Genomic DNA, 57,251 nt, shown 5'->3' on the forward strand with positions numbered 1-57,251 from the left:
GGCGGCCCGGAGCGGTGGCACGGTGGCCGACCTGGCGGCGGCGCTGCACCTGTCCGAGGGGACGGTCCGCAACCACCTGTCGGCGGCGATCGGCAAGACCGGCGCCCGCAACCGGGCCACCGCGGTCCGGCTCGCCGAACAGAATGGCTGGCTGCTCGGCGAGTGAACCGGGCTCAGGACGTGGTCAGGGCGTCGACGACGACGAGTTCGGTGCCGGGGCGTACCTCGTCGAGGAGGGTCCGCTGGGCGCTGCGGGTCAGCCGGATGCAGCCGTTGGTGACGTCCTCGCCGAGGGTGTCGTCGTCCTGCCAGGTGTGCAGGCCGATGTGTGCGCCCCGCAGCCCGGTGGGCATCGCCTCCGGGTCGTCGGGGACGGCGCCGAGGGCGAAGACGTCCACCCCGCCGTAGACCGGTTCGGGGGGCGGTGTGGTGCCGAGGATGAAGGTGCGGCCGAGGGGGGTCTCCTGGCCGGGCTGACCGAGGCTGACCGGCCAGGTGTGCACCGGTCGGCCGTGCCGGTACCAGGTGAGCTGGTGGGTGCGGCGCTGCACCACGATCTGGTCGCGCAGGACGACCGGACTCCAGCCTCCGTCGGGCAGCCAGGCCAGTCGACGGCTCGCCGATGGCAGCAGGACCGCCGTCCAGCCGGTACGCCGCTGCACCACCGGCATGGTCAGCTCCACCCCGCTGATGGTGGGGGCGAGCAGGGCGCGGGGGCGTCCGCCAGGTGCGTCGTACGCGGCGATGTTCCGGGTCGGGGTGACGCCCTCGGTCAACGGGGTGACGTCGAGCGGGTGCGGGTCGGCCGGGAAACCGGCGGGGGCCGGGTCGTAGTCGATCACGGGTAGGCCGGGCGGGGCCGGCGCGGCGGGCGGCACGGTCTCGTCCTCGTGCGGGACGGCCACGGTCGGTGGCGGGGCCGCCGCCCGCCGGGTCGGGGCGGGTGCGTCCGCGCGCAGCGCCACGCCGACGAGCAGGGCCAGCACCAGCAGGGCCGGTACGCCGACGACGGCGACGAGCGGCCCCCGGCCCCACCGTTCGATCATCCGGTCAAAAGCCACGAAACCACTCTAAGGGGCAGGTAGCTCCACCCGGCGCGAATCGTCCCGACGGGCCCCCGATCCCCGGCCGTCCACGCGACGGGACGCCGTACGCCGGGCCTTACACGCGTCCCGGACCGGGGTGGTTCGACGATCCGCCGAGAATTTTCGGCGGCGGCGGTGATCCGTACGCGCCGGAGGTCCGTACTGGAGGTGGGAGCAGGGTCGGCCGGTGGTGGCGCCGCCGTTAGACGATCGAGGAGCAGATGGCCCGGGCACAGCAGAACGAGAAGGCGGCGACCGTCCGGACCTCCACCAGCAGCCGTGGTGTCCGGACAGTGTCGAAGGGCACGATGGCGCTGATGGTGGCGTCGGCGCTGGGGTTGCTGTGGGCCGGGGTCGAGATGACCGGCAACGGCGCGGCGATGTACGCGTACGGCTTCTTCTTCACCGAGTTCTTCGCCGGGGTGGTCGCCCTGGTGTCGCTCAGCCTCACCGTGATGATGGGCCTGCTCGCCACCGACCGGCTGGTCCTCATGATCCGGCACCGGGTGCTGCTGCAGTCCGCGCACCGGGCCACCGGCATCCTCGGCGTCGTCGGCCTGGTCTTCCACGTCATCACCAAGATCGCTATCGGGCGGGCCGGACCCACCGACGCCGTGGTGCCGTTCATCGGCGGCAGCGGGCTCTACGTCGGGCTCGGCACCGTGGCCGCCTTCCTCATGGTGAGCGTCCTGTGGACCGGCATCGTCCGGGTCCGCTTCGCCGGGGTCGGACCCAAGTGGTTCTGGCGCAGCCTGCACTCCCTGGCGTACCTGTCCTGGCCGTTCGCCCTGTTCCACGGCCTCAACGCCGGCCGCGCCGCCAAGTCCTGGGTGGTGCTGAGCTACCTGGCCTGCGTCCTGCTGGTGGTGGTGGCGCTGATGGTGCGGCTGTCGGTCTACCTCGGCAAGCGCAGCCGCGAACAGCAGCAGGCCGCCGCGCTGAACAAGGCCATGACGGGCAAGGGCGTCGACGAGGGCAAGGGCCGGACGCTGCTCACCGGGCTCGGCCGCAAGAAGGAGGAGGAGAAGGAGACCCGGAGCAGTTGGGCCGAGGCCGCCCTCGCCCCGTCCTGGAACGCGCCGACCGGCAGCGCCCGGCGTCGGGACCCCGAGCGGTTCACCGTCCCGGTCGTTCCCGAACCGGGCACCCTGCGTGAGCCCGTCCGGGGTGGCCGGGGTCGTACCAGCCAGGAGACCGCACCGGCCCCCCGCCGCGAGCGCGACCTGGAACCGGCCGCGCGCCGCCGGACCGCCGAACGGGACGACCGCGACGAGCGGCCCCGCCGCCGCGACGAGGACGTCGCCCCGGTGTCCGGCGGTCGCCGTTCCCGTTACGAGGAGGACGTGGCGCCGGTGTCGGGTGGTCGGCGTGCGCGCTACGAGGAGGACGTGGCCCCCGTCTCCGGTGGTCGCCGTTCCCGCTACGACGAGGACGTCGCGCCGGTCTCCGGCAGTCGCCGCCGCGACCGCGACGAGGACGTGGCCCCCGTCTCCGGTGGTCGCCGTTCCCGTTACGAGGAGGACGTGGCGCCGGTGTCGGGTGGTCGGCGTGCGCGCTACGAGGAGGACGTGGCCCCCGTCTCCGGTGGTCGCCGTTCCCGCTACGAGGAGGACAACGCCCCCGTCTCCACCGGTCGCCGGGCCCGGCGCGACGACGACGTGGCCGCCCGCTACTCGGCCCCGCCCCGGCGGCGCACCGAGGAGCCGGAGGAGCCGTGGGACAGCCCGCGCCGCTGGGAGGAGGCCAGCCGGCCCGTCTCGGCCGAGCCGATCTCCGCCGCCCCGCGCAGCGGTTCCGGGCGGCACAGCGTCGAGGCCGACGTCCCGGAGGAGCCGGACTACTGGCGTCCGCCGGCCCGCTACGTCGCCGACGACATCCCCGTCGACGACACCCCGACCCTGGTCGACCTGGCCTCCCGGCGGGCCCGCAAGGCCACCGGCGACAGCCGCAGCCGGCGCAAGGGCAAGGCCAACGCGGACGCCGTCGACGGGGCGTACTGGGCCGGGCTGCGCGGTGAGGCCAAGTGATGCGCACGAAGGTCCCACCGGTCGCCTGCATCGGCGAGCCCCGGCTCACCGCCGGCTTCGCCGAGTTCGGCCGGCTCGACCTGATGGCCCACGAGATGGAGCACGGGCCGATCGGCCCGATGGAACCGGCCAACCTGCTCCGGCTGGCCGAGGCCATCCAGCTCAAGGGCAAGGGCGGGGCGGGTTTCCCGTTCTACCGCAAGTTCAAGGCGGTGCTGGAGTCCTGCGAACGGCAGGACCTGCCCGCCGTGGTGGTGGTCAACGCCACCGAGGGGGAACCGGCGAGCTGGAAGGACAAGGTGCTGCTCACCCGGGCCCCGCACCTCATCCTCGACGGCGCCGCCCTGGCCGCGTACGCGCTGGACGCCGAGGAGATCGTGCTCTGCGTCGCCGACGACCTGATCGGCCGGGACTCGCTCACCGACGCCCTCGCCGAACGCCGGATGCCGGTGCCCACCAGCATCGTCACCGTGCCGCACCGGTTCATCTCCGGTGAGGGCGGTGCACTGGTCAACGGGATCAACGGACTGCCGCACATCCCGCCGGGCACCAAGAAGCGGTCCAGCGACTCGGGCGTACGCAACCTGCCCACCCTGCTGTCCAACGCCGAGACGTACGCCCAGGTGGCGATCGCCGCCCGGCTCGGCCCGTACGAGTACGCCGCGCTCGGCACCGACGACGAGCCCGGCACCGTGCTGCTCACCGTCACCGGCCAGGCCAAGCGCGCCGCCGTGGTGGAGTGCGCCGCCGGCACCCCGCTGCGGGACATCCTCGACCTGTGCGAGGTGCCGGAGGGGCCGGGCATCCTCATGGGCGGCTACCACGGCCGCTGGATCACCTGGGAGGCGGCGCAGCGGGCCGAGATCACCCGCAAGAGCCTCACCAGCGTCGGCGGCACCCTCGGCGCCGGCATCATCATCCCGCTCGGCCGGGACACCTGCCCGCTGGGCGAGGCCGCCCAGGTGGTCCGCTACCTGGCCGGGGAGTCCGCCGGCCAGTGCGGGCCGTGCAAGCGCGGCCTGCCCGACCTGGCCCGCGCCGTCGACCTGGCGGTGTCCGGCAGTGCGCCGGTGGAGGTGGTCCGGGCCGCCGCCGGTGACGTGAAGGGCCGGGGCGCGTGCAGCCACCCCGACGGCACCTCCCGCTTCGCCCTCTCCGCGATGGAGGTGTTCGCCGACGACCTGCGGCAGCACACCACCGGTGAGGGGTGCGGCAAGCGGGTCAAGGGCGTGATGGGGCTGCCCGGCGCGCCCGACGCCAACCCCCGCAAGCTCACCCTGGACTGGTCCCGCTGTGACGGGCACGGGCTGTGCGCCCACGTCGTACCGGACTTCATCCGGCTCGACGGCAACGGTTACCCCGCCTTCCCGTCCACCCCTGTGCCGACCTGGCTGAAGGAAGGTGCGATGAAGGCGGTCAAGGTCTGTCCCGAACTCGCGCTGCGGCTGGTCGAGGCCGAGTAGCACCACCGAGAGGAGCACCGGATGCGGTCGTCGTCGTCACCCAGCAACGGGCCGGAGGGTCGACCGGCCGCCCGGCTCGCCCTCGCCGCCACCCTCGCCGGCACCCTGCTGGCCGCCTCGGCCTGCGCCGTCGGGCCGACGTCGGCGCAGCCGGCCGCCGAGGTCGCCGTCCCGGTCGCCGCGCCGTCGTCCGCAGCGCCGTCGTCCGCCGCACCCACCCCGACCGGCGCACCCGCCGTGGTGCCCGACGCGCTGCGCTTCACCGCCAGGACCCTCGACGGTACGGCGTTCTCCGCCGCCGCGCTGGCCGGCCGCCCGGTGGTGCTGTGGTTCTGGGCACCGTGGTGCGCCACCTGCGCCAGCCAGGCGTGGACGGTCGCCGAGATCGCCCCGAAGTACCGGGACACCGTGCCGATCGTCGGGGTCGCCGGCCTCGGCGAGCAGAAGGCGATGCGCAGCTTCGTCACCGAGTTCGAACTCGGCGGCACCACCCAGATCGACGACCGGGCCGGCGCGCTGTGGCGGCGCTTCGAGATCGTCGAACAGAGCACCTTCCTGATCATCGACCGGCAGGGGAAGGTCGTCCACCAGGGCTTCCTCGACGGCGAGGACCTCACCCGCCGGGTCGCCGCCCTGGCCGGCTGATGACCGGCCCGCTGCTGCTCGCACTGACCGCCGGGATGCTCGGCGCGGTCAACCCGTGCGGCTTCGCGATGCTGCCGGCGTACCTGTCGCTGCTGGTCGCCGGTCCGGCGGACGGTCGGGGCGCGGTCGGCCGGGCACTCACCGCTGCGGCCGGACTGACCTGCGGGTACGTCGTGGTGTTCGGGGCCTTCGGGCTGGCCGTCGCACCGCTTGCCGACTGGCTGCGCCCCCGGCTGCCCTGGCTGACCGTGACCCTGGGGCTGGGCCTGCTGGCGCTCGGGTTGTGGCTGCTCGCCGGTCGCCGGCTGCCCACCCCGCGTCCGTCGGCCCGCGCCCCCCGGCTGACCCGTTCGCTGCCGTCCATGGCGCTGTTCGGCATGGCGTACGCGCTGGCGTCGCTGAGCTGCTCCATCGCCCCTTTCCTGGCGATCGTGGTGACCAGCCTCCAGGCCGGCTCGACCCTGCGCGGGCTGGCACTGTTCGTCGCGTACGCGATCGGGATGGGCCTGGTGGTGGCGGTGGCGGCGCTCGGCGTGGCGCTGCTGCGCGGCCGGGTGGTGCGTGGGCTGCGTGGCGTCGGCGCGTGGATGCTCCGGCTCAGCGGCCTGGTGCTGCTCGTCGCCGGCGGCTACGTCGCCTGGTACGGCTGGTACGAGGTCCGCCTCGCCCAGGGCCGGCACGACGCCTTCGGTGACCCGGTGGTGGTCGGCGCGGCCCGGATCCAACGGGTGCTGGTGACGGCGCTGGACACGGCCGGGCCGGCGGTGCTCGCCGGGCTGCTGGTCGTGCTGCTCGCGGTGGCGGCGCTGCTGCACCGCAGCCGCATCCGGACCGGTGACACCGAACGGGCGTGAACGCGGCGGGCCGGTCGTCGCCGGGTGGTGGGTGCGGTGAGGGGCGGGAGCCCGCAGGCCCCGCCCCTCACCGGACGCCTCAGCGCAGCGGGGTGAGCCGGTCGGTGCCGAGCCGGTCGCGGAGCACCTCGGGCACCAGCACCGAGCCGTCGGGCTGCTGGAACTGCTCCAGGATGGCCGGGAAGAGCCGGCTGGTGGCCAGCGCCGAACCGTTGAGCGTGTGCACGAAGCGGGTCTGCTTGCCGCCCGGCTCGCGGTACCGGATGGCGGCCCGGCGGGCCTGGTAGTCACCGGCCCAGGAGACCGACGACACCTCCTTGTACTTGCCGGTGCTCGGCATCCACACCTCGATGTCGAGGGTCTTCTTCATCGAGGCGCTGGCGTCACCGGCGGACAGCAGGCTGCGCTGGTAGTGCAGGCCCAGCTTCTCGACCAGGCTCTCCGCGTGGGCGAGCATCTCCTCCAGCGCCGCGTCGGCCTGCTCGGGCAGGGTGAACTGGAAGATCTCCACCTTGTTGAACTGGTGCCCGCGTACGGTGCCGCGCTCGTCGGAGTGCGAACCGGCCGCCTCCCGCCGGTAGCAGGGGGTGTACGCGAACGCCTTCAGCGGCAGCTTCGACGTCTCCAGGATCTCGTCCTGGTAGGCGCCGAGGATCGCCGTCTCCGAGGTGGGCAACAGGAACTGCCCGCGCGGGGCGGACTCCCGGTCCAGGTGGTAGACGTCGTCGTAGAACTTGGGGAACTGGCCGGCGGCGAAACCGGCGGTGTCGAGCAGCAGGTGCGGCGGGAGCAGGAACTCGTAGCCGGCCCGCACGTGCTCGTCGATGAACCAGTTGATCAGGGCCCACTCCAGCCGGGCGCCCAGGCCGGTGTACATCCAGAAGCCCGAACCGCCGAGCTTGACGCCCCGCTCGTGGTCGACCAGGCCGAGTGCCCGGCTCAGCTCCACGTGGTCGCGGATCTTCTCGATGACCGGTGGCTCACCGAAGGTCTTCACCACCCGGTTGGCCTCCTTGCCGCCGGGCACCACGTCGTCGGCGGGCAGGTTGGGCAGCTCGCTCATCGTGCCGCGCAGCCGGGACTGCACCTCGTCGAGCTGGGACTCCAGCTCGGCGAGCTGCTTACGCTCGACCTCCGGCGCGACGGACTCCGGCGTGGTGCCGGCCCGCTTCGCCTGCGCGTACGCCCGGGCCTCGGCCTTGCGGCGCTGCCGCTCGGCGTCGATCTCCGTGATCAGGGCGCGGCGTTCCTGGTCGAGTCGCTGGATGTCGTCCAGGACCCGGTTGACCTCGGCGGGATCCAGTCGCTTCGCGAGCGCGGTCGCCACCGCCTCGCGATCCTTCCGGATCAACTCCATGTCGAGCATGCTGCTCCGTAGCTCCGTCCAGGCGGTCAGGGTGGGACCCTCCGATGCTACCGTCGCGCCCGCTGGCCCCCGGGCCCCGGTCTGAGCCTGCGACGCGCCGCCGCACCCCGGGCCCGGCCCGGCCGAGTGCTGCCACCCCCGCCGTTACCCAAGGTGATGGGGCTGGTTCAACTCCTGTTCTCACTCTCGGTGACCGGTATCGGGGCCGTTTTTCCTGCCCTGAGTGGGGTCGCCCTCGTGCTGGCGCTTGTGAGCAGGGAAAACTCCTCAGGGGGCGGTGACCCCTGGATAACCTCCTTCGCACGCTTTGCTCTGCTGCTCTCGACGCGACGGTCACCTGCCGTGGTTGTCGCGGTCATGGCAGCAGAGCAAAGCGTGCGAAACACTAATGGCGGGGAGCAGGAATAGTCACCATGTGTGACCGCACGGCGGGCAGCATTGCCCGGCGTGTCCGCACGGGAGGCAGCGCACCGGAGCGCTCAGAACAGGCGGCCACCGTCCCCAAAGACCGGAGGTCAGAGCCGGATCGGCATCAGGATCGAGAAGGTGTCCTCGTCGTCGGGACGACGCACGGCCAGCGGGGCGATCGGGCCGTCGAGTTCCAGCACCAGTTGCGGGCCACCGGCGGCGTCCAGCGCGTCGAGCAGGAAGTCCCCGTTCACCCCGACCAGCAGGTCGGCCGGGTTCGGCCCGGCCAGTTCGGCGGCGTCGACCAGGCGCAGCCCGTCGCGGTCGTCCACCCCCAGCACCGTCACCGGCAGCGCCACCCCCTCGTGCTCCCGGGTCACCGTGGGGGTGGCCGACCGCAGTGCGCTGCGCAGGGTCGCCACGTCGACCGGAACCCGCCGGGCCGTGGCGTCCGCCGGGCGGTGCAGCAGCCGCCGGTAGTCGGTGAACTCGTACGGCAGCACCGCCGAGCGGGCCTCGACCCCGGCGACGGCGACCGTGACCTCCCCGTCGGCGACGGTCAGCCGCACCTGTCCGGTGGTGTCCAGCAGTGCCCGGAACTCGTCGACGGCCGCCGCCGGCAGCAGCGCCCGCACCGGCGGGCCGTCCACCCGGCCGTCGGCCCGGGCCAGCGCCATCCGGTACCGGTCGGTCGCCACCAGCCGTACGCCGTCGGACTCCACGTCCAGCAGCACCCCACCGAGCACCGGCAGGTCGGGGTCGGTGCCGACGGCGAACCGGACGGCGTCGACGGCGGCGGCCAGGGCGGCGGGGGACAGGGTGATTCGGGTGGTCATCCAAGACTCCTCGGGATCGATCAGGGCACGGACCCGGGAGAGTTCGCGGCGGGCGTCGGCGAGACCGTCCTCCAACCGGCGCAGGTGCGCGTCGAGCAGCCGCCCGACCCGCGCCGGATCGTCGCGCAGCCGCAGTGCGGCGGTGATCCCGGCCAGCGGCATGCCGACCCGGCGCAGGCCGGCCACCAGCCGGGCCGGCGTCACCTGCGCGGCGGTGTACCAGCGGTACCCGTTCACCGGGTCGACGAGCGTCGGGGGCAGCACCCCGCACCGGTCGTAGAACCGCAGCGCGCTGACCGTCAGGCCACTGGCCCGGGCCAGCTCGCCGATGCTCAGCAGCTCGCTCTCCACGCCCATGATGCTGTCGCCTCAACCAGGTCGAGGGTCAAGCCCGCACCGGCCACCGCCGGCTACGGGAGCACCCGGAACGTGATCCCCGCCCGGACCAACCGGTCCAGCAGCGCGTCCCCCATCGCCGCCACCGGGGTGAGCTGCCCGGACGTGGCGGGCAGCTCGTCGTACGCCAGACAGAGGGCCGACTCGGCGAGCATCTTGGCGGTCTCGTCGTAGCCGGGATCGCCGCCGGCCACCTCGGTGCGGACGGTCCGGCCGCCGCCCTCGCCGACGAACCGCACCCGGAACCACGACCGGGCCCGCTGCTGCGCGCTCGGCCCCTGCCCGGAGGCGACCCGCCCGAGCAGCCAACGCCGGGTCGGCGGCAGCTTCACCAGCCCGACCAGTCCGGCCATCCCCACCCCGGCCAGCAGCACCGTCGGCAGCCGCTTGACGGCGGCGAAGTGCCGGTAACGGAAGTCCGGGCCGTACTCCGGGCGGGCGGCGGCGGACCGGCGCACCACCTGCGGGTCGATGGTGGGCAGCGGCACCGCCCACATGCCGACCGCCGCCGACCGGCCCAGCTTCCCGGCCACCGCCCGGACCCGGCGTCCGTCCGGCCGGGGCTCGACCGCCCGCCGGGCCCGCGCCGCCCGCTGCGTCTGTGCGGTACGGGAGAACGCGGTGAGCGCCGAATGGTACGTCCCGGCGGAGAACCTCCCCCCGGCCCGGACGAACCCGTCGACGGTGACCGGCCCGTCCGCCGCCAACTGCCGGACCGTGTACCAGACGCCCAGGTCGTGCGGGACCGAGTCGAAACCGCAGGCGTGCACCAGCCGGGCCCCGGTGCGCACCGCCTCGGCGTGGTGCCGCACGTACATCAGGTCCACGAACTCCGGCTCGCCGGTGATGTCGAGATAGTCGGTGCCGGCGGCGGCACACGCGGCGACCAGCGGTTCCCCGTGGTGCACGTACGGCCCGACGGTGGTGGCGAGCACCCGGGTGCCCGCCACCACCGGACGCAGCGACCCGGCATCGGTGACGTCGGCGGTCAACAGCGGCAGGGTGGCCAGGGCCGGGTCGATGGCGGCGAGCCGGTCCCGTACGGCCGACAGCTTCGCCGGGTTGCGGCCGGCCAGCGCCCAGCGCAGCCCCGCCGGGGCGTGCCGGGCCAGGTACTCGGCGGTCAGCCCGCCGGTGAAGCCGGTCGCGCCGAACAGGACGAGGTCGTACGGGCGGTCGGGGCGCATCCGCCGAGTGTGCCACCCGGGCCCGACCCGCACCGGCTGGGCGGGCCACCCGGCGGCTCAGCCGTGCGGGGTGAACACCGCCCGGACGCAGCCGTCGGCGCGGTCCCGGAACAGCGCGTACCCGGTCGGACCCTCCTCCAGGTCGAACCGGTGCGTCGCCAGGTGCTCGGTACGCAGCTCGTCGCGGGCCATCCGGTCCAGCAGCATCGGAATCCACCGTTGACCGTGCTGCCGGGCACTGCGCAGGGTGAGCCCCTTGTGCATCACCGCGCCCAGCGGGAAGGCGTCCACGAAGCCGCCGAAGGTGCCCGAGACGAAGACGGTGCCGCCCTTACGGCAGGCGTGCACCGCCTCCCGCACCGCCAACGGGTCCTCGACCGGGCCGCCCCGGCCGGTGAACCGGTCGGCCAGCGACGGTGGACGGCCACCGCCGTCGGCCGCCCCGACCGCCTCCACGCACACGTCGGGGCCCCGGCCCCCGCTGCGTTCCCGCAGCTCGGCAGGGACGTCGGTGTGCTCGTAGTGCAGCGTCTCGGCACCGGTGTGCCGTTCGGCCATCCGCAGCCGCTCCGGATACCTGTCGATCACGATCACCCGGTCCGCGCCGAGCGCCGTCGCCGCCTGCGCGGTGAGCTGACCCACCGCACCCGCCCCCCACACCGCCACCACGTCACCGGGGCGGACCGCACCCAGTTCGGCACCCATCCACCCGGCGGGAGCGGCGTCCGAGGCGAAGACCGCCCGGTCGTCGCTGACCGGGTCGGGCACGGTGAACGCCCCCACGTCGGCGTACGGCACCCGGACGTACTCGGCGTGGCTGCCGGCGAACCCGCCCGCTGTACGGGGATGGCCGTAGCAGCCGCCGGTGGGCTGCCCCCAGGTCGCCTCGGTGACCGCCGCGCCGGTCGCGCCGTTGTCGCAGCAGGAGTACAACCCCTGCCGGCAGTACCAGCACCTCCCGCAGGCCACGGCGGCGCAGACCACCACCCGGTCGCCGACGCGGTGCCGGCGCACCGCCGGGCCGACCTCGGCCACCTCGCCCAGGAACTCGTGTCCGAGCACGTCACCGGCGGCCAGGCCCGGCACCCGACCGGCGAGCAACGGCAGGTCGGTCCCGCAGGTGGCACTGCGCCGTACCCGCACGATCATGTCGTGGGCGTTGCGCAACTCCGGGTCGGGCACCTGGCGTACCGCGAGCCGGTCGACGCCCTCCCAGCACAGCGCCCTCATCCGGGCACCACCGGCAGGTCGGGGGCGGACCGCTCGACGGCCGGCCGGTCGGCACGCAGCACCTCACCGGTCTCGACGAGCTGCCGCACCGCGCGCAACACCTGCCGCAGGTATCCGTCGGGGTCGTCGCCGACCAGGTGGGCGGCCATCCCGGGCAGGGCGGCGAGCCCACCGAGCGGCCGGACGGCCAACTCGGTGCCGCGCCCGCCGGGGGCCGGCCGCAGCTCCAGCTCCACGGCACCGGCCAGCGGTCGCAGCGGCTCCGGCCACCGCCCGTCGGGCAGCAGCTCCGCCGCCGTGACGCCGACCGTCACCACCTGCCAACGCCCCGACCCGGCCGCCGTGGCGGCGAGGATGACCGCGCCCCGGGTCAGCCGTCCCATCCGTACCACCCGCCTCTCCTGCCGGGGATCTGCCCGGTGGCCCTCCGGTTCGCCCATCGTCGGCGCGTCCCGGGTGAACCGGGCTCGTCCCGAAGGGGTGAACCGGGCCGCGCCGGGTAACCGCCGCCGACCGGGGGAGGAACGCGCCGAGTGGGGGTGGGGTGCAATGCCGCAGCAGCCCGTACGGGCGGTCGACCCGACACCCCACCCCGGCGACGCCGCGACCACCCCGGCGTCCGTCGAGCCGCCGCTGCTGGCCTCCCGGCTCGCCCCGCCCGCCCCGCCCGAGCCGATGCTGCTGCGGCCCCGGCTGCTGGCCCGCCTCGACGACGGGGCCGCCGGCATCCTCACCGTGGTCCGCGCGCCCGCCGGCTGGGGCAAGACGACACTGCTCACCGCCGGGGCGCAGGCCGCGGCGTCGACCGGGCACCCGGTGGCCTGGGTGCAGGTCGAGGCCGGCGACAGCGGACAGCGACTGTGGGCGTACCTCACCCGGGCCCTGTGCGGTGCGCTCCGGGCCGAACCGGACGAGCCCCCGCCCGCCCCGGCCGGTCCGTGGCGGCCCGACGGCCTGGAGGCGCTGGCCGCCGCACTGGCCGCCCGGGAACGCCCCACCCGGCTGATCCTCGACGACCTGCACCGGGTGACCGATCCGGACGTCCTCACCGGGCTGGAGTTCCTGCTCCGGCACGCCGACGGGCGGCTGCGTCTCCTCGCCGCCGGCCGGACGGGCCTGCCGCCGGCCCTGCACCGGCTGCGGTTGGCCGGGGAGCCGACCGAGATCGGCCCCGACGACCTGGCCTTTACCACCGACGAGGTGGCCGACCTGCTGGTGGCGCACGGGGTGCCGTTGCCGGCGGTGGCGGTCGCCCGGCTCCGGGAACGCACCGGCGGCTGGCCGGCGGGCCTGCGCTTCGCCGCGCTGGCCGCCCGGGGCCAGACCGAGCCGCAACGCTGGGTACGACGGTTCGGCGGCGACCACCCGGACGTCGCCGCCTACCTGCGCGCCGAGGTGCTCACCCCGTTGCCGGTGCCGGCCCGGGAGACGCTGCTCCGTTGCGCCGTCGGCGGGGCGGTCCGCGCCGACCTGGCCGACGCGTTGACCGGACGCCCCGACGCCGGTCAGCTCCTGGCCGGACTGGCCCGCGACGGTGGTTTCCTGCACCGCGACGACAGCGACCCACCCTGGTACCGGCCACACCCCATGCTGGCCGACCTGCTGCGTGAGGAACTCGCCGGCCTCGACGGGCGGGAACGCGACGAGCTGCACCGGCGGGCCGCCGACTGGCACGCCGACCACGACCGGCCGGCCGACGCGCTGCACCACGCCCTGACCGCCGGGCAGTGGGACCGCGCCACCGAACTTCTGCTGGCCCACTGGCCGGAGCTGGTCCCGTACGAGCGGGAGCCACCGGGACTGCCGCCGCCCCCGCCGCCGCCCGCCGGGGCGGTGCGCCGCGACCCGGAGCTGGCGCTGGCCGCCGGCACCGAGCGGGCGTACGCCGGGGACGTGGCGGCGGCCACCGCCCGGCTGCGGGACGCGGTGCAGGCCGCCCACACGCTGCCGGTGCCGCGCCGGGACCGGTTCCGGCGGCTCGCCGTGGCGCTGGAACTCACCCTGGCCCGGCTGTCCGGCGACCCTGCGTCGGTACGCGCTGCCGCCGCCCGCCTGCTCGCCACCGTTTCGGCGCTACCTGCCGGTTCGGGGGTGTCTGCCGGACCGGCTTCCGTCACCCACGTTTCTGCTGGCCCGCCGGCCGGCGCCGCTACGTGCGACCCGCCGGCCGGTGCCGACCTCTCGGTCGGCGATGGTGCGGTGACCGGTGATGCCCCCGCCACCGGCGGTGATCCCCGGACCGGAAGGGACGACGCCGATGTCCGGGCGGTGGCCGGCACCGCGCTCGGCCTGACCGACCTGGCCGAGGGGGAACTGGGACGGGCCGGAGCGTGGTTCCGGGCTGCGCTGGCGGCGGCCCGGCGGGCCGGCCGCCCCCGGACCGAGCTGGTCGGCGCGAGCCGGGCAGCACTGCTGCTCGCCCTCGCCGGTGAGCTGACGCCGGCCGAGGAGACCGCGCGGGCGGCCCTGGCCATGCCCTGCTGCCAGGGCTGGTCGGGTCGGGTCGACTGCGGTCACGCACACCTGGCGCTGGCGCTGGTGGCGGTGTACCGGGACGAGCCCGCCGAGGCGACCGCCGAGCTGGCGGCGGCCGGCGCGGTCACCGGGACGGCCCCGGCCGGGGCGGTGGCGGCGCTGTGCCGGGCCGCCCTGCTCCGCGACGCGGGCGAGCCGGCGGCGGCGACGACGGCTGTGCTGAGCGCCCGCGACGAGCTGACCGCCGGCAGATCGACGTCCCCCGGCGACCCGGCACTGCCCGGTGGTGCGGATGCGGCCGGAGCCTCTGGAGTCTTCGGCGATGCGGTGGTGGCCGGCAGTGCTGCGGGGTTCGGCGGTGCGGTGGGGTTCGGCGGTGCGGGGGAGTTGGCCGACCGGTTGCTGGCGCTGGAGGCGGACCTGCGCGGCGAACAGGGCGACGTGGACACGGCCCGGCGGTTGCTCGGTGAGCGGGCCCTCGGGCCGGACCCGGTGCCGGTGTTGGCGCTGGCGCTGGCCCGGGTCGAGTTGCGGGCCGGTGACCTACGGGCCGCCCGGCACGCCCTGCCCGACTGGGACGCCCCGGGCGCTGCCGACTGGCCGTTGCCGGTACGGCTCGCCGCCGGGGTCCTGGACGCGTTGCTGACCCGACGGGCCGGTGACGAACGCCGGGCCGGGCGGCTGCTGGAGCGGGTGCTGGACCTGGCCGGGCGGCACGGCCACCGACGGGTCTTCACCCGGGCCGAGCCGGAGGTCCGGGAACTGCTCGCGGCCCACCTGGATTCCGGTACGGCGTACTGGCCGCAGGTCAGCGACCTGGTGCGGGACGCCACGCCGCCGCCCGGCCAGGGGGCGTACGGCACCCGGGGCGGACCGGCCGACTCCCGGCAGGGCGACCCGGAGCGCCCCCTGGACGAGCCGCTCACCGAGCGGGAGCTGACCATCCTGCGGTACCTGCAGAGCATCCTGTCCAACGTGGAGATCGCCAGCGAACTGTCCCTGTCGGTCAACACCGTCAAGACCCACGTCCGCAACATCTACCGCAAGCTCGACGCCACCCGCCGCCGCGAAGCCGTCCGCCGAGCCCGCGACCTCCACCTCCTCTAACCCCACCCACCCCCGCGTGCCCGGCCCGTCTGCCCCGCCCCGCCCCGGTGATCAAGAAGTTTGCGTCAAAGTTGATCTTCAAGCTGACTCAACTCTCTTGATCAACTGACGCAAACTTCTTGATCACCGGAGCAGTGCAGGGCGGAGCAGCGCGGGGCAGGGCAGGGCGGGGTGGCTCGCCGGGGCGCGGCCGTGCGGCCGCGCGGGCGGGGGCCGGCTGTCAGGCGGTGGCGGCGTCCACGGTGGCGAGGAGGGTGGGGAGGTCGAGTGGGCCGTCGTGCCGGTCGTCGCCGACGAAGAGCGTGGGTGTGCCGTTGACGCCGCTGCGGATGCCGCCGGTGAAGTCGTGTCGTACCCGGTCGGCGTGCACGTGCCGGTCGACCTCGGCGTCGACCTCGTCCGGCGGGAGCCCCACCTGTGCCATGCCGAGCGACAGGTGCACCGGGTCCAGTTGGTCCTGGTGTTCGTAGAGCCAGTCGTGCATCTCCCAGAACCGGTCCCGGTGGGCGGCCGCCTCGGCCACCTCGGCGGCCCGCTCGGCGTACGGGTGCAGGTTGGTGATCGGGAAGTGCCGGTAGACCAGCCGGACGGTGTCCCGCCGCTGCCGCAGCACCTCGGCCAGGTTCGGGTACGCCGCCCCGCAGTACGGGCACTGGAAGTCGCCGTACTGCACGAGGGTGACCGGGGCGTCGAGTGGCCCACGGACATGGTCGGTATCGGTCACCGGCACCCGGAGTCGGGCGGTGACCTGCAACGGGGTGCTCATCGGGTCACCACCTGCCGTCCGGTGCCGAGGTGCTCCAACGCGTCGAGGACGCCGTCGGCGCCCGGATTGACCTCGGCGGGGGACAGGTAGCTCCAGGCCACCGTCCCGGCCGGGTCGAGCACCACCAGGGCCCGGCCGGCCTGCCCCTGCGGCGTGTACGCCCCGTAGCCCCGGGCCACCTCGCCCTTGGGTTCGAAGTCGGACAGCAGCGGGAACCGGACGCCCCTCGCCTCGGTGAACGCCCGGTGCGACCAGAGGCTGTCCACCGAGATGCCCAGCACCACCGCGTCGTACCGCTCGAACTCCGGCATCGCGGCCTGGTAGAGCGCCATCTGGTCACCGCAGACCGGGGACCAGTCGGCGGGGTAGAAGGCGAGCACCACCGGCCGCCCCCGGAACTGCGCGGGTCCGGTCCGTCGCCCGTCCGGGGTGGCCGGCAGGGTGAATTCGGGGGCCGGTGTCCCGGGTCGGATCAGCCCGTCGGATCCAGTCATGTCGCCCACCGTCCCCCCGGGTCGGGTGAGGGCGGCTCACCCGACCCGGGTGGTCCTTGCCCCACCGCGTCCCGCCCCGCCACCACGTCCCGTCCCACCGCGTCGTCAGATCGGATTCGGACCGTCGGAGGGGCGCCGGTGGCGAAATTCGGGCGTTCGCGGTGTCGACAACCGGATCGGACTCGGGCAGTCTGACGGACGGCGAAGGACGGGGTGGAGAGATGGACGTCGATCAGATGCGGGTCTTCGGTCGCCGGCTGGCGGGCCTGTCGTGGCGGGTGGCCCGGCACGAGTGGACCCTGGCGGCGCTCGGCGCGCTGCTGCTGGCCGTGGTGCTGACCTGGCCGACCCTGCGTGATCCGGCGAGCACCATCCCGCAGGACACCGGCGACCCGACGTTGCAGGCGTGGCAGGTGGCCTGGGGTGGGCACGCCCTGCTCACCAACCCGTTGCAGGTCTGGCACTCCAACACGTTCTATCCCGAGCCGTACACCTACGCCTACTCCGACACCCTGCTCGGGTACGCCCCGTTCGGCATGATCGGGGACGGTCCGGTGGCCGCCGTGATCCGCTACAACCTGCTCTACATGCTGACCCACGCCCTCGCCCTGTTCGGGGCGTACGCGCTGGCCCGGCAGGTGGGGGCCGGCCGGGCCGGTGCGGCGGTGGCCGGGGTGGCCTTCGCGTACGCCCCGTGGAAGCTCGCCCAGGCCGGGCACCTGCACGTGATCAGCATCGGCGGGATCGCCCTCGCGCTGGCCATGCTGGCCCGGGGGCACGGCTGGTCGCTGCGGCACGGCCACCGCCCCGACCGGGTCCGTCCCGGCTGGGTGGTCGCCGGGTGGGCGGTCGCCGCCTGGCAGGTCACCCTCGGCTTCGGCATCGGCCTGCCCTTCGCGTACGTGCTGGGTCTGCTCTGCCTCGGCGCGGTGGTCACGTACGGCGTGGTGTGGCTGCGGCGGCGGACCCGGCCGGTGGTGCCTCGCCGCCTGCTCCTGGCCGACCTGGCCGGCGGGATCGGGTTCGCCGGGGTGACCCTGGCGATGGCGGCGCCGTACTTCGAGGTGGTGGCCCGCAACCCGTCCGGCCGGCGGACGGTGGCCCAGATCGAGATGTTCTCCCCGCCGTGGCGGGGGTTCGTCACCGCGCCCCCGGAGTCCTGGCTGTGGGGGGAGCGGCACGAGGCCGCCCGCGCCACGCTCGGTTTCCCGGGCGAGATGACCCTGCTGCCCGGGGTGGTGCTGCTGTCGTTGGCGGTGGCGGGGCTGTTCTTCTCCGCGTGGCGGCTGCGGCACCGGCTGATGCTGGCCGGCGCGGCGCTGGTCAGCGTGGCGCTGGCGGCGGGCACCACGTTCGGTGGCGACGGCAACCCCGGGTACGTGACGCTCGTCGAGCACGCGCCGGGCTGGGACGGGGTGCGCACCCCGGGCCGGCTGGTGCTGTGGACGACCCTGCTGCTCGGCCTGCTCGCCGCCGGGGCGCTGACGGTCCGCGAACCGGCGCGGGAGACCGGCCCCGGCGCGGAGCCGGCTCCGGGGTCGGAGCCGGCCGGGGAGCAGCCGCCGGGACCGGACGCGGAGCACAAGGCAGGGCCGGCCGGGGAGCAGCCGCCGGGGTCGGACGCGGAACCCGGGTCGGAGCCGCCCGTGCCGGCGCTGCGGCCGGCGGGGGTGCCCGTGCTGGTGGAGGCGTCCGCACCGGCGCAGGCGGGAGCGGGACCACGGCCGGCGCTGCGGTCGGCGGCGTGGTCCGGGTCGGCGGCCGAACAGGCGGCCCCCCGGCAACCCGCCCCGAAGCGCGGTGGCGGGCAGTGGCGGCTGGCCCGCCTGGCGCTGCTGGTGCCGCTACTGCTGGTGCTGGTGGAGGGGGTCAACCGCACCCCGCACGTGCCCGCGCCGGAGCAGCCGGCCGTGCTGCGCGGGCTGACCGGCCCGGCGCTGGTGCTGCCCAGCGACGGCATCCGGGAACTGCACGTGATGCTCTGGTCCACCGACGGGTTCCCCAAGGTGGTCAACGGGCTCGCCTCGTTCACCCCGCAGTCCCAGGAGCGGATCAGGGCGGCGAGCATGACCTTCCCGGACGCCACCTCGGTGGCGTACCTGCGGCAGGTCGGGGTGCGCACGGTGGTGCTGCTGCCCGGCTGGGCGGCCGGCACGCCGTGGGCGGACGTGGCCGCCCGACCGGTGGACGGGTTGGGCATCAGTCGCGAAATGGTCGGCGAGGACGTCATCTACCGGCTCTGATGGCCGAGTTAGTTGGGAGCGCTTCCTAATTCGGCGGCGTACCGGTTACTGTTGGGTTCTTCTTCGGCAGCGGGAGCCAAGCGTGCCGGCGGGGAGCCAGGGCAGCTCTTCGCACCCGTCGACGTCCCCACGGGGCGTCGCACCCTGACCCTGGCATCCCGAGAGGAACCGCAGATGCGGAGAAGTCTCGTCGGCGCGGTCACCACCGTGCTGGCCGCCGCGACGGCCGTCGTGGCCGTACAGTTCACCGTCGCACCGTCCACACCGGCCGCCGCGGCGGCGGCCGAGCCGTACAGCTGGAAGAACGTCCGGATCGACGGTGGCGGCTTCGTCCCCGGCATCGTCTTCAACCAGACCGAGAAGAACCTGATCTACGCGCGTACCGACATCGGCGGCGCGTACCGCTGGGAGCAGGCCAGCCAGTCCTGGACGCCGCTGCTCGACTGGGTCGGCGCGGACAAGTGGGGCTACAACGGCGTGGTCAGCCTGGCCACCGACCCGGTGCAGACCAACCGGGTGTACGCGGCCGTCGGCATGTACACCAACGACTGGGACCCGAACAACGGCGCGATCCTGCGCTCGTCGGACAAGGGCGCCACCTGGCAGGCCACCGCGCTGCCGTTCAAGAACGGCGGCAACATGCCCGGCCGGGGCATGGGCGAGCGGCTCGCCGTCGACCCCAACAAGAACAGCATCCTCTACTACGGTGCCGAGGGCGGCAACGGCCTGTGGCGCAGCACCGACTTCGGGGTCACCTGGGCCAAGGTGGCGAACTTCCCCAACGTCGGCAACTACCGGGCCGACCCCAACGACACCACCGGCTACCAGAGCCAGAACCAGGGTCTGACCTGGGTCACCTTCGACAAGAGCACCGGTACGGCCGGCAATGCCACGCAGACCATCTACGTCGGCGTGGCGGACAAGGCGAACCCGGTGTACCGCTCGACGAACGGCGGCACGAGCTGGGAGCGGATCGCCGGGCAGCCCACCGGCTACCTGGCCCACAAGGGGGTGGTCGACCCGGTCGGCGGCTTCCTCTACATCGCCACCAGCGACACCGGCGGCCCGTACGACGGGGGCAAAGGTGACGTGTGGAAGTTCAACCGGGCCACCGGCGCGTGGACGCAGATCAGCCCGATCCCGTCGTCCAGCAGCGACGCCTACTTCGGCTACTCGGGGCTGACCATCGACCGGCAGAAGCCGAACACCCTGATGGTCGCCACCCAGATCTCCTGGTGGCCGGACGCGATCTTCTGGCGCAGCACCGACGGCGGCGCGACCTGGAGCCGGATCTGGGAGTTCGGCAGCTACCCGGAGCGCACCAAGAAGTTCAAGATGGACATCAGCTCGGTGCCGTGGCTGACCTTCGGGGCCAACCCGGCCCCGCCGGAGGAGTCCCCGAAGCTGGGCTGGATGAACGAGTCGGTGGAGATCGACCCGTTCGACTCCAACCGCTTCATGTACGGCACCGGCGCGACCATCTACGGCAGCACCGACCTCACCAAGTGGGACACCGGCGGCCAGCTCACCATCAAGCCGATGGTCAAGGGCCTGGAGGAGACCGCCGTGCAGGACCTGATCAGCCCGCCCACCGGGGCACCGCTGATCAGCGGGCTCGGTGACATCGGCGGGTTCCGGCACACCGACCTGGACGCGGTGCCGCCGATGCTGTTCACCCAGCCGGTCTTCACCACCACCACGAGCCTCGACTACGCCGAGGCGAACCCGGCGACGATGGTCCGGGCCGGTAACTTCACCGACGCCGACCGCCCCAACGACAGCCACGTCGCGTTCTCCACCGACGGCGGGGCAAACTGGTTCCAGGGCAGCGAGCCGGGCGGGATCAACAACGGCGGCACGGTCGCCGCCGCCGCCGACGGCAGCCAGTTCGTCTGGGCCCCCGGCGACGCCGGGCAGCAGGTGATCCGTTCCGTCGGGTTCGGCAACTCGTGGACCGCCGCCACCGGCATCCCGGCCAATGCCGTGGTCGAGTCCGACCGCGTCAACAAGAACAAGTTCTACGGCTTCAGCGCCGGCAAGTTCTACGTCAGCACCAACGGTGGGGCCAGCTTCACCGCGTCCGCCGCCACCGGCCTGCCGGCCACCGGGAACGTCAAGTTCAAGGCGGTGCCCGGCAAGGAGGGCGACATCTGGCTGGCCGGTGAGGGCGGGCTGTGGCGCTCCACCGACTCCGGGGCCAGCTTCACCAAGCTGGCCGGTGTGTCGGCGGCGGTGAACGTCGGCTTCGGCAAGGCCGCCCCCGGGCAGACGTATCCGGCGGTGTTCACCTTCGGCACCGTCGACGGCAAGGCCGGCGTCTACCGCTCCGACAACACCGGCGCGGCCTGGGTGCGGATCAACGACGACCAGCACCAGTACGGCAACGCGGGCGAGGCGCTGACCGGTGACCCCCGGGTCTACGGCCGGGTCTACCTGGGCACCAACGGCCGGGGCATCCTGGTCGCCGACCGGCTCGGTGGCACTCCCACCCCGACGCCGACCACCCCCGGCCCGACCACGCCGCCGCCGACGACCCCGCCTCCCACCACGCCGCCGCCGACCACCCCGCCCCCCACGACGCCTCCGCCCACCACGCCGCCGCCGACGACTCCGCCGCCCACCGGTGGGTGCGCGGCGACGTACAAGGTGACCGGGTCGTGGCCGGGTGGCTTCCAGGGTGAGGTGACCGTGCGTAACACCGGCACCAGCGCGATCGCCGGCTGGACGGTGAACTGGACGTTCGCCAACGGTCAGACGGTCAACTCGCTCTGGGGCGGCACCTTCACCCAGACCGGGGCGAACGTCTCGGTGCGCGACGCCGGGTGGAACGGTGCGCTCGGGGGTGGCGCGAGCACCAGCATCGGCTTCACCGCCAACGTGACAGGCGCCAATGCGGTTCCGGCGGTGACCTGCACCAGCCGCTGACAACTATCAACTATCCGACACCTGCCGGCTCCGCTCCCCGACCGGGAAGCGGAGCCGGCGGCATGTCCGGGCTGAGAGTGGTCGACTCAGTGGTGGCGAAGTCGCGGCATCCACCCCGGGTCTTTACCGCAACATCGCCCCAGCGGGGGCGGATCGAAGACGGCGCAGGCCCCGGTCGACGCCGAGAAGCGTGACCGGGGCCTGTGCGTGCCGTGGAGCGGTCAGTCGTCCAGCCCGACGGGGGAGTTCGGCCGGTCCACGTCGACGAACTCGATGTCGTCGACGGCCCGGTCACCCCGGCTGCCGGCGGCCCGCGCGGCGGTGCCGGCGGCCCAGCCGATCGCCGCGCCGACCAGCGCCGCGCCGATCAGCAGGGTCCAGGGCAGGGCCGGCCGCCGGCCGGCGAGCGCGTCGAAGGCGAGCGTCGCCCGACGGCGGGCCTCGTCGGCGGTCGAGCCGACCAGGTCACCGGCGTCGGCCAGCCCCGAGTCCCGGACCGACCGGGCGGCGTCCCGGACGCTGTCACCGGCGGAGTCCACCGCCGAGAGCAGGTGGTGCCAGGCCTGGTCGGCGATCCGCTCGGGCTTGCTGCGGCGCTCCAGAAGGTTGCTGCCGATCATCGTGTTACCTCCTCGAATGCCGAAGTCTGCGGCCACTTCGGAGGTCGTCTCCGCGCCGCAGCGGTCCTCGCACCGACCGGTCACCCGGCCGGTGTCCGAGCAGTGCCCCGCCCGGCCGGGTCGCAAACCCGTGCGTACGGGTGACCGTCACCGCTCAGCGCACCGAGACCACGGTGGTGGCGCGGGCGAAATCGTCCCCGTCGTCGTCATCGTCGTCGTCCCCGCCGCCGAAGCCGCAGGCCAGGACGAGAGCGAGTAGTGCGCCGACCCCGGCCAGCCCGAGCAGTCTCCTGAGCATCGATCCGTCTCCTCGATCGTGGTGACCCATCTCTCGCCCACGGTAGGCACCCCGCACAACCTGCACCGGGGGAGTCGGCGGGCCGCGTCGGGGAGCCGGCGGGGCTCGCCCGGCGCACCGCGTCCGGGTGTCGGTGGACCGGGGCCGCTACTCTGGGACGGTTGGAACGGCCGAGCTGGGCCGTTCGTCTGAGGAGAACAGGACCAGCAACGGTGCGGAGAGGGACGGTCCGGTCCGTCCGGATCCGCGAATTGCTCATCCCGAGGGGTGGCGACCGAGGCCATCGGAGGAATACTCTCGGTCGCGGCCCGCGTACTGATGAGGCGCCCGGGGACGGGCGAGTGGAGGTGCTCGCGTGAGCCTGTCGATCGTGAAGTCGGTCCTGCCGGCCGGTGTCATCGAGATCGCCCCCCGTGGTGAGATCGACGTCGACACCGCCTACGAGGTACGTGAGGCGATCGCCGAGGTGCTGGCCAAGGGTCGGCCCGCGCGGATCGAGCTGAACATGCGACTCGTCACCTTCATCGACTCCGTCGGGATCAGCGCCATGGTCGCCGGCTTCCAGACCGCCGAGGTCAGCGGCGTCAAACTGATCGTCACCGAGCCGAGCCGGTTCGTGCACCGACAGCTCTGGGTCACCGGCCTGCTCGGGCTCTTCGGTGCCCCGGAGCCGTACTTCGCCGGTGCCGCCACCCCGGAGGTCCTGCCCGGCGCCTGACCGGGCCACCGGTCGGCGTCGACGCCACTGACCAGGGACGTTGCCAGTCCGTCTCCGGTACGGCACGATCGTGCGACCGACGACGGTCAGGAGGCCCGGTGGTCCGGCGGGAGAGCTTCAGCTACACGGTGCAGGCGCGCTGCTCACCGGCGGACGCGATGGCGCTGCTGAGCGACCTGTCCCGGCAGGAGGAGCTGCATCCCCTGATCGTCCGGGTGCGCCGGCTGCCCGCCCGGCCGGGTGCCCTGGCCAGCTACGCGATCACCGACCGGCTGGAGCTGGGGCCGCTGCGGTTCCCCGTCACCTACCAGGCCGACGTGCTGCTGGCCGGCGACGACGAGATCGTGACAGTGGCCCGCCAGCAGCCCGGCACCACCGTACGCAACCACACCCGGCTGCGGATGGAGGGTGACCTGCTGCGGATCGACGTGGAGATCACCCTCGCCGCGCCGGCCCCGCTGTTCGGCTACGCCTTCCGGCAGGCCCGCGCCGCCCACCTGGGGTTGGCCAGCCGCCTCGGCGCGGTCCTGGACAGCCGGGCCGGCGACCCACCCCCCGCCGGCTGACGACCGCCGACACCCGCCCGGACGGTCGCGCCGCGGTGGCCCGCCCTGAGCGGACGGGCCACCGCGCCGGGATCAGATCATCGACAGGTGCACGTGGTTGGTGTGGTCGCTGGACGGGTCCCCGTTGCCCCCGCTGTACGCCTTCCACCCGCTGCTCGGCAGCCAGATCCGCTTGAACCAGATCACGTAGAGCACACCGAGCCGGTCGGCGTTGCGGATGAAGTACGCGGCGAGGTTGTTGCCGTACGTCCGGTCGCCGCCACTGGCCACCCCGCCGAAGCCGCCCTTCTGGGCGGCGAAGTCGCACGCCCGGCCCTTGGGGTGCTCGCCGGAGCCGCTGGGCCGGTAGCAGGAGACGTACCTGGTGAAACCGGCCGCCTTGGCCTGGTTCAGGGCGTTGAGCGTACGCGGGGTGATACAGCCGTTGGCCGGCGTCGGGTCGTTGACGCTGCACGACTCGGACGGCCAGGAGCCGTCGGAGTTGCGGGGTGCGCCCTTGGCGTTGCTGGTGGACGTGCCGTCCGAGCTGCCGGAGTCGCGGGAGGTGGGGGCCGGCTTGTCGGCGGCGGCCACCGCCAGCGCCCGCTCGGCCTGCTCCTTGCGCTTGCCCATGGTGGCGACCTGCTTGCGCTGTTCGGTGATCTCCCGGGTGACCGCCGCCCGGGTCCGGGTGGCCTGGTCCCGGGTCTCGATCATCGTGCGCAGTTCCTGGTCCTCCCGGGTGGCGACCGTCTCCAGCGCCGCCGCGCGGTCCAGGAAACCGCTCGGGGTGTTGCTGTTGAGCAGGGCGGACATCGGCCCGAGCCGGCCGGTGCGGTAGGCCGCGCCGGCGATCTCGCCGACCTTGGCGGTCTGCGTGACCAGCTGCCCCTCGATGGTCTTGAGCTGTCCGTCGAGTTCCTGCTGGCGCTTGGTGGAGCGCTCCAGGGCGGCCTTGGCCTCCAGCCAGCCCTTGCTGGCGGCGTCGAGCTGGTCGCGCAGCGCCGGGGTGCCGCCCTCGTCGTCGTCGCCGGGGGCGGCGAGCCGGGTGGCAGGCGCGGCGGCGGCCGGGGTGAACGGTGCGGCCGACACGCCCAGGGCCAACGCCGTGACGACTGCGGCCAGCAGCCGCGTGGTGGTGCGTACGTGCATGCGGATGTCCTTCCGTCAGCCGCCGACCGGGTTAGCTGACGGGTTCGGGACGGAAGATCCCTACCGCTGACGCGGATGCACCCCAGGAACGTGGTTCCCCGGTTCGCCCGGGCGGGCGATTAGGCGGCGGCCTCTGCCTGGCGGAGACCGGGGCCGAGCCTACCGGTACGCGAGTGACGCCTGCCTACCTCGTGACTGAGGGTACGAGAGTGAATACCCTCAAAAGGTTCAAACGACGCAAATTTCCGCGATCTCTGTGCGGGAGTACCCGGCGGGGCTGACCGTCCGGCCCGGGGCGGGGTCACCAGTGGGCGGGGCCGCATGCGCCGGGGCTCGCCCCGGGCTCGACCTGGAGGGTGGCGTGCTCGATGTGGAAGTCCTCCCGCAGGGCGCCCCGGGCGGCCGCCAGCACCGCGCCGACCTCGGCGTCACCGGCCAGGGTGAGGTGGGCCGAGGCGACGTCCATGCCGGAGGTGAGCGTCCAGACGTGCAGGTCGTGCACCTCGGCGACACCGGGCACGGCGGTCAGCCGGTCGTGCACGGCGGTCACCGGCAGGTGCTCCGGGGCGGCCTGGACCAGGATGCGCACCGCCGCCCGGCCGAGCCGCCAGGTGCGGGGCAGGATGAACACGCCGATCGCCACGGCGACCAGTGGGTCGGCCCACCACCAGCCGGTGCCGGCGATCAGCAGCGCCGCCACGATCACCCCGACCGAACCGAGCAGGTCGCCGAGCACCTCCAGGTACGCCCCGCGCAGGTTGATGCTCTCCTTGGCGCCCTCCCGCAGCAGGCCGAACGCGACGATGTTGGCGAGCAGGCCGAGCACCGCCACCACCAGCATCGGGCCGGCCAGCACCTCGGGTGGCTCGCCGAACCGGCGGACCGCCTCGATCAGCACGTAGACCGCGACCCCGCTGAGCAGGACGGCGTTGGCCAGGGCGGCGAGCACCTCCAGCCGGTAGAGGCCGAAGGTGCGCTGCGGGTCCCGGGCGGCCCGCCGGGTGGCGGTGATCGCGGCCAGCGCCATCCCGATGCCGAGCACGTCGGTGAACATGTGCCCCGCGTCGGAGAGCAGGGCCAGCGAGCCGGTGCCGAAGGCGGCCACCGCCTCGACCACCATGAGCACGGCGAGCAGCCCGAACGCCGCCCAGAGTCGACCCCGGTGCCGGTGCGCGGCGTTGCTCACCGTCGCGCTGTGGTCATGACCTGCGCCCACGTCCACACCCTCCGTCGCCGCTGCGGACCCGCTCCAATCTATGCTCACATCGCTATGTATGCAAGTGATGGTCGGACGTCCGGCCAGGTGGGCCGGGTGCCGGTCGGTCAGCCGGTCGGCTCGACGGTGGTGAGGCGCTGGGTCGCCCGGGACAACGCCACGTAGAGCGTCCGCACCCCCGAGCCCGGATCGGCCCGGATCTCGCCGGGGCAGACCAGCACCACCCCGTCGTACTCCATGCCCTTGGCCTGGAGGCTGGTCACCACCTGCAGGCGCGCCCCACCCCGGTCGCCCAACCAGCCGGCGACCTCGTCGCGACGGGGCACCGGGGTGATCACGCCGACCGTCCCCGCCACCTCGGCCAGCAGCGTGTCCACCGCGTCGGCCGTCGTCCGGGCCAGCTCCGCCGCCGGCACGTGCAGCGCCACCGGATCCACCCCGGTGGAGCGCACCGCGCTCGGCAACTCCAGGTCCGGGTAGAGCCGGCGGATCTCCGCCGCCGCCACCGCGAAGATCTCCGCCGAGTTGCGGTAGTTGGTGGAGAGCGTGAACCGGTGCCGCCGCCGCCGGCCCAGCGCCTGGTCCCGGGCCCGGTCCAGCTCCGCCTGGTCACCCGTCCAGGCGGTCTGCGCCGGATCACCCACCACCGTCCAGGAGGCGAGCCGACCGCGCCGGCCGATCATCCGCCACTGCATCGGCGAGACGTCCTGCGACTCGTCGACCACCACGTGCGCGTAGTCCCGGTAGTCCTCCGGCCGCTCCCGGGCCGCCGCCCGCGCGGCACGCTGCCGCTCCCCGAAGGTGCTCAGCTCCCGGACGCCACCGGCGAGCTGGAACGGGTCCCGCCGGGCCTTCTTCGGACGGACCGGCTGGCCCAGCAGCGCGTCCAGCTCGTCGAGGAGGGCGATGTCGGCCACCGTCAACCCCTCGGTGTCCAGCGACCGGTACGCCTGCACCAGCAACCCGACCTCCGCCCGGGACAGGACGCCGGCCGCGTACCGGTGCAGCCGCTCCGGCCGGGCCAACCAGCCCAGCACGTGCCGGGGATGCAGCCGGGGCCACCACGCCTTGAGGAACTCCCGGAACTCCGGCCGCTCGATGATCTCGTCCTCGAAGGCGGGCTGCTCGGGCAGGCCGGCGACGGCCGACCGCCGGGCCTGCGCGTACAACGCGGCGAGCACCCCGTCGAAGCCGACCCGGCGGACCTCGTTGCGGCGGGCCCCCCGGTGTAGCGCCCGGTCCCGGATGCCGTCCAGTTCGCGCCGTTCCAGCCGCAGCAGCGCACCCCGGTAGAGCAGCCGCAACTCCTGCGGGCCATCCGGCACCGCGTCCCGGGCCGCCCGCTCCAGCACCCGCCGCATCCGCAGCGAACCCTTCACCGCCGCCACCTCGGGCCCGTCCGTGCGGGTCGCCGACAGGCCGGGGAACAGCGACCCCAGCGAGTGCAGGGTGGCGGTCTCCTCGCCCAGCGACGGCAGCACCGAGGCGATGTACTCCACGAACACCGTCGACGGGCCGACCACCAGGATGCCGCCGCCGGCGTACCGGCTGCGGTCTGCATAGAGCAGGTACGCCGCCCGGTGCAGGGCCACCGCCGTCTTCCCGGTGCCCGGCCCGCCGGAGACGATGGTGACCCCCGAGCCGGGGGACCGGATCGCCTCGTCCTGCTCCCGCTGGATGGTGGCGATGATGTCCCGCATCCCCCGGCCGGTCGCCCGGGACAGGGTCGCCAGCAGGGCCCCGTCACCGACCACCGGCATGTCCGGCGGGGCGGCCTCCGGGTCGAGCAGGTCGTCCTCGATCCGGGTGACCTTCTCGTCCGACGAGCTGATCGTGCGCCGCCGCACCACCCCCAGCGGCTCCGCCGGGGTGGCCCGGTAGAAGGCGGCGGCGGCCGGGGCCCGCCAGTCGACCACCAGCGTCTCGGCGTCGTCACCGCGCACCCCGAGCCGCCCGACGTGCAGCACCTGCCGGTCGCGCAGGTCCAGCCGGCCGAAGACCAGCCCCTCGTGCTCGGCGTCCAACAGGTGCCGGCGCTGGGCGGCGTGGAAGACCATCGCGTCCCGCTCCACCAGCGCACCGAAGGTGCCGACCCCGGCCATCCGGTAGCCGTCCCGCTCGGCGCGGGCGGCCGAGCGGCGCAGTTCGGCGAGCCGGGCGTACACCCGGTCGAGATGCCGTTGCTCGGCGGCGATCTCCTGCTCCAGGGTGGTCTGGTCGGTCAACGTACCGGCTCCTGTGCGACGGCGACGCCGGGCGCGGGTGCACGCCAGGCGGAATGAGGGTACGGGCAGCCGCCCACCCCCCGGCGGGCCGATACCCGTACCGCGACCTCCACCACCACCGCGCCGCCTGCCCGGGGTGGAGGTCGTCCGCCCCCACGCGCGGGCCGACCCGCCGGGGCGCGGCCGCGCGGGGCGACGGCGGGTCGGCTCAGCGCGTCGTCCGCCCGGCGGACGCCGGGTCGCCCGGGACGCCGGCGGACGCCCGGCCGGCCGGGGCGTCGGCAGGACGACGGGGCCCCGGTGGCGTAGCCCCGGCGGCGGACAGCACCCGGTCGAGCACCCCGGCGACGGCGGCGTTCACCTCGTCCGGGCGCTCCATCATCAGCATGTGCCCGGCACCGGGGCAGACGGTCAGCTCGGTGGCCGGCAGCGCCGCCGCGATCGATTCCGCACACGGCGGCGGGGTCAGCCGGTCCCGGTCCCCGACCAGCGCCGCCGCCGGCAGGTGCGCCAACGCCGCGAGCGTCGCCAGCCGGTGCTGGGCGCCGATCGAGGCGCGGAAACCACCGATCGAGCGCAGCGAGGCGCGGGCCACCGCCGAGGTGACCAGCCGGATGTCGGCGCCGGAGCAGCGGTCGCCGAACAGCATCCACCTGATGCTTGGGGCCAGGGCGCGCAACAGCGGGCGGGGTGGCCGCCAGGAGCCGCACCGGGCCAGCACCCCGGCCCCGGTGGTCTCGGCGAGCCGGATCAGCCGGGCGATCCGCGGCGACAGGCCGTACACCGTGTGGGAATGGCCCTCGGCGGTGGTGGAGACGAAAACCAGCCCGGCCGTACGGGCGGCGAAGTGGGACGGGTGCCGGTGGGCGTACTCCATCACGCTCATCCCGCCCATCGAGTGCCCGACGAGCAGCACCGGCCCCGCCGGGGCGACCTCGTCCAGCACCGCCGCGAGGTCGTCGCCGAGCTGGGCCAGGGTCGCCGTGCGCAGCGCCATGCAGCTGGACCGGCCGTGCCCCCGGGCGTCGTAGGTGACCACCCGAATCCGGTCGCCGAAGCGGGTGCGCAGGTCGGTGAGCTGCCGGTGCCAGGCCCGACCGTCGAGCGTCCAGCCGTGCAGCAGCACCACGGTCACCTCGGCCTCGACCGGGCCGGTCACCTCGACGTGCAGGCGTACCCCGTCGGGCAGCCGCAACTCCCGTTGCTCCGGCATCGCCACCTCCCAGGCACCCGGGACACATTCACCGGCGTAACCCGGCGGTAACACCGGCTACCCGACATCAGACCACGCCAACCGTGTCGGTGAGAAGATTCCCGACCCGCCCGCACGAGGTCGGCCCGGCGGTCAGTCTGTAGCCATGCCGAGTCCGCCCACCGGGGCCGCCCGGACCCCCGACCGGCCGTCCGTCGACGCCGGGCCGCCCCGGGCCGCGCGTACCCCCCGGGCGGCGCTGGCCGAGCTGCTCACCGGCAACCGGCGCTTCGTCAGCGGCCGACCGGTCCACGGGCACGACGTGACCGCCGCCGCAGCCGTGGCCTCCGGCGACCAGCAGCCGTACGCGGTGCTGCTCGGCTGCATCGACTCACGGGTGCCGCTGGAGGCGATCTTCGACCAGACCTTCGGGTCGATCTGCGTGATCCGTACCGGGGGACACGTGCTCGACCGGGCCGTGCGGGGCTCGATCGAGTACGTGGTGGCGCAGCTCGGGGTCACCCTGGTGATGGTGTTGGGGCACGAACGGTGCGGCGCGGTCGCCGCGACGGTGGACAGCGTTTTGACGGGCCGGCGTCCGGACGGTGACCTGGGCTACCTGGTCGAGCGGATCACCCCGGCGGTGACCGAGGCGGGGCCGCACGACCCGGCCGTGCACCCGCTGGCCGTACGCCGGCACGTCCGCCGTACGGTGCGGGCGCTGCGCGCCGACGACATGCTGGCCGGCCCGGTCGCGGCGGGTGGGGTGGACGTCGTCGGCGCCCTGTACGACCTGGACACCGGCGAGGTCACCCTGCTCGACGACGGAGCCTGACCCGGCCGGTGCAGACGCGGAACCGCCCGCCGGGGTGACCCGACGGGCGGTTGCGGTCGTGCTGGGGGAGGGCTCAGCCCTCGAAGACGCCGGCCTCGACGAGACGCTTCTCGGTCTTGTCCCACCCGTGGTCGGGGTGGGTGGCGGCGAGGTTGCTGATCTCGGCGCGGATCTTGGCGGCGTGACCGGCGGTGGCCAGCGTCCGGATCTCCTCGACGAAGGCGTCGGAGTCGGTACGCAGGTGCGCGGTCTTGCCGTTGGTCAGGTTCCGCACGTAGGCGTGCTTGCCGCCGTTGAGCGGGATGAGGTACTTGAACTCGCCCAGCACGCTGAGGGCGCCACCCTGGCCAGCCTGGCCGGCCCGGACTGACGCGCGCGCGGTCTTCGAGGTGTTGCTCGCCACGGAGATGCTCCTTGCAAGACGTACGGGAGGACGGGGAACGTCCGGGGGCTGTAGCGGGTGACGCCCGGTGGTCGTCTGACGCTCGGTGGTCGTCGGACGCCCGGGTGGGTCGTCGGCCCGCGAAGTGGTGCGACGGCACAGAACCGCCCAGAGAAATATACACGACCACGGTGCCTGGCAGCTCACCGTGCCCGTCGGAGTGCACAACCCCGGTCACCGGTCCGGGTATTTCCCGCCGGCGAATTTTCCGATTCCCTGGCGCACCATCCGTCACAGCAGTCATCATGTGTGGCAACAGCCACTCGGGTGTCGAGGTCGTAGGGGAAGACGCACCTCGCCCTCCGGGAGGTCACCGTGCCAACGCGTGGCGTCGTATACGTCCACTCGACCCCGCTCGCCGTGTGCTCGCACGTCGAGTGGGCGATCGCGCGCGTCCTCGCCGCGCCGGTCAACCTGCACTGGACGGCTCAGCCCGTCGATCCCGGCGCCCGCCGGGCCGAGTGCGGATGGACCGGTCGGCCGGGGACGGGTGCCGAGCTGGCTGCTGCCCTGAGGCAGTGGCCCATGATCCGTTTCGAGGTGACCGAGGAACCCAGCACCGGCGCGGACGGCGAACGCTTCATGCACGTGCCCGGCCGGGGCCTGTTCCGGGCCGCGGTGGGTGCCGCCGGCGACATCCAGCTCGGCGAGGACCGGCTGCGCAGCATCATGGCGTCGGTACGCCCGGAGGCCCTGGCGCACGCCCTGGACAAGGCGATGGGCACCGCCTGGGACGCCGAGCTGGAGCCCTACCGCTACGCCGGGGACGGCGCGCCGGTGACCCTGCTGACCCGGGTCGGCTGACCGCAGCCCGCCCGCGCGCCGTCGCATGTGCCGATGCGGTCGGCGTGGCTGCCCGGGTGTCGGCACCTGCCGGCCCGTCTCCGTGCGATGCCTGATGCCCACCGGTGTCGTCTCCGGGCACCCGCGCCGACGACCCCCGTGTCGGCCACTCCCGGAGCCACGTCTCTGCGAGGTTGTCCCCACCCGAGGCGCACGCACGCCCGGGCCGGCCCGTTTCGGCTGGATTTCGCCGCGAGCGGCCAGCCAGCGGTAGTCGCCCGACGGGCGGTGGCGCCGGGTGAATCCGCTCACCCGGACCGGGCGCGTCCCGCCCGGGAGCCGTCGGGGAGCCGGACACCCGGTCGGGGAGGGGCACTCCGCACCCACCACCTGACCTGGTCGGGTTGCCGCTGATCTCCGGCGGGGGTTGGATGGGCCGGGTGCCGATCTCCCCGCGACGTGCCGGCGTCGCCGTCACCGCCCTGACCGCGCTGCTCGCCTCCGGATGCGCGGGGGAGGGACAGGCTCCCGCGCCGGTCCGCCCCGAAGCCACCCCGACGTCCACCGCGTCCGTCGCCGCGTCCGTCGCCGCCGACGACCCCGCCGGCCGGGCCGCCGCGTTGGCCGGCACCCTCGGCGACGAGGACCTGGTGGGCCAGGTGCTGATGCCGTACGCGTACGGCAGTTCGGCGACGACGGTGACCCCCGGTTCGGCCGCCGGCAACCAGGCCCTCGCCGGGGTCGACACCCCCGCCCAGATGATCGCGAAGTACCGGCTCGGCGGGCTGATCCTGGTCGGGTTCAGCGCCGACGACCCCACCTCCGGCAACCAGTCCACCACCAACGTCGACAATCCGGCCCAGGTGAAGAAGCTGACCGCCGGGCTGCGCGAGGCCGCCGGGAAGCTGGCGGCCGGCCCGGCGCCCTTCCTGGTCGGCACCGACCAGGAGTACGGCGTGGTCACCCGGATCACCGACGGGGTGACCACGCTGCCCAGCGCGCTGGCCGCCGGGGCGGCCGACGACCCGGCCCGGACCGAGGCCGCCTGGAAGGCCGCCGGCACCGAGCTGGCCGCGATGGGGGTGAACCTGGACTTCGCCCCGGTCGCCGACGTCCTGGCCACCCGCAGCACGGTGATCGGCTCGCGGTCCTTCGGCGCGGACCCGAAGCGGGCCGCCGCGCAGGTCGCGGGCGCGGTCCAGGGGTTGCAGAGCGCCGGGGTGGCGGCCAGCGTCAAGCACTTCCCCGGGCACGGGCTCAGCGCCGCCGACTCGCACCAGGAGGTCCCGGTGGTCGGCCAGCCCCGGGCCGAGCTGGACGCCACGGCCTTCCCGCCGTTCCGGGCCGGCATCGACGCCGGGGCGATGGCGGTGATGTCGGCGCACCTCGACGTCACCGCCGTGGACCCGGGTACCCCGGCCACCTTCTCCCGCAAGCTGCTCACCGACGTGCTGCGCGGCGAGCTGGGCTTCCAGGGGGTGGTGATCACCGACGGGATGAACATGCCGCCGGCCAAGCGCTACCCGCCGGGCGAGGCGGCGGTGAAGGCCCTGCTCGCCGGCAACGACCTGATCCTGATGACCCCGAACGTCGGCCAGGCGTACGACGGGTTGCTGGCCGCGCTGCGCGACGGCTCGCTGCCCCGGGACCGGCTGGTGGCGGCGGTCACCCGGGTGTTGACCATGAAGTTCCGGCTCGCCGACCGGCCGACGCCGGCGATGTCCACGCTCGACAGCGCCCCGCACCGGGCCGCCGCCACCGCGTTGGCCGCCGCGGCGGTCACCCAGCTGCGCGGGAAGTGCGGCGTCGCGGTGTCCGGCCCGGTCACCGTCACCACCTCCGACGGGCGGGACAAGACCCGGGCGACGCTCACCGCGGCGTTGACCGCTGCGGGCGTGCGGGTGGTGGCCAAGGGCGGCACCCGGGTGCACCTGGTCGGCTACGGCGACGGCTCGAAGGATCTCGCCGCCGACGCGGCGGTCACCGTGGCGATGGACACCCCGTACGTGCTGGAGAAGGCGACCTCGCCGACCCTGCTGGCGACCTACTCGTCCAGCCGGGCCTCGATGACGGCGCTCGCCGGGGTGCTGGCCGGCAAGGCCCGCCCGACCGGTCGTTCCCCGGTGCCGCTGACCGGGCTGCCCGCCACCAGTTGCACCGGCTGACCCCTGACACCGGCGTGGCCGGCCGCCGACGGAGTCGACGACCGGCCACGGGTCACGCGGTGGCGGATCAGTTCAGCGGGACCTGCTGCGCCACTGCCGCGCCACCGGACTCGAAGGCGGCCAGCAGCGACGTCGGGGTGCCCCCGCTGACCGGGACCGTCACGGTGACCCGGTCACCGGCGGCCAGCCGTACGGTGTGTTCGCCCCGGGCCGTGTCGCCGTCCCAGGCGTACAGGTAGGCGGTTCCGGCCCGGTCGGCACGCAGGGTGACCTGCACGCCGTCGGTGACCCGGTGGGCCGAGGTCAGCCGCAGCGCCGAGTTCTTCAGCCTCGGCACGGCGGCCGGGGCCACCCCGTCCACGGCCGACTGGGCGATGGTCTGCGGGCTGTGCACGCTGCGCGCCGAGGTGTCCGGGAACACCGGCGTGCTGGGCTGCCGGGCCGCCGGCTGGTAGCCGGGCAGGGTGGCCAGGCCGTAGCGGTACGGGTCGGCCCGGACGCCGGTGAAGGTGGACCAGCCCAGCCGGGACTGCGAGCTGAGGTCCTGGGTGTCCGAGTCGTAGACCAGCACGTTGAAGCCCATCCGGGCCGGGTCCACCGCGTCGGGCAGCACCGCGAACGGGATCATCGTCTCGATGGTGTAGCCGGTGTACGGGGAGCTGACCTTGCTGACCACGGTCATCCCCGGTGCGGTGGTCGCCCCCGGGCCCTGCCGGTTGTCGGCATCGCGCTGCCAGCACGGCGGATTGCCGTTGGCCGGGTCGTCGGTGATCGGGAAGATGCCCGCCTTGAACACGGTGGAGGTGTCCGTCGAGTTCCCCTTCGGGTCGACGATGATCTCCACACTGTCGGTGCGGCGCTGCCGCTTGCAGTCCTGCGGGACCACCTTCTTGCCCAGCACGTCGTCGGTGACCTGGACGATCACCTTCAGCCCGTCGGCGGTCCAGGCGATCCGACCGGTCGCCGAGGCGTCCTGCGGGGTCGTGGCCTGACCCTCCCAGATGCGGGAGAAGTCCAGCTCCGGGCCGGGGTACTCGCCGGGCGAGGCGACTCCGTCGACGGTGCCGGCCCCGGCGGCCGGAACCTCGGTGGTCGGCACGATCTCCAGTGCGCCGGTCTCCACGGTGCTGCCGGCGGCGCTGGTGGTGGTGATGGTGATGCCGTAGTCGCCGTCCGTGCCGCCCTCGTTGGCGGTCGGCAGGGTGGCGTCGGTGTTGGTGACGGTGAAGGTGACCGCCCCGGTCGCGCCGGGGGCCAGCGCGGGGTAGCTCTTGGTGGCCGCGTCGGCGGTGAAGCCGGCCGGCAGGCCGAGGGTGACGGTGCCGGAGCGGCTGACCCGGCCGTGGTTGCGCAGGTCGATGCGGACCGACCGCTGCTGACCGGAGCCGATGGTGAGCACCGGCTTGATCAGGGTGTCCAGCTGCGGGTATCCGCCCTCACCGGCCCAGGTGCGGAACGTGCCCACCTCGGGCAGCGGCTCCAGGGTGCCCCGGACGTCGGCGACCACCCGGACGGCCCGGTCGGTGCGCCCGACGCCCTGGCGGGTGGTCAGGGTGGCCCCGATGAGCTGCTGCTGGTTGGTGTCGGCGTCGGCCGGGACGGTGACGGTGAACTTCCGGGTCCGCTCCTTGCCCGACGGCACGTCGTTGGCGAGCACGCCGGAGCCCTTGGCCTTCCAGCCCGCCGGCAGCCGCAGGTCGATCCGGGGCTTGACCAGGGCGCGGTTCTGCGGGGCGCGCAGGTGCGCGGTGACCTCGACGGTCGCGCCGGGGGCCAGGTCGAACCGGTCGGTGGTGAGGTACAGCTCGGTGCCCTTGGGCAGGCTACCGGTCACCGGCGGCAGCACCGAGCCGCGCAGGATCGCCTCCGGGGAGGTGTCCGCCGGGTCGTACGGGACGCGGCTGTCGATCAGGGTGTAGAAGTCACACCGGATCTTCGTCGGGTCGGTGGGGGCGGCGGCGGTGCCGGCCCAGCCCTGGGTGACGTACTCCCGGCGGGCGTCGACCTCGATCTCGGCCCAGGTCTTCCCGTTGGTGCTTTCGGTGCCCTCCCAGACGCCGAAGACCTGGTCGGTGGGGACGGTGGGGGTGAAGCTGGTCGCGCACTGCGGGCCGGCGGCGGAGCTGCCGGTGCCGCCGCTGCGCAGGAACTTCGCGGCCCGGAACGGGCTCAACCCCTCGGCGCTGAGCTGCTCGGGGAAGGCGTTCGGGTCGGCGGCGGCGGCGAACGCCTCGGCGGCGAACCGGGCGGCCTGCTGGTGGTTGCCGTGGTTGCCCGGGGTCGGCGACGGGTTCATCGTCATGATGATCTCGGGCCGGGTGGTCCGGATGACCCGGACGATCTGGCCGAGGGTGTCGTCGTGGCCCCAGATCTGCTCGGACAGCGGGGCGGACGCGGTGTACCAGAAGTCGACCCGGTCGAGGTTGTAGAGGTTCTCCACGCCGGCCTTGCCGATCGCGGTGCGTTCCTCGCGTTCGCGGATGATGCCCAGCGGCGGACCCTCTTCGAGGCCGACGGCGTTGCCGCCGCCCTCGCCCCGGGTGATGGTGACGACGCCGGCCTTGGCGCCGTACTTCTCCTTCCACTGGCCGAGGGTGGCGAGGCTGCCGGCTTCGTCGTCGGGGTGGGCGCTGACGAAGAGCACGTCGAGGTCGACGGCCTTGGGCGGGCGGACGTCGGCCGGGGCGGCGACGGCGGTGGCGGGCGCCCCGGCCACGGCCAGGGCGAGTGCGGTGGGTAGCAGGAAACCCTTGATGCGCATGCGGATCCTTCCGGGACCACGGTGTCCGGGCAGCGACCGTCCGCGTCGGACGCGGGGCGTCCGACGTGGGGTCGTCGGTGGACGGTGAGGCGGCGGGAACGGGAACGGTGGGCGTCGTCGGACGCGGTGCACCGGGTACGGCAGCGGTACGGGTTCCGTACACACTGGAAGGCCTTCGCCCGGTGACGCTAGGGACCACCGCAGCGGCACGTCAATGCTTTGGAAGGTATTTCTTTCTTTGCAGAAGAAATAAAGAGGGCGATGTCCGGGATGTCCTGCGGTGCGCCGGAACGGTGCCCCGAACCCGCCCATCGCTTCCAATTGCGGACGTTTTCGCTGCTCCGGTGGTCCGAGGTGAGCCGGCTGAGACGGACTTGTTACTTGACTCTTTAATTCGTTCGCCGTAGGAAGGAAGTGTGACAGACGTGGTGACGCCACCAACGAGCCCGGTGAGCCGGGAGCGGTCGAAGGAGATCAAGCGGCTTTCCGTGATCTCCACCGCCCGCCAGGTCCGGGTGCTCTCCCGGGCCGAGCTGACCGAGCTCACCGGCCTCAGCCCTGCCACGCTCACCCCGTTGGTGCGGGACCTGATCGCCGAGGGTTACCTGATCGAACGCGGTCCGGGTGCCTCCCGCGCCGGCCGTCCCCGGGCGATGCTGGAGTTCAACCCCCGCGCCGAACTGGTCGCCGCCGTCTCGCTGGAACCGTCCCGGATCAGTTGCGAGATCGCCGACAGCGACGGCGCGGTGGTCGCCCACCGCACGGTCCGGCTGACCGGCGACATCGTCGACACCATCTGCCGGTCGGTGCCCGAACTGGCCGGCGACGGGCTGCCGGCGCTGCGCGGGGTGGCCATCGCCGCGCCCGGCGTCATCTCCGGCGGCGCGGTCCGGCTCGCCCCCTCGGTCGGCCAGATCGAGGGCCGTCCGATAGGGGAGTCGGTCCAGCGGACGCTCGGCGTACCCGTGGTGGTGGACAACGACGTCAACCTGATGGCGGCCGGCGAACACGCCGCCGGCGCCGGCACCGACGTCGCCGACCTGCTGCTGCTGCACGTCGCCGACGGCATCGGCGCGGGCCTGGTGCTCGACGGCCAGGTCCGACGGGGGGCCCGGGGCGCGGCCGGCGAGGTCGGTTTCCTGCCGCTGGACCCGGCCGGCCGGGGACACGACGGCATCGGCCCGTTCGAGGCGCGCTGGTCGGAGAACGCGATCGCCGAACGGGTGGTCGCGCTGGCCCCCGGCCGCCGCCCCGAGTCGCCGGTACGCGCGCTGGTCGAGCTGGCCGCCGACGACCCGGACGCCGCCGGCTACCTCGACGAACTCCTGAACGCCTGGTCCCGGCTCATCGTCTCCTGCGTCTGCGTGATCGATCCGGGGCGGGTGCTGCTCAGCGGTGCCGCCGCCGACCTCGACGACGCCGCCGTCGGCCGGCTCCAGGACCTGGTCGCCGCCGCCGCGCCCAGCACCACCGAGGTACGCCGGGCCGTGCTCGGCGACCGCGCGGTGCTGCACGGCGCGGTCAGCTACGCCCTCTCGGCCGCCGCCGCCGGGCTACCCACCCTGTTACCGGCCCCTTGACCTGCTCAAACCGCTGATTCTTCCGCCCACACCCCTCGGAGGTACCCCATGAGACGTCGACTTCTGCTCGCCGGAGCGCTCGCCACCGTCCTCGCCGCCGGCACCGCCTGCGGCGGCGGCTCGGACGACACCGCCGCCGGTGAGACGGAGAAGCTGACGATCTACACCGCCCGCGACAAGAAGGTCTCCACCTTCGTCGTGGACAAGTTCACCGCCAAGTACCCCGAGTACAAGGGGAAGGTGGAGATCCTCAACCTGGGCGCCCAGGAGATCCTGGAGCGGGTCCGGGCCGAGAAGGCCAACCCGCAGGCCGACGTCTGGTGGGGCGGCACCCAGCAGGGGCTGGCCGCCGGTGCCGGTGAGGACCTGCTCGCCGCCTGGCAGCCCGCGTTCGCCGGCAAGATGGACGCCAAGTACAAGGACGCCGAGGGCCGCTGGTTCGGGGAGATCCTGCTGCCCGAGGTCATCATGTACAACAACAAGGCGCTCACCCCGGAGCAGGCCCCGAAGGACTGGGACGACCTGCTGAAGCCGGAGTGGAAAGACAAGATCGTCATCCGCGACGTGGCCGCCTCGGGCACCATGCGGTCGATCTACGCCGCGATGATCATGCGGCAGTCGCCGGACGGCAGCAACCCGCAGCCCGGCTACGACTGGCTCAAGAAGCTCGACGCCAACACGGGCGCGTACGCGGCCAACCCGGCCGACCTCTACCTCAAGCTCTCCCGCCAGCAGGGCACCCTGAGCGCCTGGAACCTGCAGGACATCCTGCTGCAGGCCAACCAGTCCAACATGCCGTTCGGCTACGTGATGCCGGCCTCCGGCGCCCCGGTGCTGGTCGACGGGCTCGCCGCGGTCAAGGGTGGCAACAGCACCGGCGCGCAGAAGTTCATCGAGTTCCTCTTCGACGACACGCTGCGCGCCGACCTGGCCAAGGACTACTACCAGATCCCGGCCGTGGAGATCGCCCAGCAGCCGGAGTGGCTGGCCCAGCTCAACCTCAAGCCGCTCGACGTCAACTGGGACATCATCGGCAAGAACGAGACCGAGTGGATCAACCACTGGAACAGCCAGATCAAGAACAAGGGCTGACCTGTACGGGTGCCGGGGGCCGTCCCGCCCCCGGCACCGCCCGTCCCGCCACCCCGCCCGGCCAGGTCCGGTACCGCATGAAGGAGAAGACATCATGATCGATGTCACGCTGGAGTCGGTGAGCAAGCGCTTCGCGCGTGCCGGCGACACCGCTGCCGTCGACGACGTCGACATCAGCATCGCCGCCGGGGAGTTCTTCACCCTGCTCGGGCCGAGCGGCTGCGGCAAGACCACCACCCTGCGGATGGTGGCCGGGTTCTACTTCCCCACCTCGGGGCGGATCAGGTTCGGCGCGGAGGACGTCACCCACCGGCCGCCGAACAAGCGCGACACCGGCATGGTGTTCCAGAACTACGCCCTCTTCCCGCACATGTCCGTCGCGCAGAACGTCGCGTACGGTCTGAAGATCCGCAAGGTGGGGCGGGCCGAGTCAGCCCGGCGGATCGAGGAGGCACTCGGCCAGGTCCACCTCGCCGGGTACGGCGACCGGCGCATCGACCAGCTCTCCGGCGGCCAGCAGCAGCGGGTGGCGCTCGCCCGCGCGCTGGTCATCCGGCCGCGTACCCTGCTGCTCGACGAGCCGCTGTCCAACCTCGACGCCAAGCTGCGCGAGGAGACCCGGGTGGAGATCCGGCGGATCCAGCAGGAGGCCGGCACCACCGCCATCTACGTCACCCACGACCAGTCCGAGGCGATGGCGATGTCCGACCGGATCGCCGTGATGGAGTCCGGCCGGGTCCGCCAGATCGGTGCCCCGCAGGAGATCTACCACCGGCCGGCGACCGCCTTCGTGGCCCGGTTCATCGGCCGCAGCAACGTGCTCAGCCTGCCGGTGGTCACCGCCGCCGCCGACACGGTCACCGTGGGCCTGCCCGACGGCAGCGAGACCGCCGTCGCCGCCCCCGCCGACCACGGCCTGCGCGCCGGGGACACCGCCCTGGTCTCGGTACGCCCCGAGCACCTCGGGCTCACCTCGGCCACCGAGCCCGGCGCGCTCACCGGCCGGGTGACCGAGGTGGAGTTCACCGGCATGGCCACCAACCTCGTGGTCGAGGTGGCCGGCGAGCCGGTGCAGGTCGCCGCGATCGACGTCCCGGCCGGCATCGCCGTCGGCGACCAGGTCGGCCTGCGCCTCAACCGGGACCGCATGTGGGTGGTGCGCCCGTGAGCACCATTCCCGCCACGCCGAGCCCGGCCACCGTGCCGCCGGTGACCCAGGACCCCGCCCCGCCGCCGGCCGCCCGCTCCCGGCGCGGCCTCAACGCCAACTCGCCGTGGTTCCCGTACCTGCTGGTGTTCCCGCTGGCGCTGATCCTCTTCGGCTACGTGGTGCAGCCGATGTTCGCCACCTTCGCCGAGAGCGTCGGGGTGGACGGGGTGGCCAACTACACCGAGTTCGTCACCGGCACCGGGGTCGCCCGGTCGGCGCTGCTCACCTCGCTGGGGATCTCGGCGGCCAGCGTGCTGCTCTGCGGGATCGTCGGGGTGGCGATGGCCTTCCTGCTCAAGCGCTTCTCGTTTCCCGGCCGGCGGCTGATCGAGGCGATCATCCTGGTGCCGGCGGCGCTGCCGCCGCTGATCGGGGCGATCTCGTTCCAGCTGCTCTACAGCGAGACCGGCATCCTGCCGCGCGGTCTGCAACAGCTGCTCGGCACGGAGAACCCGGTGCTGCCGTTCACCGGTATCGCCGGGGTGCTGGTGGTGCACACCTTCACCATGTACCCGTTCTTCTACCTCGCCGCCTCGGCCGCCCTGGTGGGGATGGACCCGTCGGTGGAGGAGGCGGCCTACAACCTGGGCGCGAGCCGGGTCCGGGTGTGGCGCACCGTGCTGCTGCCGATGCTCACCCCGGCGCTGGTCTCGGCGTCGCTGCTGGTCTTCATGACGTCGCTGGCGTCGTACACCGCGCCGTTGCTGTTCGGGGTGGACCGGACGATGACCATGCAGATCTACATCAACCGCACCAACGGCGACCTGCCGATGGCCTCCACCTACGCGTCGGTGCTGGCGGTGGCGTCGGTGCTGTTCCTGCTCGGGATGCGCTGGTACGAGGGGCGGCGCAGCTACCGTTCCCAGTCCAAGGGCGTCGCCTCGCACCGCCGGGAGATCACCAACCCGTTCGGCAAGTGGCTGGCGCTGCTGGCCTCGGTGCTGGCCACCATGGTGCTGCTCGCCCCGGTGGCGACGATCGCCCTGGTCGCCTTCTCCCGGGACGGCTCGTGGACCACCGAGGTGATCCCGTCGGAGTACACGATGCAGAACTTCGTCACGATCTTCTCGGACCCGGGGGCGTACCGGCCGATCCTCAACTCGTTGCAGATGAGCCTGCTCGCCACGGTCGGCTGCGTGGTGGTCGGTGTGCTGATCGCGTACGCGGTGCGCCGGCTCGACTTCCGGGGCCGGGGGCTGCTCGACGTGGCGGTCATGCTGGCCTGGGCGCTGCCCGGCACGGTGGTGGCGATCAACCTGATCTCCGCGTTCAGCACGGGCAACGCGTTCAGCTTCGGTCAGGTGCTGATCGGCACCTTCTGGATCATGCCGTTGGCGTACTTCGTGCGGTTCCTGCCGCTGGTGTTCCGGTCGAGTTCGGCGACGCTGGCCCAGATCGACCCGTCGCTGGAGGAGGCCGCCCGTAACCTCGGCGCGCCCTGGTGGCGGGCGTTCGGCACGGTCACCCTGCGGCTGATGCTGCCCGGCGTGCTGGCCGGCGCGCTGCTGGCGTTCGTCAACGGGGTGGGCGAGTTCGTCGCCTCGGTGCTGATCTACACCTCGGAGACGGCACCCATCTCGGTCGAGATCAACAATCGGATGTACTCGTTCGAGGTCGGCACCGCCGCCGCGTACGGCATGCTCCAGGTGGTGTTGATCTTCATGGTGATGGTGTTCTCCGGCCGCCTGCAGAACGGCGGCCGGGCCACCCGGGAGGCGGCGAAGTGGACGGCGTGACCTGGCCGGCCGGGGGCGGGCTGCTGCCCGCCACCCGGATTCCCGGCGGTGAGCTGGCCGCCGTCGCGGCGGCGGCCGACTACGCGGTGCTGCCCGTCGGCGCCGTCGAGTGGCACGGCCCGCACCTGCCGCTCGGCACCGACCTGATCCTCGCCGAGGGCTTCGCCGCCGAGGCCGGCGGCGCTGTCGACCCGGCCGCCGGGTCCGCGTCGGCCGCAGGCTCTCCGGGGGATACGACCACCGGCTTCCCCGGGCCGCGCGGGGTGCTCTTCCCGGCGGTGCCGTACGCGGCCTGCCCGGGGCAGACCCGGCCCTGGCCGGGGACGGTGTCGATCCGGCCGGAGATCGCCGTCGGCTACCTCGCCGACGTGATCGAGGGGATCGTCGCCGCCGGTTTCCCCCGGCTGCTGATCGTCAACGGCCACGACGCCAACATGTCCACCGTGCGGGCCGCGATGGAGTGGGTCTCCGGCCGGCGCACCGCCAGCCTGCTGCTGGTCAACTGGTTCCAGCTGGTGACCCCAGCGGAGACCACCGAGCTGTACGGGCCGCTGACCGCCCGTGGGCACGGCGGCGCGTACGAGACCTCCGGGGTGCTCGGGTTCGATCCCGGCGCGGTCCGCCTCGACGCCGTGACCGACCTGCCGCCGAAGCCGAAGCTGCCGGTGGGCCATCCGTACGTGCTGGTCGAGTCCCGGCCGGACCCGTGGCAGGGCTGGTCGGGGCACATCTCGCTGGCCTCCGAGGCGGCCGGCCGGCAGGTGCGGGCCACTGCGGGCGCGCGGCTGCGGGAGATCGTCGCCGCCTGGGTGGCCGCCCCACCGCCCGCCCCACCCACCGCCGACCCGCTGCCGACGCCCGCCGACCCGGCCCCGGCGGCCGCCGACCCGGCGGTCGGGCCGACCCCGACGGCGGCGGACGGGGCGACCGGGGGAGACCGGTGAGCGTGGAACGGGGACTCGACATCGTCGACTTCCACCTGCACTTCCGCATCGGCACCGACGAGACGATCCACGCCTGCGAGGACGCCGCCGGGATGCACCCGGGCGGGGAACACGAGCGGGCCGTGCGGGCCGCCGGCTCCGCCCCGTACGCGAAGGCGTGGCGGCAGGCGTGGAGCTTCCCCGACCCCGAGCCGCCCGCCCCACGCTGGCAGGACGAGGCCGACCGGTGGGCCGACGAACTGCGCGCGGTGCGGGTCCGCCGGGCCGTCTTCGTCACCGGCGGCGGCAACGACACCGTCGCCGACGTGGTCGACCGGCACCCGGACCTGCTGCTCGGCTTCGCCCACCACGACCCGTACGCGCCGGGTGCCGCCGCCGAGCTGGAGCGGGCGGTGACCGAACGGGGTCTGCGCGGGTTGAAGCTGTTCGCCCCGCTGCTACGCGGCCCGCTGGACCACGCCGACCTGGACCCGCTCTGGTCCACCGCCCAGCGCCTCGGCGTGCCGGTGCTGATCCACATCGGCCACTACGGCAGCGCCGGTGGCCTCTCCTTCGGCAGGTACGGCGGCCCCGACGAGCTGGCCCGGATGGCCCGCCGCTTCCCCGAGCTGGCCGTGGTGGTGCCGCACTTCGGCGTCCAGCACGTGCAGGATCTGCTCTTCGCCGCCTGGGGCTGCCCCAACATCCACGTCGACACGTCCGGCTCCAACCAGTGGGTGCGCTGGATGCCGTACAGGCTGACGCTGGAGGACCTGTTCCGCCGCTGCTACGAGACGATCGGCCCGCAGCGCATCGTGTACGGCAGCGACTCGTCGTGGTTTCCGCGCGGCTACGTCACCCGCTACCTCGACGACCAGCTGCGGGTCTGCCGTGAGCTGGGGATGCCCGACGACCATCTCCGCGCCATCTTCGCCGGTAACGCCGAACGGCTGCTGGGCCTGACCGACCGACCAGCCGAGAACCCGGGACCCGGCCCCCATGCCGCGTCCCGGCCCGGAAGGAAGTAAGGAACCGCCATGAGCGAGCTGACCACCTACCAGCGGCACCACCTGGCCCCGACCTACGAGCACCACGTCGGCCACCTGTACCCGGCGATGGTGCGCGCCAGCCAGGCGCACGTGGTGATGCTGACCGAGCAGGGCCTCATCCCGGCCGAGCGGGGGGCCCGGCTGTTGCGCGGGCTGGCCGCGCTGCGCGCCGACGGCAAGCCCGCCCCGGCGTTCGACGGCAGCTTCGAGGACACCTACTACCTGCTGGAGAAGACCCTCGCGCAGGCGTGCGGCCTGCCCGCGTCCGAACTGGACGTGCAGATGGCGCGCAGCCGCAACGACCTGGACGCCGGGGTGTTCCGGATGCTCCTGCGCGACCAGCTGCTCGGGGTGCTGGAGAGGGTGCTGGCCACCGGAACGGCCGCGCTGGACGTCGCCGACCGGTACGCCGACGTGGTGATCACCGGTTACACCCACCGCCGGCCCGCCCAACCCACCACCATCGGGCACGCGCTGGCCGGTTACGCCGAGGCGCTGGCCGGTGAGGCCGTCGCGTACGCCGACGTGATCGACCAGCTCAACGTCTCGCCGCTGGGCTCCTGCGCGTTCGCCGGCACCGACCTGGACATCGCCCCGGCCCGGGTGGCCGAGCTGCTCGGCTTCGACGGCCTGGTGACCAACTCCTACGAGGCGGTCGCCGGGGCCGACCACCTGGTCCGGGTGGGCACCCTCAACGCGCAGGCCCTGGCCACCGGCGCCCGGCTCGCCCGAACCCTGATGGACTGGCTGACCTGGCAGTGGGTGGCCACCCCCGGCGACTTCACCCAGGGCAGCAGCATCATGCCGCAGAAGCGCAACCCGGTGGTGCTGGAGCACCTGGTGTCGATGGCCGGCGCGAGCGCCGCCGACGCCGCGTCGGTGCTCAACAACGTCGGGGCGGCCTGGTGGGAGGACTCCAACAACGCCACCACCGACGTGCAGGTCCGGCTCTGGGACAGCAACGACCGGGCGGAACGGTTCTTCGCCCTGGTCGGCGGCTTCCTCGCCGAGCTGGAGCCGCTGCACCCGCCGACCCGGGAGGAGATCGTCGCGTCCGGGGCGACCACCACCGCGGCGGCCGACGCGCTGACCCGGCACGGGGTGCCGTTCCGGGCCGCCCACTCGGTCGTCGGCCGGCTGGTGCGCGCGGGCGCGCCGGACAGCTGGACCGCCGACGGGGTCCGGACCGCCGCCGCCGGCCTGGTCGACGGGCTCACCGACGACGCCGTGGCCGACCTGATCGCCGCCGCCGTCGACCCCGAGCTGGTGCTCGCCCGGGCGCAGGTGGACGGGCCGGGTGCCGCCGCCGTCCGTGCCCAGGTCGGCACCCTGCGGGGCACGTTCGACGGCGTCGCCGACCGGCTCGCCGCGACCCGGGACCGGCTGGCCCGCGCCGACGAGGCGCTGGACACGGTCGCCGCCGAGGTGGCCGGCCGGTGAGCGCGTCGATCCGACGATCCGGTTCCGGTCCGGCCCGGCTGCCCGGCGGGGCACCGCCACGACCGCGGTCGACGGTGGTGACCGGGCGGTGGACCAGGTGAGCATGCGACTGGCCGGCCGGGCCGTCGCCGGCACCCGCACCGACGAACTGCTGCTGGGCATCGACTTCGGCGGAACGAAGATGGCCGTCGGGGTGGCCGACGGCACCGGCCGGTTGCTGGCCCACCGGCGGATCGCCACGCACGCCGAGCGGGGTGCCCCGCAGGCGTTGGACCGGGCGCTGGAACTGGCGGCCACGCTGGTCGCCGAGGTCGGCGGGCCGCTGGTGGCGGCCGGGGTGGCCTCGCCCGGGGTGGTCCGCCCCGACGGCATCGACCTGGCCCCGAACGTACCCGGCTGGGAACGGTTGCGCCTGGCCGACGCCGTCTCCGACGCCCTCGGGGTGACCCGGGTGGCGGTGGACAACGACCTGAACGCCGCCGCCCTGGCCGAGCTGCGGCTCGGTGCGCTGCGCGACGCCGACCCCGGCCTGGTGGTGGGGATCGGCACCGGCGTGGCGGCGGCGGTCACCGTCGGCGGCCGGGTCCTCGCCGGGCACCGGGGCGCGGCCGGCGAGATCGGGTACGCGGTGGCCGGCGGCCCGTGGCCCGGCACCATGCTGGAGCTGGACTTCTCCGGCCGGGCGCTGGACCGGTTGGCCGACGAGCTGGGGGTGGCCGGGCACGCGGCCGGGCTGGCCGCCGCGGCCGAGCTGCCCGGTGCGGCCCGTGACGCGCTCACCGCCCGGGTCGACGAGCTGGCCCGGCACCTGGTCACCTGCTGCCTGCTGCTCGATCCGCAGCGGGTGGTGCTGGTGGGCGGGGTGGCCGGCAGCGCGCTGATCCGGGGACTGCTGGTCGACCGGCTGGCCGAGGTGCTCCCGCACCGCCCCGACGTGGTGCTGTCCCGGTTCGCCGACGACGCGGCGCTGCTGGGCGCGGTCACCCTCGCCCGGGAAGCGGTGCCGGCCCCCCGCTGACCTGACGATCCGTGCGTCCGGGCCGTGAGGGGCGGACCGGTCGAACCGGGTGTCCGGCCCGCGAAGGGGGCGGGCCGGACACCCGGTGCGTCACTCCGGCAGGTTGGCGCTCGACTTCGCCAGCTGGTACGCCGGCAGCATCGCCTCGAACTCCTCGGTGTCCAGGCCGCCGAGGGTGATCATCAACTTGCCGTACAGGGTGGACACCAGGATCGCCCGCTTACGCTCGCCGTCCTCGGTCCAGGTGGCCTCGAAGGCGTCCAGCGGGCCGGCCTTGGTCCGCCGGTACTGCTGCTCCTTCGGACCGTCGAACTCGGCGAGGTACTTGTCCACCGTGTCCTGCGGGTTCAGCGGCGTGCCCCCGGTGATCTGCCAGACCCGCAGGAAGCCGATGTTCCCGGCCGGCTTCGCGTCGATCTCGCACAGCGGCACGGCCGGGCCGAGCTTGAAGTCGGCCCCGCCCTTCACCGCCTTGGCCTTCCACTTCGCCGGCACCGAGAAGGTCATCGACAGCGTGCAGGGGCTGCCCTTCGGGCCGATCGTGGTGGCGGCGGCGGCCGGGGCGACGTCGTCGTACCACGGTGGGCCGGCGACGACAGGCGAGGCGGTGGGGCTGGCCGGCGGGGCGGGCGTCGTCGCCGGCTCCGGGGTGGCCCGGGCGCAGCCGGTGGCGAGGGTGAGGGTGAGGGCGGCCAGTGCGGTCGTACGTCGGATCATCGTCGTTTTCCCCGTGAGAGTTCCCGCCGTCGATCACGGCGGCCGACGGATGCTAGCTGACGGCGCGGGGCCGTGCTGCCCCCGACCGGGGGCCGGCGGGCCGCCCGGACGCACACCGGCCCGGCACCGTCGCGGTGCCGGGCCGGTCTGCCGGTGCCGTCAGGGGCGGGTGAAGACCAGGGCGACGTTGTGACCGCCGAAGCCGAACGAGTTGTTCAACGCGGCGGGCACGTCCAGGTGGCGGACCTTGTTCGCGGCCACGTCCATGTCGAGACCGTCGTCCGGGTCGTCCAGGTTGATCGTCGGCGGGATGACGCCGTCGCGGATGGTCAGGATGGTGGCGATCGACTCCAACGCACCGGCCGCGCCGAGCAGGTGCCCGGTCATCGACTTGGTGGCGGTCAGCACCGGGTGGTCGCCGAGCGCCCGGTGCAGCGCCTTGATCTCGGCGAGGTCTCCCACCGGGGTCGAGGTGGCGTGCGCGTTGACGTGCACGATGTCGGCCTTGGCCACGTCGGCGTCGGCGATCGCCTTGGCGATGGCCCGGATCGCGCCGGCCCCCTCCGGGTGCGGCTGCACGATGTCGTACCCGTCGGAGGTGATGCCGGCGCCGGCGAGTCGGGCGTAGACGTGCGCACCCCGGGCGGCGGCGTGGTCGGCCCGCTCCAGCACCAGGATGCCGGCGCCCTCGCCGAGGACGAAGCCGTCGCGGCCCTTGTCCCACGGGCGGGAGGCCTGCTCCGGTTCGTCGTTGCGGGTCGACATGGCCCGCATGGAGCTGAACCCGGCGATCGGCAGCGGGTGGATGACCGCCTCGGTGCCGCCGGCCACCACCACGTCGGCCCGCCCGGACCGGATCATGTCCAGGCCGAGTGCGATCGCCTCCGCGCCGGTCGCGCAGGCGCTCGCCACCGAGTGCACCCCGGCCTGCGCGCCCAGCTCCAGCCCCACCCAGGCGGCGGGACCGTTGGGCATCAGCATCGGGATGGTGTGCGGGGAGACCCGGCGCGGGCCGGACGCCTCCAGGATGTCGTCCTGCGCGAGCAGGGTCAGGGCGCCACCGATGCCGGAGCCGACGCTGGCACCCAACCGCTCCGGGTCCAGCCCGGAGTCGGCGAGCCCCGAGTCCGCCCAGGCCTGCTGGGCCGCGATCAGCGCGATCGCCTCGGAACGGTCCAGTCGGCGCAGCTTGACCCGGTCCAGCACCTCGCTCGGTTCGACCGCGAGCTGGGCGGCGATCCGGACCGGGAGCTGGCCGGCCCACTCCTGGGTGAGCGGACCCACCCCGGAGTGGCCGGCGAGCATGGCGTCCCAGGTCGACGCGACGTCCCCGCCCAGCGGGGTGGTCGCGCCGAGCCCGGTGACGACGACGTCGACGTGACTCATCTCAGGACTGCGCCTCGATGAAGCTGACGGCGTCCCCGACGGTCTTCAGGTTCTGCACCTCGTTGTCCGGGATCTTGACGCCGAACTTCTCCTCGGCGGCGACCACGACCTCCACCATGGAGAGCGAGTCGACGTCGAGGTCGTCGGTGAAGGACTTCCCCTCGGCCACGTCGTCCGGGTTCACCCCGGCGACCTCTTCGAGGATCTCGGCGAGGCCGGAGGTGATCTCGTCACGGGTCATTACGGTGGGTTCCTCTCATCGGGGTTGGTTCTCCGCCGGATGGCGGCGCGCCGCGGTCGCCGACCGCGTCGGGTCTTCAGGGGCAGCGGACGACCTGACCGGCGTAGGTCAGCCCGCCGCCGAAGCCGAACAGCAGCACCGGCGCGCCCGAGGGCACCTCCCGGCGCTCGACCAGCTTGGACAGGGCCAGCGGCACGCTCGCCGCCGAGGTGTTGCCGGACTCGACGATGTCCTTGGCGATGATCGCCTGCGGGATGTTCAGCCGCTTGGCGATGCCGTCGATGATCCGCGAGTTGGCCTGGTGCGGCACGAACGCGGCCAGCTCGGACGGGTCGACACCGGCCTTCTCGCACGCCTGCAGCGCCAGCGGGGCCAGCGCGGTGGTGGCCCAGCGGAACACCGACTGCCCCTCCTGCGCGATGTACGGCCGCCAGCCCTCGATGCGTACCGCGTCGCTCTTGTCCGGCGCGGAGCCCCACACCACCGGACCGATCCCGGTCGGCTCGTCGCCGGTGGTGGCGGTGACCACCGCCGCGCCCGCGCCGTCGGCGAAGATGATGCAGGTCGAACGGTCGGTCCAGTCGGTGAAGTCGGAGAGCTTCTCGGCGCCGATGACCAGCGCGTTGCGGGACGCGCCGGCCCGGATGGCGTGGTCGACGGTGCCCAGCGCGTAGGCGAAGCCGGAGCAGGCGGTGTTCAGGTCGAACGCGCCCGGGGCGGTGATGCCCAGCTTGGCGGCGACCCGGCAGGCCACGTTCGGGCTGCGGTCGATCGAGGTGCAGGTGGCCACGACGACCAGGTCGATGTCGGCGGCGGTGAGGCCCGAGTTGGCAAGCGCCTTGTCGGCGGCGGCGGTGGCCATGTCGGCGACCGTCTCGCCGTCGGCGATGCGCCGGCTGGCGATGCCGACCCGGTCCCTGATCCACTCGTCGTTGGTGTCGACGAACTGGGCGATGTCGTTGTTGGTCACCACCCGCGAGGGTTGGTAGTGCCCGAGGGCGACGATCCGACTGCCGCTCATGCCTGGCCTCCGATGCGGGCGATGGGTCGGCCCGGCGCGACCGGGTCGGCGGGGTGGGCGAGCCACTCGGTGAGCGGGCCGCTGTCGTGGGCGGTGACCTCGACCGGCCCCTGCCGGGTGGTCACCTGGCCGAGCACCTGGCCGGCGCTCAGTTCGGCGCCCTCGGCGAGGCCCTCGGCGGGGGTGAAGGTGCCGACGGCGGGGGCGACGACCACCCGGGCGCGGGGGGTCGGCCGGTGACCGGGCGGGCCGCTGTGCCGGGCGATGAGGTCGCGGGCGGCGGGCAGGTCGGCGGGGGTGTTCAGGGTGACGATCTCCGGCACGCCGGTGGCCTTGAGTTCCCGCTTGACCAGCCCGGCGAGGGTGCCGGCCGGGGGGAGTTCGAGCACGCCGGTGACCCCCAGCCCGACGAGCGTCCGCATGCACAGGTCCCAGCGCACCGGGGCGGTGACCTGCCGGACCAGCCGGTGCACCAGCTCCCGGCCGTGTGCCACCGCGGCGCCGTCGAGGTCGGAGAGCAGGAGCCGGGCCGGGGTGGACGGGGTGATCCCGGCGGCGACGGCGGCCAGGGCCTGCTCGGCGGGGCCCATGTACGGGGTGTGGAACGCCCCGGCGACCTGGAGCCGGACGATCCGGGCCTTGGCCGGCGGTTCGGCGGCCAGCTTGTCCAGGGCGTCGAGTGTGCCGGCGGCGACCACCTGACCGCCGCCGTTGCGGTTGGCCGGGTGTAGCCCGTGGGTCTCCAGCGCGGCGAGCACCTCGTCCGGGTCGCCGCCGAGCACGGCTGCCATCCCGGTGGGGGCGAGGGCGCAGGCGGCGGCCATCTCCCGGCCGCGTACCCCGGCGAGGGTGATCGCGGTCTCGGCGGAGAACACCCCGGCCAGCGCGGCGGCGGCCAGCTCGCCGACGCTGTGCCCGGCGACCAGGTTCACGTCGTGCAGGGGAAGCTGCTCGGCCGCGATCAGGGCCGAGGCCACCAGCAGCGGCTGGGTGCGGGCCGTGTCCCTGATCTCGTCGGCGTCGGCCTCGGTACCGAGCCGGACCAGGTCGACCCCGGCCGGCACGGACCACCAGCGCAGCCGTGACTCGACGCCGGGCAGGGCGAGCCAGGGTGTCAGGAAGCCGGGCTTCTGGGAACCCTGGCCTGGAGAGAGGACGGCGAGCACGTCTATGACTCTTCCCGATACCCCGGGGTAAGCGCTGTGCGGGCTGACACCAAACCGCACTAGAACTCTTGGAGGGTTCCTACAAACATCGGCGATGATCGTCGCCTAGCGGCCCTGCTCACCGGTCACCCGGTGTCATTTCTGGTTCGGACCGGGCGCACCCGCCGGGACAATCGGGTCCAGCCGGCCGACAGTCAGCGCCACCTGGAGCGCGAACGCGTCCCGGGGGGTCAGCGGGGAGAAACCGGTCACCTCGGCGATCCGACGCAGTCGGTAACGCACCGTGTTGGGGTGGACGAACAGGGCACGGGCGGCGCTCTCCAGCGTCCCACCGGCGGCGAAGAAGGCGTCCAACGTCTCCAGCAGCTCCCCGCCCGCGCGGACCAGGACGGCGTACACGTCGTGGCGCAGCCGGCGGCGGGCCTCGGCGTCACCGGCGAGGGCCCGCTCGGGCAGCAGGTCGGCCGCCGGCACCGGCCGGGGCGCGGTCGGCCAGGCCGGCGCCGCCCGGTAGCCGGCCAGCGCCGCCCGTGCCGAGTCCGTCGCCTCGTCCAGGCTGGGTACGGCGGGACCGACCACCACCGGACCGTCGCCGAACCCGGGGAGCAGCTTCTCGGTGGCCGCCATCGGGTCGGCCGCGCCGCCGAGCACGATGACCAGCCGGTCGCCGTGCACGCCGCCGATCACCTCCACCCCGATCCGGCGGGCGTACCGGTAGACGGTGTGCAGCACGGCGGACACCTCGCCGCCGGGGGAGCGGCCCACCGCCACCGCCACCGGTGGGGCGTCCGCCCAGCCCAGCGCGGCGGCCCGGCTGGCCAGCACGTCGGGGGAGTCCCCGCGTAGCAGGGCGTCGACCAGCAGCGCCTGCAAGCGGGCGTCCCAGGAGCCCCGGGACTCGGCGGCGCGGGCGTACGCCCGGGCGGCGGCGAAGGCGATCTCCCGGGAGAACCGCAGCACCGCCTCGCGGAGCTGCTGCTCCTCACCGGGCGCGGCCAGGTGCGACACCTGTTCCTCGACCACGTCGATGGTCACCTTGATCAGCGCCACCGTCTGCTGGAGGCTGATCGACCGGGCCAGGGCCAGCGGCGCGGTGGCGAAGACCTCGTCGGACACCTCCTGGGTGCTGTCGGTGGTGCCACCGCCGGAACCCAGCCACTCGACCAGCGACCGGGCCCCGGCCTGCGCCACCAGCATCACCCAGGAGCGCTGCTCGGCCGGCAGCTCACGGAACCAGGGCAGGCTCTCGTCCATCCGGGCCACGCTGGCCGTTGCCAGCGCCCCCGCCGCCCGTTCGATCCGGCGCAGGGTGGCCGTCAGTTCCCTCCCGTCCGGTTCGCTCACGGCTCCAGCGTGACATGCCCTGAGCAGGGGCTCGACGTCGGCTCCCGGCGGCCCGCCGGGGGCGGGCCGCCGGGAGCCGGGGCGCAGGTCGGCGGTGTGCCGGTCAGCTGGTGACGGTGACGTGCACCACCCAGCGCACCTGGGGGGACGGGCAGGGGGTCGGCTGGTGCCGGCAGAGGTTGTCGGTGATGGTGGAGACGTCGACCCGGCCGGGTGCGGTCGCCACGTACCGGGCGATGAGCGGCTGGCCGCTGGGGTAGCCGCCGGTCACCTCGGCCGGCACCACGACCCCGGCCGGGGAGAGCGTCGGGGGCACGTAGTTGCTGGCCAGGCTCACCACGAGCGTGTCGCCGACGCGCAGCGTGAGGTCACGCTGGTTGTCGGGCGCGGAGACGACCACCGTCTGCCCGGCGTCGGTCGGCGGCAGCTCGATGACCGCGACGTGCACCGTCCACAGCACGGTCGGCAGGGCGCACGGCGGGGTGGTGTGCCGGCAGGCGTGGTCGGTGCTGGTGGTCAGCTCGGCGGTGCCCGGGGCCACGGCCCGCAGCGTCGCCACGAGCGGCTGCCCGGTCGGGAAGCCACCGCTGGTCGACACGGGGGTCAGCGCACTGCCGGTGGTGCTGACCGGCAGGTAGTCGGCCGCCAGGGTCACGCCCAGCGTCTGCCCGACGTACAGGGTGACGGTGCGCTGGTTGTCGGCCTCGCGGACGGTGACGTCGGCGCCGGTCGGCGGGCTGGTGGTGGTCGGCGGGACGGCGTCGTTGGTGCAGCTCGGCGTCGGTGCGGTGGTGGGGCCGGCGAGCTGCACGCCGAAGGTGGTCGACGCGCCAGGCGTGAGCACCCCGTTGTACGGCGCGTTGGTCGCGGTCACGGTGCCACCCGCCGCGCTGACCGAGGTGTTCCAGGACGACACGATCCGTTGGCCGTCGGTGAGCGGCCAGGTGACCGTCCACCGGTTGGCGGTCGCCGACGCGGTGTTGGCGACGGTGAAGGTGACGATCTGGCCGCCGCTTTCGCCGCTGCCCCAGCGGGAGTCGACCCGGACCGTGGCGGTGCACCCGCCGGCCGGGGTGGCGGTGGCGGGTGCGCCACCGGCGACCGTGGTCATGCCGAGGGCGACGACTGTGGTGGCGGCGAGGATGCCGCCGGCCGTCAGGACGGACCGCCCGGACGCGATCATGACGATTCCTCCGATCCCCGTCGGAGCTCCGGTCGGGGGCGGCGTCGGGCCGGCCGCCGGCCTGCGAGCCCAAGGTTCCGCTCGCACCCTACGGTCACGCATGGGCCGCAGTCAATATAGACATCGATCTATGTCATGGTGGTGGCGTGGGCAGTGCCAGCTCCTGCGCCAGGATCGCCGCCTGCACCCGGCTGCGCAGCGCCAACTTCGCCAGCACCCGGCTCACGTGGGTCTTCGCCGTGCTCTCCGCCACCGCCAGCCGGTCGGCGATCTCCCGGTTGGACAGGCCCACCCCCAGGCAGGCCAGCACGTCACGCTCCCGGGGGGTCAGCGCGGCCACGGCGGCGCGGTCCGCCGCGTCGACGCCCGGCGCGGTCGCCGCGAACGCCGCGATCAGCCGCCGGGTCAGCGTCGGGGCGATCACCCCCTCGCCCCGGGCCACCGTCCGCACCGCCGCCACCAGACCGGCCGCGTCGGTGTCCTTGAGCAGGAAACCGGCCGCCCCGGCACGCAGCGCGCCGAAGACGTACTCGTCGAGGTCGAAGGTGGTCAGCACCAGCACGTCGGCGGTGCCGGCGGCGACGATCTCCCGGGTCGCCGACACCCCGTCCAGCCGGGGCATCCGGATGTCCAGCACCGCCACGTCGGGACGCAGCTCCCGGCACAGCCGTACCGCCGCCTCCCCGTCGGCCGCCTCGCCCACCACCTCGATCTCCGGCGCGCCGGCCAGGATCAGCACCAGACCGGCCCGGACCGCCGCCTGGTCGTCGGCCAGCACGACCCGGACCGGGGCGGTCACGTCCGCTCCCCGGCCGGCAGGGTCGCCCGCACCCGCCAGCAGCCGTCCCGGGGGCCGGCGGTGAACCCGCCGTCGAGCAGGGCGGCCCGCTCCCGCATCCCGATCAGGCCCGCGCCCCCGGCCGGCAGCGCCGCGCCGTCGGCCGGCCCGCCGGAGCGAACCGGATTCTCCACCGTCACCGCCACCTCCGTCGGCAGGTACGCCACGGTCAGCTCCGCCGTGCCCGAGCCGTGGCGCAACGCGTTGGTCAACGACTCCTGCACGATCCGGTACGCCGCCAGGTCGACCCCCACCGGCAGCTCCCGGGGCGACCCCCGCACCGTCGTGCGGACCCGCAACCCGGCGTCGGCCATCCGGGCCAGCAGCCGGTCCAGCTCGTCCAGCCGGACCCGGGTGGCCTCCTGCACCGGGTCCACGGACGGCTCCCGCAGCAGCCCGACGAGCTGCCGCATCTCGGCCATGCCCTGCACGCTGCTCTCCCGGATCACCCGCAGCGCCGCGTCGATGCGGGGCCGGTCCAGCCCGGGGGCGGCGAGCAGGGCGGTGGCGTGCAGGGCCACCGCGCTGAGCTGGTTCGCCACCACGTCGTGCAGCTCCCGGGCCATCCGGGCCCGCTCGGCCAGCACCGCCTGCCGCCGGTCCAGCTCGACCAGCCGGGCGGTCTGCTCGGCGCGGGCCCGCTCGGTCGCCGCCTGGTCCCGGTACTGCCGCACGCTGATCCCGGTGACCACCGGCAGCACCCCGAGCAGCGCGAACGGCATCCCGACGGCGGCACCCCGCCAGCCCCACCAGAGCAGGCCCACCACCGTGCCGCCGACGCTGAGCCCGACCGCGACCCGCAGCAGCCAGCGCCACCACCGGGACGGGCCGTACACGCACGTGTCGTACAACACCTGGGTGTAGACCACCGTGACGCCCACCGACACGCCGAGCGCGGCGTCGGCGAACACCGCCACCGTGCCCACCACCAGGCCGGTCCGGGTGGCCACCCGGCGCAGCCCGACCGCCACGCTCGCCGCCAGCAGCGGCAGCAGGAAGGACACCCGTGGCACGTCCGGCGCCCAGGGGAACTGGGGTTGCAGGCCGACACCGTAGGCCGCCAGGCCGCCGACCAGGGACACCCCGGCCAGGGCCAGGTCGCGTCCCGGCCGGCCGGAGCCGACCCAGCCCGGCATCCGCATGCTCCCGATCCCACCACACCCCGGGCCGGTGCCCCTCCCACCTGCGGAGGAGGCCGCCCGGTCGGCCGTCCGCCGAAGGGGGTACGCCGGGCCGCGGCTCCACCGAAGGAGGGACCCGGAACTCGTCCCCGCCGGTGAGGTGACCACCTCCCCGCCCCGGCACGCTTGACCGGAACGGGGAGGTGGACATGCTGCTGGCGGTCATCGTCGGGTGCGAGATCGGATTCTGGGTGCTGCTCGTGGCCGGGCTGGTCGCCCGGTACCCGCTGCGCCGGCCCCGGCTGGGGGCGGCGCTGCTGGTCTGCGTTCCCCTGGTCGATCTGGTGCTGCTGGGCGCGGCGGCGATGGACCTGCGCCGGGGGGCGACCGCGGACGCCACCCACGGCCTGGCCGCCGTCTACCTCGGGTTCTCGGTGGCGTTCGGGCACTCCATGATCCGGTGGGCCGACCAGCGCTTCGCGCACCGTTTCGCCGGCGGCCCGCCGCCGGTGAAACCACCCCGGTACGGCTGGGCGCGGGCCCGCCACGAGTGGCGGGAGTGGGGCAAGGCACTGCTCGGCTGGGCGGTCGCCTGCGCCCTGCTGGCCGCCGCGATCGTCGTCGTCGGTGACGCCGAGCGCACCCGGGAGCTGGCGAACTGGATCCGCACCCTCACCGTCGCGCTGCTGATCTGGCTGGTCGCGTTCCCGGTCTGGGAGACGATCTTCCCGCGTCGACCGAGGTCCTGACCCCGGGGGTACGCGCTGCACGGCGCGTCGGTGCCGGCCAGTACGGTGGCACTGCCGCGCCGGGGTGTCGTCCCGGCGGGCGACGCGAGTGTGAGGAGACCGGGATGGCGCACGGGGAGGCCGACCACGGCTGCGCCCAGGGCGAGTCCTGCCGGCCGGGCCACCACGACCAGCCCGGGGCGGCCCGACCGCACCGCCGGCTGGCGACGGAGCAGGTCTGTCGGGCGGTCGAACGGGCCGACGACGAGCTGGCGCTGCCCCGCCAACGCGGCGTCGAGACGGTCGACGGCGCGGCGGTCCGACCGGCGGCGGTGGAACCCGGCCCGACCGGCCAACCGGACCCGCCGACCCGGGCCTGCCGCAGCGACCTGGCCGGGTGGGCGGGCGGGCACCGGCACGGCCCGGTCCGCCCCGGCCGGCGTCGGCAGCGCGTGCAACGCCCGCCACACCGTTGGTGCTGATCACCTGACGGCCCGTCGACCGTTAGCGTGGGTGACGTGCAGGCGATCGCGATCGACGGGTGGGGTACGGCCGACCGGCTGACCCTGCGGGAACTGCCCGACCCCCCGGTGGGTCCGGACACGGTGCTGGTGCGGGTCCGCGCCGCCGGAGTGAACCCGGTCGACGCGAAGATCCGTGAGGGGTTGCTGGCCGACGCGATTCCCGCGCACTTCCCCCTGGTGCCCGGCTGGGACGCGGCGGGCGTGGTGGTGGCGGCCGGCCCGGCGGTGACCGGGTTCGCCGTCGGCGACGAGGTGATCGGGTACGTCCGTCGCGACCACCTCCAGTACGGCAGCTACGCCGAACTGGTCCCCGCCCCGCAACGCTGCCTGGCGATCCGGCCGTCCCAGGCGTCCTGGGTCGAGGCGGCCGGCCTGCCGCTGGCCGGGTTGACCGCCTACCAGGCGTTGCGGCGGGCCGGCACCGGCGCGGGGGACACCGTGCTGGTGCACGGGGCGTCGGGCGGGGTGGGGCACC

At 74.1% G+C, this 57,251-nt stretch carries 49 protein-coding genes and 1 riboswitch (2 of these 50 running past the window's edge); of the genes, 24 read left to right on the plus strand and 25 right to left on the minus strand.

Annotated features, from left to right (window positions below):
• On the plus strand, nt 1–166 hold the 3' portion of the coding sequence (locus tag JQX11_RS19435) for a response regulator transcription factor (protein ID WP_307826253.1). It extends 458 nt beyond the left edge of the window; 166 of the gene's 624 nt are visible here — the last part of the coding sequence; the start codon falls outside the window, past its left edge; it ends in the stop codon at nt 164–166.
• Between the two features lie 7 nt (nt 167–173).
• Here JQX11_RS19435 and JQX11_RS19440 read toward each other — a convergent pair whose 3' ends face one another.
• The gene (locus JQX11_RS19440; RefSeq protein ID WP_307826254.1) at nt 174–1,061 is read right to left on the minus strand and encodes a L,D-transpeptidase; all 888 of its coding nucleotides are present in this window, start codon (nt 1,059–1,061) and stop codon (nt 174–176) included.
• A 245-nt stretch (nt 1,062–1,306) separates the two neighbouring features.
• On the opposite strand from JQX11_RS19440, the gene JQX11_RS19445 reads away from it, so the two are divergent.
• Genes JQX11_RS19445 through JQX11_RS19460 form a run of 4 tightly spaced genes read left to right on the plus strand, consistent with a single transcriptional unit; the run spans nt 1,307 to nt 6,074 of the window.
• Nucleotides 1,307–3,112: a ferric reductase-like transmembrane domain-containing protein gene (locus JQX11_RS19445; RefSeq protein WP_204926369.1), complete on the plus strand. Its 1,806-nt coding sequence runs from the start codon at nt 1,307–1,309 to the stop codon at nt 3,110–3,112.
• The gene (locus JQX11_RS19450; protein ID WP_088647185.1) at nt 3,109–4,575 is read left to right on the plus strand and encodes an NADH-quinone oxidoreductase subunit NuoF family protein; all 1,467 of its coding nucleotides are present in this window, start codon (nt 3,109–3,111) and stop codon (nt 4,573–4,575) included. Before JQX11_RS19445 ends, JQX11_RS19450 begins: the two co-directional genes overlap by 4 nt.
• A 21-nt stretch (nt 4,576–4,596) precedes the next feature.
• Nucleotides 4,597–5,220: a TlpA family protein disulfide reductase gene (locus tag JQX11_RS19455; RefSeq protein ID WP_204926370.1), complete on the plus strand. Its 624-nt coding sequence runs from the start codon at nt 4,597–4,599 to the stop codon at nt 5,218–5,220.
• A complete protein-coding gene (locus tag JQX11_RS19460) occupies nt 5,220–6,074 on the plus strand; it encodes a cytochrome c biogenesis CcdA family protein (protein ID WP_204926371.1) in 855 nt (284 codons plus the stop codon). Before JQX11_RS19455 ends, JQX11_RS19460 begins: the two co-directional genes overlap by 1 nt.
• Before the next feature lie 79 nt (nt 6,075–6,153).
• Here JQX11_RS19460 and serS read toward each other — a convergent pair whose 3' ends face one another.
• From serS to JQX11_RS19485, 5 genes are all read right to left on the minus strand, one after another.
• Nucleotides 6,154–7,440 (minus strand): serine--tRNA ligase, encoded by a 1,287-nt coding sequence (serS, locus tag JQX11_RS19465; protein WP_088647182.1) that lies wholly within the window; start codon nt 7,438–7,440, stop codon nt 6,154–6,156.
• A gap of 515 nt (nt 7,441–7,955) precedes the next feature.
• The gene (locus tag JQX11_RS19470) at nt 7,956–9,041 is read right to left on the minus strand and encodes a DNA polymerase III subunit beta family protein (protein ID WP_372444611.1); all 1,086 of its coding nucleotides are present in this window, start codon (nt 9,039–9,041) and stop codon (nt 7,956–7,958) included.
• A 53-nt stretch (nt 9,042–9,094) separates the two neighbouring features.
• The gene (locus tag JQX11_RS19475; protein ID WP_204926372.1) at nt 9,095–10,267 is read right to left on the minus strand and encodes a saccharopine dehydrogenase family protein; all 1,173 of its coding nucleotides are present in this window, start codon (nt 10,265–10,267) and stop codon (nt 9,095–9,097) included.
• Nucleotides 10,268–10,324: 57 nt separating this feature from the next.
• The gene (locus tag JQX11_RS19480; protein WP_204926373.1) at nt 10,325–11,497 is read right to left on the minus strand and encodes a zinc-dependent alcohol dehydrogenase; all 1,173 of its coding nucleotides are present in this window, start codon (nt 11,495–11,497) and stop codon (nt 10,325–10,327) included.
• Nucleotides 11,494–11,880, minus strand: coding sequence for a hypothetical protein (locus JQX11_RS19485; protein ID WP_232378170.1), 387 nt, complete (start codon nt 11,878–11,880; stop codon nt 11,494–11,496). Before JQX11_RS19485 ends, JQX11_RS19480 begins: the two co-directional genes overlap by 4 nt.
• 166 nt (nt 11,881–12,046) lie before the next feature.
• Between JQX11_RS19485 and JQX11_RS19490 the strand changes: the two genes are divergently transcribed.
• The gene (locus JQX11_RS19490) at nt 12,047–15,079 is read left to right on the plus strand and encodes a winged helix-turn-helix domain-containing protein (RefSeq protein ID WP_204926375.1); all 3,033 of its coding nucleotides are present in this window, start codon (nt 12,047–12,049) and stop codon (nt 15,077–15,079) included.
• A gap of 220 nt (nt 15,080–15,299) precedes the next feature.
• On the opposite strand, the gene JQX11_RS19495 is transcribed toward JQX11_RS19490, so the two are convergent.
• Together JQX11_RS19495 and JQX11_RS19500 are read right to left on the minus strand one after the other, a co-directional pair.
• Nucleotides 15,300–15,845 carry a DsbA family protein gene (locus tag JQX11_RS19495; RefSeq protein WP_204926376.1) on the minus strand — a complete coding sequence of 182 codons (546 nt, stop codon included), beginning with the start codon at nt 15,843–15,845 and terminating at the stop codon, nt 15,300–15,302.
• Complete coding sequence (locus JQX11_RS19500; protein WP_204926377.1) at nt 15,842–16,339, minus strand: redoxin domain-containing protein; 498 nt, start codon at nt 16,337–16,339, stop codon at nt 15,842–15,844. The genes JQX11_RS19495 and JQX11_RS19500 overlap by 4 nt, the downstream gene beginning before the upstream one ends.
• Before the next feature lie 221 nt (nt 16,340–16,560).
• Here JQX11_RS19500 and JQX11_RS19505 point away from each other — a divergent pair, with 221 nt between their 5' ends.
• Together JQX11_RS19505 and JQX11_RS19510 are read left to right on the plus strand one after the other, a co-directional pair.
• Nucleotides 16,561–18,582 (plus strand): hypothetical protein, encoded by a 2,022-nt coding sequence (locus tag JQX11_RS19505; RefSeq protein ID WP_204926378.1) that lies wholly within the window; start codon nt 16,561–16,563, stop codon nt 18,580–18,582.
• Between the two features lie 174 nt (nt 18,583–18,756).
• The gene (locus JQX11_RS19510; RefSeq protein ID WP_204926379.1) at nt 18,757–21,507 is read left to right on the plus strand and encodes a cellulose-binding domain-containing protein; all 2,751 of its coding nucleotides are present in this window, start codon (nt 18,757–18,759) and stop codon (nt 21,505–21,507) included.
• Nucleotides 21,508–21,728: 221 nt separating this feature from the next.
• On the opposite strand, the gene JQX11_RS19515 is transcribed toward JQX11_RS19510, so the two are convergent.
• Complete coding sequence (locus JQX11_RS19515; protein ID WP_088647175.1) at nt 21,729–22,127, minus strand: hypothetical protein; 399 nt, start codon at nt 22,125–22,127, stop codon at nt 21,729–21,731.
• A gap of 154 nt (nt 22,128–22,281) precedes the next feature.
• Entirely contained in the window at nt 22,282–22,425 is a 144-nt protein-coding gene (locus JQX11_RS19520) for a hypothetical protein (RefSeq protein WP_204926380.1), read from the minus strand.
• 355 nt (nt 22,426–22,780) lie between these two features.
• On the opposite strand from JQX11_RS19520, the gene JQX11_RS19525 reads away from it, so the two are divergent.
• Both JQX11_RS19525 and JQX11_RS19530 read left to right on the plus strand, forming a co-directional pair.
• Nucleotides 22,781–23,143, plus strand: a complete 363-nt coding sequence (locus tag JQX11_RS19525; protein WP_067309377.1) for an STAS domain-containing protein — start codon at nt 22,781–22,783, stop codon at nt 23,141–23,143.
• Between the two features lie 98 nt (nt 23,144–23,241).
• The gene (locus tag JQX11_RS19530; protein ID WP_204926381.1) at nt 23,242–23,709 is read left to right on the plus strand and encodes an SRPBCC family protein; all 468 of its coding nucleotides are present in this window, start codon (nt 23,242–23,244) and stop codon (nt 23,707–23,709) included.
• A gap of 72 nt (nt 23,710–23,781) precedes the next feature.
• Here the strand turns inward: JQX11_RS19530 and JQX11_RS19535 are convergent, their stop codons facing one another.
• From JQX11_RS19535 to JQX11_RS19550, 4 genes are all read right to left on the minus strand, one after another.
• A complete protein-coding gene (locus JQX11_RS19535; RefSeq protein ID WP_204926382.1) occupies nt 23,782–24,840 on the minus strand; it encodes a coiled-coil domain-containing protein in 1,059 nt (352 codons plus the stop codon).
• 4 nt (nt 24,841–24,844) lie between these two features.
• Nucleotides 24,845–24,976: riboswitch (cyclic di-AMP (ydaO/yuaA leader) on the minus strand.
• Nucleotides 24,977–25,141: 165 nt separating this feature from the next.
• Nucleotides 25,142–26,056, minus strand: a complete 915-nt coding sequence (locus JQX11_RS19540) for a cation diffusion facilitator family transporter (RefSeq protein ID WP_204926383.1) — start codon at nt 26,054–26,056, stop codon at nt 25,142–25,144.
• A 107-nt stretch (nt 26,057–26,163) separates the two neighbouring features.
• Nucleotides 26,164–28,281: a HelD family protein gene (locus JQX11_RS19545; protein ID WP_204926384.1), complete on the minus strand. Its 2,118-nt coding sequence runs from the start codon at nt 28,279–28,281 to the stop codon at nt 26,164–26,166.
• 208 nt (nt 28,282–28,489) lie between these two features.
• A complete protein-coding gene (locus JQX11_RS19550; RefSeq protein ID WP_204926385.1) occupies nt 28,490–29,494 on the minus strand; it encodes an alpha/beta fold hydrolase in 1,005 nt (334 codons plus the stop codon).
• 145 nt (nt 29,495–29,639) lie between these two features.
• Between JQX11_RS19550 and JQX11_RS19555 the strand changes: the two genes are divergently transcribed.
• Nucleotides 29,640–30,308, plus strand: a complete 669-nt coding sequence (locus JQX11_RS19555; RefSeq protein WP_204926386.1) for a carbonic anhydrase — start codon at nt 29,640–29,642, stop codon at nt 30,306–30,308.
• Between the two features lie 73 nt (nt 30,309–30,381).
• Here JQX11_RS19555 and JQX11_RS19560 read toward each other — a convergent pair whose 3' ends face one another.
• The gene (locus JQX11_RS19560) at nt 30,382–30,711 is read right to left on the minus strand and encodes a hypothetical protein (RefSeq protein ID WP_088647745.1); all 330 of its coding nucleotides are present in this window, start codon (nt 30,709–30,711) and stop codon (nt 30,382–30,384) included.
• A gap of 354 nt (nt 30,712–31,065) precedes the next feature.
• On the opposite strand from JQX11_RS19560, the gene JQX11_RS19565 reads away from it, so the two are divergent.
• Nucleotides 31,066–31,554 (plus strand): DUF3145 domain-containing protein, encoded by a 489-nt coding sequence (locus JQX11_RS19565; protein WP_088647746.1) that lies wholly within the window; start codon nt 31,066–31,068, stop codon nt 31,552–31,554.
• A gap of 410 nt (nt 31,555–31,964) precedes the next feature.
• Complete coding sequence (locus tag JQX11_RS19570; RefSeq protein WP_204926494.1) at nt 31,965–33,698, plus strand: glycoside hydrolase family 3 protein; 1,734 nt, start codon at nt 31,965–31,967, stop codon at nt 33,696–33,698.
• 67 nt (nt 33,699–33,765) lie between these two features.
• On the opposite strand, the gene JQX11_RS19575 is transcribed toward JQX11_RS19570, so the two are convergent.
• Entirely contained in the window at nt 33,766–36,459 is a 2,694-nt protein-coding gene (locus JQX11_RS19575; RefSeq protein ID WP_204926387.1) for a sugar-binding protein, read from the minus strand.
• Between the two features lie 416 nt (nt 36,460–36,875).
• Here JQX11_RS19575 and JQX11_RS19580 point away from each other — a divergent pair, with 416 nt between their 5' ends.
• The 8 genes from JQX11_RS19580 (at nt 36,876) to JQX11_RS19615 (ending at nt 46,507) form a co-directional block, all read left to right on the plus strand.
• The gene (locus JQX11_RS19580) at nt 36,876–38,039 is read left to right on the plus strand and encodes an ROK family protein (protein ID WP_204926388.1); all 1,164 of its coding nucleotides are present in this window, start codon (nt 36,876–36,878) and stop codon (nt 38,037–38,039) included.
• A 48-nt stretch (nt 38,040–38,087) separates the two neighbouring features.
• Nucleotides 38,088–39,131 (plus strand): extracellular solute-binding protein, encoded by a 1,044-nt coding sequence (locus tag JQX11_RS19585; protein WP_204926389.1) that lies wholly within the window; start codon nt 38,088–38,090, stop codon nt 39,129–39,131.
• A gap of 94 nt (nt 39,132–39,225) precedes the next feature.
• Nucleotides 39,226–40,299, plus strand: coding sequence for an ABC transporter ATP-binding protein (locus JQX11_RS19590; protein ID WP_204926390.1), 1,074 nt, complete (start codon nt 39,226–39,228; stop codon nt 40,297–40,299).
• Nucleotides 40,296–42,077, plus strand: coding sequence for an ABC transporter permease (locus JQX11_RS19595; RefSeq protein ID WP_307826255.1), 1,782 nt, complete (start codon nt 40,296–40,298; stop codon nt 42,075–42,077). Before JQX11_RS19590 ends, JQX11_RS19595 begins: the two co-directional genes overlap by 4 nt.
• The gene (locus JQX11_RS19600; protein ID WP_204926391.1) at nt 42,065–43,021 is read left to right on the plus strand and encodes a creatininase family protein; all 957 of its coding nucleotides are present in this window, start codon (nt 42,065–42,067) and stop codon (nt 43,019–43,021) included. The genes JQX11_RS19595 and JQX11_RS19600 overlap by 13 nt, the downstream gene beginning before the upstream one ends.
• Nucleotides 43,018–44,028: an amidohydrolase family protein gene (locus JQX11_RS19605; protein ID WP_204926392.1), complete on the plus strand. Its 1,011-nt coding sequence runs from the start codon at nt 43,018–43,020 to the stop codon at nt 44,026–44,028. Before JQX11_RS19600 ends, JQX11_RS19605 begins: the two co-directional genes overlap by 4 nt.
• 9 nt (nt 44,029–44,037) lie before the next feature.
• Complete coding sequence (locus JQX11_RS19610) at nt 44,038–45,489, plus strand: argininosuccinate lyase (RefSeq protein ID WP_204926393.1); 1,452 nt, start codon at nt 44,038–44,040, stop codon at nt 45,487–45,489.
• A 103-nt stretch (nt 45,490–45,592) separates the two neighbouring features.
• Complete coding sequence (locus JQX11_RS19615; protein ID WP_204926496.1) at nt 45,593–46,507, plus strand: ROK family protein; 915 nt, start codon at nt 45,593–45,595, stop codon at nt 46,505–46,507.
• Nucleotides 46,508–46,597: 90 nt separating this feature from the next.
• On the opposite strand, the gene JQX11_RS19620 is transcribed toward JQX11_RS19615, so the two are convergent.
• From JQX11_RS19620 to JQX11_RS19660, 9 genes are all read right to left on the minus strand, one after another.
• Complete coding sequence (locus JQX11_RS19620; protein WP_204926394.1) at nt 46,598–47,224, minus strand: lipoprotein; 627 nt, start codon at nt 47,222–47,224, stop codon at nt 46,598–46,600.
• Between the two features lie 159 nt (nt 47,225–47,383).
• The gene (fabF, locus tag JQX11_RS19625; RefSeq protein WP_204926395.1) at nt 47,384–48,610 is read right to left on the minus strand and encodes a beta-ketoacyl-ACP synthase II; all 1,227 of its coding nucleotides are present in this window, start codon (nt 48,608–48,610) and stop codon (nt 47,384–47,386) included.
• 1 nt (nt 48,611) lies between these two features.
• Complete coding sequence (locus JQX11_RS19630) at nt 48,612–48,851, minus strand: acyl carrier protein (protein ID WP_067313076.1); 240 nt, start codon at nt 48,849–48,851, stop codon at nt 48,612–48,614.
• A 76-nt stretch (nt 48,852–48,927) separates the two neighbouring features.
• Nucleotides 48,928–49,872 (minus strand): beta-ketoacyl-ACP synthase III, encoded by a 945-nt coding sequence (locus JQX11_RS19635; RefSeq protein WP_204926396.1) that lies wholly within the window; start codon nt 49,870–49,872, stop codon nt 48,928–48,930.
• Nucleotides 49,869–51,038 (minus strand): acyltransferase domain-containing protein, encoded by a 1,170-nt coding sequence (locus JQX11_RS19640; RefSeq protein ID WP_204926397.1) that lies wholly within the window; start codon nt 51,036–51,038, stop codon nt 49,869–49,871. The genes JQX11_RS19635 and JQX11_RS19640 overlap by 4 nt, the downstream gene beginning before the upstream one ends.
• Before the next feature lie 135 nt (nt 51,039–51,173).
• Nucleotides 51,174–52,469: a PucR family transcriptional regulator gene (locus JQX11_RS19645; RefSeq protein ID WP_372444614.1), complete on the minus strand. Its 1,296-nt coding sequence runs from the start codon at nt 52,467–52,469 to the stop codon at nt 51,174–51,176.
• A gap of 16 nt (nt 52,470–52,485) precedes the next feature.
• On the minus strand, nt 52,486–53,565 hold the full coding sequence (locus tag JQX11_RS19650) for a cellulose binding domain-containing protein (protein WP_204926399.1): 1,080 nt from the start codon (nt 53,563–53,565) through the stop codon (nt 52,486–52,488).
• A 133-nt stretch (nt 53,566–53,698) separates the two neighbouring features.
• Nucleotides 53,699–54,364, minus strand: coding sequence for a response regulator (locus JQX11_RS19655; RefSeq protein ID WP_204926400.1), 666 nt, complete (start codon nt 54,362–54,364; stop codon nt 53,699–53,701).
• A complete protein-coding gene (locus JQX11_RS19660) occupies nt 54,361–55,539 on the minus strand; it encodes a sensor histidine kinase (protein WP_204926401.1) in 1,179 nt (392 codons plus the stop codon). Before JQX11_RS19660 ends, JQX11_RS19655 begins: the two co-directional genes overlap by 4 nt.
• Before the next feature lie 194 nt (nt 55,540–55,733).
• Between JQX11_RS19660 and JQX11_RS19665 the strand changes: the two genes are divergently transcribed.
• The 3 genes from JQX11_RS19665 to JQX11_RS19675 all read left to right on the plus strand — a co-directional run.
• Nucleotides 55,734–56,273 carry a hypothetical protein gene (locus JQX11_RS19665; RefSeq protein WP_204926402.1) on the plus strand — a complete coding sequence of 180 codons (540 nt, stop codon included), beginning with the start codon at nt 55,734–55,736 and terminating at the stop codon, nt 56,271–56,273.
• A 104-nt stretch (nt 56,274–56,377) separates the two neighbouring features.
• Nucleotides 56,378–56,734: a hypothetical protein gene (locus JQX11_RS19670; protein WP_204926403.1), complete on the plus strand. Its 357-nt coding sequence runs from the start codon at nt 56,378–56,380 to the stop codon at nt 56,732–56,734.
• Between the two features lie 36 nt (nt 56,735–56,770).
• Nucleotides 56,771–57,251 carry the beginning of an NADP-dependent oxidoreductase gene (locus tag JQX11_RS19675; protein WP_204926404.1) on the plus strand. Its footprint extends 485 nt past the window's final position, so the window shows 481 of its 966 coding nt (coding positions 1–481); its start codon is at nt 56,771–56,773; the stop codon falls past the right edge of the window.

Source organism: Micromonospora humida (assembly GCF_016901255.1).
In the GTDB taxonomy this organism is placed as follows: domain Bacteria; phylum Actinomycetota; class Actinomycetes; order Mycobacteriales; family Micromonosporaceae; genus Micromonospora; species Micromonospora wenchangensis.

Bases quoted from the DNA above. Each gene is read 5' to 3' on its own strand.
- JQX11_RS19445 (WP_204926369.1), top strand. From the start codon at position 1,307: ATGGCCCGGGCACAGCAGAACGAGAAGGCGGCGACCGTCCGGACCTCC.
- JQX11_RS19455 (WP_204926370.1), top strand. From the start codon at position 4,597: ATGCGGTCGTCGTCGTCACCCAGCAACGGGCCGGAGGGTCGACCGGCC.
- JQX11_RS19460 (WP_204926371.1), top strand. From the start codon at position 5,220: ATGACCGGCCCGCTGCTGCTCGCACTGACCGCCGGGATGCTCGGCGCG.
- serS (WP_088647182.1), bottom strand. From the start codon at position 7,440: ATGCTCGACATGGAGTTGATCCGGAAGGATCGCGAGGCGGTGGCGACC.
- JQX11_RS19470 (WP_372444611.1), bottom strand. From the start codon at position 9,041: ATGGGCGTGGAGAGCGAGCTGCTGAGCATCGGCGAGCTGGCCCGGGCC.
- JQX11_RS19475 (WP_204926372.1), bottom strand. From the start codon at position 10,267: ATGCGCCCCGACCGCCCGTACGACCTCGTCCTGTTCGGCGCGACCGGC.
- JQX11_RS19480 (WP_204926373.1), bottom strand. From the start codon at position 11,497: ATGAGGGCGCTGTGCTGGGAGGGCGTCGACCGGCTCGCGGTACGCCAG.
- JQX11_RS19485 (WP_232378170.1), bottom strand. From the start codon at position 11,880: ATGGGACGGCTGACCCGGGGCGCGGTCATCCTCGCCGCCACGGCGGCC.
- JQX11_RS19490 (WP_204926375.1), top strand. From the start codon at position 12,047: ATGCCGCAGCAGCCCGTACGGGCGGTCGACCCGACACCCCACCCCGGC.
- JQX11_RS19495 (WP_204926376.1), bottom strand. From the start codon at position 15,845: ATGAGCACCCCGTTGCAGGTCACCGCCCGACTCCGGGTGCCGGTGACC.
- JQX11_RS19500 (WP_204926377.1), bottom strand. From the start codon at position 16,339: ATGACTGGATCCGACGGGCTGATCCGACCCGGGACACCGGCCCCCGAA.
- JQX11_RS19505 (WP_204926378.1), top strand. From the start codon at position 16,561: ATGGACGTCGATCAGATGCGGGTCTTCGGTCGCCGGCTGGCGGGCCTG.
- JQX11_RS19510 (WP_204926379.1), top strand. From the start codon at position 18,757: ATGCGGAGAAGTCTCGTCGGCGCGGTCACCACCGTGCTGGCCGCCGCG.
- JQX11_RS19515 (WP_088647175.1), bottom strand. From the start codon at position 22,127: ATGATCGGCAGCAACCTTCTGGAGCGCCGCAGCAAGCCCGAGCGGATC.
- JQX11_RS19520 (WP_204926380.1), bottom strand. From the start codon at position 22,425: ATGCTCAGGAGACTGCTCGGGCTGGCCGGGGTCGGCGCACTACTCGCT.
- JQX11_RS19535 (WP_204926382.1), bottom strand. From the start codon at position 24,840: ATGCACGTACGCACCACCACGCGGCTGCTGGCCGCAGTCGTCACGGCG.
- JQX11_RS19550 (WP_204926385.1), bottom strand. From the start codon at position 29,494: ATGCCGGAGCAACGGGAGTTGCGGCTGCCCGACGGGGTACGCCTGCAC.
- JQX11_RS19555 (WP_204926386.1), top strand. From the start codon at position 29,640: ATGCCGAGTCCGCCCACCGGGGCCGCCCGGACCCCCGACCGGCCGTCC.
- JQX11_RS19570 (WP_204926494.1), top strand. From the start codon at position 31,965: ATGGGCCGGGTGCCGATCTCCCCGCGACGTGCCGGCGTCGCCGTCACC.
- JQX11_RS19575 (WP_204926387.1), bottom strand. From the start codon at position 36,459: ATGCGCATCAAGGGTTTCCTGCTACCCACCGCACTCGCCCTGGCCGTG.
- JQX11_RS19585 (WP_204926389.1), top strand. From the start codon at position 38,088: ATGAGACGTCGACTTCTGCTCGCCGGAGCGCTCGCCACCGTCCTCGCC.
- JQX11_RS19590 (WP_204926390.1), top strand. From the start codon at position 39,226: ATGATCGATGTCACGCTGGAGTCGGTGAGCAAGCGCTTCGCGCGTGCC.
- JQX11_RS19610 (WP_204926393.1), top strand. From the start codon at position 44,038: ATGAGCGAGCTGACCACCTACCAGCGGCACCACCTGGCCCCGACCTAC.
- JQX11_RS19615 (WP_204926496.1), top strand. From the start codon at position 45,593: ATGCGACTGGCCGGCCGGGCCGTCGCCGGCACCCGCACCGACGAACTG.
- JQX11_RS19620 (WP_204926394.1), bottom strand. From the start codon at position 47,224: ATGATCCGACGTACGACCGCACTGGCCGCCCTCACCCTCACCCTCGCC.
- fabF (WP_204926395.1), bottom strand. From the start codon at position 48,610: ATGAGTCACGTCGACGTCGTCGTCACCGGGCTCGGCGCGACCACCCCG.
- JQX11_RS19630 (WP_067313076.1), bottom strand. From the start codon at position 48,851: ATGACCCGTGACGAGATCACCTCCGGCCTCGCCGAGATCCTCGAAGAG.
- JQX11_RS19635 (WP_204926396.1), bottom strand. From the start codon at position 49,872: ATGAGCGGCAGTCGGATCGTCGCCCTCGGGCACTACCAACCCTCGCGG.
- JQX11_RS19650 (WP_204926399.1), bottom strand. From the start codon at position 53,565: ATGATCGCGTCCGGGCGGTCCGTCCTGACGGCCGGCGGCATCCTCGCC.
- JQX11_RS19660 (WP_204926401.1), bottom strand. From the start codon at position 55,539: ATGCCGGGCTGGGTCGGCTCCGGCCGGCCGGGACGCGACCTGGCCCTG.
- JQX11_RS19665 (WP_204926402.1), top strand. From the start codon at position 55,734: ATGCTGCTGGCGGTCATCGTCGGGTGCGAGATCGGATTCTGGGTGCTG.
- JQX11_RS19670 (WP_204926403.1), top strand. From the start codon at position 56,378: ATGGCGCACGGGGAGGCCGACCACGGCTGCGCCCAGGGCGAGTCCTGC.